The organism is Arthrobacter sp. AFG20 (genome assembly GCF_002892795.1).
In the GTDB taxonomy this organism is placed as follows: domain Bacteria; phylum Actinomycetota; class Actinomycetes; order Actinomycetales; family Micrococcaceae; genus Arthrobacter.
In genome coordinates this window covers 1-57671 of record NZ_PJMC01000021.1, presented here as the reverse complement: position 1 = coordinate 57671, position 57671 = coordinate 1, and the positions used below count along the sequence as shown (strand labels likewise).

Genomic DNA, 57671 nt, shown 5'->3' with positions numbered 1-57671 from the left:
TGCTCGAAAACGTTACCACCTCCGCAGGCGCCAGCACAGGGAAGGGCTAGGACATGCTGACTTTTGTTGATTTCGTCCAGGAGGCGGTGTCCGGCATCAAGGACGGTTCCACCGTGATGATCGGCGGGTTCGGCAACGCCGGGCAGCCGTTCGAACTGATCGACGCGCTGCTCGAGTGCGGGGCAACGGACCTGACTGTGGTGAACAACAACGCCGGCCAGGGCGACCAGGGCCTGGCACTGCTGATCAAGGAAGGCCGGGTACGGAAGATGATCTGCTCCTTCCCGCGGCAGTCAGATTCGTGGCACTTCGACGCCAAATACAAGGCCGGCGAAATCGAGCTGGAGCTGGTGCCGCAGGGCAACCTGGCCGAACGCATCCGCGCGGCCGGCGCCGGGATCGGCGGGTTCTTCACCCCCACCGGCTACGGCACCATGCTGGCCGAAGGCAAGGAAACCCGGATCATCGACGGCCGCGGCCAGGTGTTCGAGACGCCCATCCACGCCGACGTCGCCCTGGTCAAGGCCCTCAAAGCCGACGGCAAAGGCAACCTCGTCTACCGCAAGACGGCCCGGAACTTCGGCCCAATCATGGCCGCCGCGGCGAAGCACACCATCGTGCAGGTCTCCGACGTGGTGCCCACCGGCTCGCTGGACCCGGAAAACGTGGTGACTCCCGGGATCTACGTCAACACGGTGGTCCGGGTACCCGCGGCCGCTGCAGCAGGAAAGGTGGCTTGAGATGAGCACCGCAACATCCATCCAGACCTCCGCAACCCCCATGGGCCGCGACGACCTCGCCCGCCTCGTGGCCAAGGACATCGCCCCGGGCTCCTTCGTGAACCTCGGTATTGGCCAGCCCACGCTGGTGTCCAACTACCTCACGGCGGAACAGGACATCACCCTCCACACCGAGAACGGCATGCTCGGCATGGGCCCTGCAGCCGAAGGCGACCAGATCGACGGCGACCTCATCAATGCCGGCAAGATCCCCGTGACCGAACTCCCCGGTGCCTCCTACTTCCACCACGCGGACTCGTTCGCCATCATGCGCGGCGGGCACCTGGACATCTGCGTCCTCGGCGCGTTCCAGGTCTCCGCCACCGGCGACCTCGCCAACTGGCACACCGGCGCACCCGGGGCGATCCCCGCCGTCGGAGGGGCCATGGACCTCGCCACCGGCGCGAAGGACGTCTTCGTCATGATGACCCTGCTCACCCGCGAAGGCGCATCTAAGATCGTGGACTCCTGCACCTACCCGCTCACCGGCGTCGGCTGCGTCACCCGCGTGTACACGGACAAAGCCGTCTTCCTCACCGGTCCTGACGGCGTCCAGGTCCGCGAAACCTTCGGCTGCACCCTGGAGGAGCTCCAGGAACTCGTGCCCGTCCCGCTGAAGGCCGCCGCAGCCGTCTAAAGCGGACCCCGTGTACGGAAGGAACTTACATTGCAAAGTGGGTTTGTCACGCATGGAAGTTGAGTTTCTTGAACTGCTGGCCCCGGGCGATCTCCGTACGGCGTTTCCCGCGGTAGGACCCGAACGCGGAAAGGCGGGAGACACCTACGCTGGCCGTGACGTTCGTCCATAAAGGGCACAACCAAACCTGACGTCGGAGCGGCCTGACGTGGGAGGACTCGGCCTGTGGGGTGGAGCTCTGGGTTGTTCTCCGACGTCCGACCAGCTACATCAGGTGACGTGGTCGCCCACTGCCCGAAATGGACTTCATAAGGTGTGCAACTCCATGGACTTTCCGTGTTTCGAACTTCCGGTGACTGGTCAGGGTGGATTCTGAGAACATCATGGAGCCACTGTCAGGGAAGCGGAATTTCGCTCTATTCTGATACCAGCGCGTGAGAGCGGCGCGTGCCCCCTCCGAGAAATGCAAATAAGGACGATCGCCCGAACGGAGTAAGCCACCACTATCGGGGTGGCCAACCGAGGCCGGCTTCGCGCGGTCATGCCGCAAAGGATCTTTATCGTTGAGGGATGCCTTGGGTCGACTCACAACCACCTCATCGTCACGGAAGCCTTTCTTCATAAGGGCAATTGCGCTGTTGTGCGCAGTTCTTCGGCTGTCGCAGTGCCGAATCCGAAGAACTCGAGGTAAGCGGGGATCATCTCGAACAGCATGTCGCTGCCCACCTGAACTGTGCATCCCTTCTGCTTGGCGGCCTGCAGGAATGGGGTCATTCCGGCCTTCAGCACGACGTCCCCGACATAGGAGCCGGGGGTGATCCGGTCGATGTCGACAGGCATGGGGTCACCGTCCCTCATGCCGAGCGGGGTGGCGTTGACGATCAGGTCGTAGCCCTCGGGATCATTGGACCCCACGGCGATCTGCACGTCAGGGTAGTGCGCGCTGATGCGCTGGGCGAGCCCATCGGAGGCACCTGTATCAGGGTCGAACAAGCCGATGCCGGCAAGTCCGAGGCCGGCCAGTGAGGCGGCGATCGGCGAGCCCACGCCGCCGTTGCCGACGACCAGGGCCCGCTTGCCGTGAGGGTCGAATCCTTTGCGCAGGGCGCCGCGGACGAAGCCTGCTCCGTCGAACTGCTCGGCCAACAGTGATCCGTCATCTCGCCTGAGGACGGCATTGGTGGCACCGGCGATCTGGGCAGTTGGGCTGACCTCGTCGACGAGGTTCATGGTGACCACCTTGTGCGGCATGGTGACAAGCGCACCTCGGATGTTGGTTAGCGTGAAGACGGAGCGGAAGAAGCCGCGGTAGTCCTCCGGTTTGATCCCCATGGGGACGACGACTGCATCGATCGCGTGCGTTTCAAACCATGGGTTGCAGATCAGAGACGACTTGAACGTGTGCGTGGGATATCCCAGGTGCGCGATGAGCGTCGTCGTTCCGCTGATCATCGGGTTCGCCCGTTTGCGCGGTGCACCCAGCCCCGTCACTGGAACATCTGTCCAGGAGCAGACTTGGTCGCCGTGCTCAGCCCAGTACTCGTCCCAGTGTGCGAGCTTGACAGGGTCGCGCTCGAGGCCTCGCCTGCGCAGCCTGTCCTGCAAGATATCGGGAGCCACGCGGACCTGGACGACTTCGATGACAAGAAGCCGGCCAGTTCCTGGCCCTCCTTCAGGCCACGGTCGGCACCTATGACGAGGGCCCCTTCGGCTGTGAGTGCGCTGACGACTGCATCGCCGATTCCGCCACTTGATCCGGTCACCAGAACGACTTGGTCTGCTCGTTTCATCTTTCTAGGTCCTTACTTGAGGTGTTTCCCAAAGGGTGTGCCATGGCTCCGGGCGCGGCTGCTTCAGTGGGCGTCGCTCCGTGCCCGACCTTCTGCCGCACCGTTGAAGCCTGTTGTCTGCAATCCCCCGGTCCAGGGTGGCGTACGTGCCGGTGCTGACTAGCTGTTGTTCGCGCTGGTGGCGTGGCTTGCCCATTGCCGGCCTTCTTGTTCTTCTGTGGGCAGTCCGGAGGCGGCGAGGATCCGGTCGAGCAGCCGCTGGGTATGGACGGCTTCGCGACCGGAGGTCAGTGGCTGGGCCCTGTCGGCGACCCGGTCCAGGAAATGGTGGACGGCGGCGGAGAAGCCGAGCGTATCGGTCGCTGTGGCCCAGCCGTAGGCCTCGGCGCTGAGCTCGCGCGAGGTGGTGACTCCCTTGACCGTGGTCGAGACGGTTTCCGGTGCCCTGACTTCCACGGTCTTGCCGTCGCCGTAGGCGTCGAGTTTTTCACTCCAGGCACCTGCTGTCCGGGCTGCGATGAGCACTCCGGTGTTGCCGGTGCTGAAGCGGATCATGGCTGCGACGCCGTCTTCTTCCCAGGGGTCATCACCGGCGGCGTGTGCGGCCACGTCCACTGGTTCGCCGCCGCAGTACCAGCGGAGCAGGTCGACCATATGGATGGCGTTCTCGAACGTTGCACGGTATTCGGATCCGGGGCGGTTCTTTTGTGCGACGCAGAAGGTAGCGCCTTTCGTGCCAAACAGCTCACGGCCGGCGGTGTAAACGGGGGCGTAGCGGCGGTTGAAGTCAACCATCAGGATGCGCCCGCGCTCGTCGGCGAGGTCGGCCAGACGCTCGGCTTCTTCGGTTGCCGGGGCCAGGGGCTTTTCGCAGAACACGTCGACGTCGCGGCTCAGGCATAGTTGGACCGCGTGGGCGTGTTCGGAGCGGGGTGTGAGGACGAAGACTGCGTCCAGGTCCTGCGCATCCAGCATGTCCTCGACCGACTTGTAGGCGGAGCCGAAGCCCCAGCGTCGGACCAGGCTGCCCGGATCCTTACGGCGGGACACCAGGGCGGCCAGCTCAACGTCGTCGCGCTGGACGAGTGTGGGCAGCTGGGCAATGGTTGCGATGTTTCCGGCGCCGATGACGCCGACGCGGAGGCGGTTGGTGTTCATCGGGCGTTCCTTACCTGGGCGGGATCAGAGAGCATGGCGCGCAGGACGTCGGCTGATTCCCTGAATCCGTCCTCGGGCTTGGGAAGGTCTTGCCGGTGCCAGCGGTATTCAAGTTCGATGCTGAGCACGTCGTCGTAGCCGTGCTGCACCAGCCCGGAGAGAATTTGGGGCCAGGGAACGACGCCGCTTCCCACGACGCGGGACCGTACGGCCCGCTCGGAAGCGTTAACCCGGGCTGTTTCGGTTGCGCGGAACGCTGCGTTGGGATCGGTGAAGACAAGGTCCTTCACATGCACGTGGCCGATCAGGTCGCCTTGAACAGCGAGGGCCTGTTCGAACTTTTCGTCGTGGGTGAATGTCAGGTTCGCTTGATCGTATAGAACGCGGATGGCCGGGTGCGCGACTTCGCGGACCAGGGCTGCGGTCTCGGCCGCGGACTGGGTCATTGTGCCGAAGTGATTCTCAACGCACAGCCGCACACCTGCCTGTTCAGCTTCCGGTGCAAGGGTTTGCAGCGCATCCACGAGTCTTGCCCACCGCCGGGCATGGTCGGAGTCCCCGGCATGCCAGGACCCGGCGTAGACACGGACCCGGTCAGCCCCGACCATGTGCGCGGTTTCAATGGCACCGCGGAATTCATCGACCGCGCCGCGCCACTCCACGTCATCGAGGGAGTTGATGGCTGTCGTGTAGGGCGTAAGACCTGCGATCGGCACGCCTTCGCTGTCGGAAGCCTTCAACGCCTCCATCGCGGCGCGCCGGTCTCCCAGAGGTAACCCTGACAGGTAGTCGTCCTGGTAGATGACCTCCGCGGCGTCGAGGCCGGCGGCTTTGAAGAGCGCCAGTGCTTGGGGAACCGTGTGGTCCGGGGTTCCGAGTGTGTGACCTGCAAGCCGCATCATTGGTTGTCCTTTCTGGAAGTGTTTGTAGCTGCTGCCCAGTCCGCAGGACCGACCAGCCGGGGTGGGGCGGCGACGCGGGACCGGTCGACGATCTCCATCAGCAGGCCCCAGGGGGTGAGGAAGTAGGTCCAGCGGTTGCCGGCTACGCGCGGGCTGTCGCCTGCGACTTCTTTGCGCTCACCGAGCACCCGCACCCCGGGGGTTTCCTGCAGCACGGCGATCGCTTCGTCGACGTCGTCCACGACGAAGCACAGGTGGTGTCCGCCGGCATCGCAGTGCCGTGGCGGGGTGTCGCGCCGCTCAGCGCTGCTCCACTCGAAGAGTTCAATATTGAGGTTCGGGGGCAGGCGGAGCATGGCGAGCGTTAGTTTCGCATCTGCCGGTACGTTGAAGTTTGTGGGCATGAATTCTTCGTCCGGCCCGCGTTCGGAGCGGTACAGTTCCTCGGCCCCGAGCACGTCGACGAAGAACCGGATACCTTCCTCGAGGTTGGGGACGGTCAGGCCGACGTGGTCCGTGTGCTGGAGTCCCGGCAGCCGCCGGAGTGTTTCTGCGGGGGCGCCGTTAGTCTGCGCGGTCATTTGCGTGGTCCTGAAGTGGAGGCACGGACCAGTAGTTCAGGTTCGAGGACGATGTGGTCCACGGAGCCGTCGATGTTCTGCTTCTCGGCCAGTTCGATGGCGATGTGTCCCATGTCGGCGATGGGTTGCCGGATGGTGGTCAGGGGAGGGTTGAACCGGGCGCCCAGTGCCAGGCCGTCGAAACCGATGACGGACACGTCCTCGGGTACGCGCACTCCGCTTTTGCCGAGGGCGGAGATGACCGCGAAGGCGACCATGTCGTTTGCCGCGATGATGGCCGTTGGGGGTTTCTCCATCTCGAGGAAATGCTCTGCCCCGCGCGTGCCCGCATCCAGATCCGACCCGCTGTCCAGCACGACTGGTGCGCTGCCGCTCTCGGCGGACAGTTCCAGGTACGCGTCCATCCGGTCCTGGGCGGTGTGCGTTCCGGCGATGCCGGATACGTAGCCGATCGACGTGTGCCCCAGTGCATGCAGGTGGTCCAGTGCGAGCATGATTCCGCGGCGGCTGTCGACGGTGACCGTTGGGACCGCATCGTCGCCTTCCACCCGGTCGATCACGACGACTTTGTGGCCGAAGTCGAAGCGTTTCAGCGCCTCGGTGTCGACCTTTGTAGAGGGTGCGACGATCCCGAAGGGGGCATACATGGCCTGCATGGCGATGAAGTATCCCTCGGTCTTGGCAGGGTCCCCGTTGGTGACGCAGAGCAGCAGCTGGTAGCCGCGCTCATCGGCGGCCTGTGTCATCGTCTTGGCCAGTTCTGCAAAGAACGGGTTGGTGATGTCAGGGACGATCAGCGGGATGAAGGTGCTGGTCTTTTTGCGGAGCGCCTGGGCGAGTGGACTCATCGTGTAGCCGAGCCCCTCGGCGACACGGAGGATGTGCTCGCGGGTTTCACTTTTCACCGCTTCCGGGCGGGAGAATGCCCGGGAGACCGTGGACCGGTGGACACCGGCGGCTTTCGCGACGACGTCGATACTCAGATCAGGCATGTTCTCTTCCTCCGTGCTGGTCGTCATAGGCCTGCCAAATGGGGCGCATGACGTCTTCGAGCTGGGCCAGCGTAGGCAAGCCCTGGAATCCATCTTCCAGCGTCTGGGCGACCCGCCGCACGAACGGATCGTAGAGCGGGTCGCTGTCCACGTTGATCGTGGCGGACTCGCTTGTCCCGTCCAGGGCGGTGAAGGTGGCAGAACCATCGGAGTCAACGGAGGCGTGTCCTGCCTCACCGACCGACGTGTAGCTGCAGTAACGCTTCAGCGGGGAGCCCGGGAAGGCGTATCCGACCTCCACGATGGCTTCCCGTCCCTCGGGCGTAGTGATGATGAGACTGGCGTGGTCCTCCACGTCTCCGCCGTGCAACGTTGACGAAAGCCGGGACTGCACACGAACAGAGGTCTCGTTACAGCCCTGCAGGAACAGGTCCACGAAGTGTGGGCCCAGGTTCGCCAGGCACCCTCCGCCGGCCTTGGCCGGGTCCAGCATCCACGGATTGCCGTTATTGAGGTAGCGGGACGGCGGTCCGGCAATAAATGAGGTCCGCTGATATGTCGGCCGGCCGGCTTTGGCGAGCCACCGGTCGGTGGGGCCGTCCCGCTGGATGAGTGGGACGGTGGCGGGCACACCGGCTGCATCGGCCGCTTTGCGCACTGCAGATAGTTCGGCAAGGGACGTTCCCAGCGGCTTTTCCACCACGAACGGGATACCGCGTTCGATCAGGGCATGACACTTCTCCGCCATACCATCGTGCGGGCCAAAAACGTAGGCAAGGCCAACATCGGGAAGGTCAACCAGCTTCCGCCAGTCAGCTTCCACCGGCGCTCCCCAGCCATCAGCCAACCCCTGCACGAGGGACACGTCGTCGTCACTGACACCGACGACCTGGTGCACTTCAGCGATGGCATTTGCGTACAGCGGAGTGTGCCAATGGGAAGCACCAAGAATGATTGTGCGTTCGTAAGTCAACCGCGATACCCCCTTGTATGAGATCGGTTGCTGAGATCGGTTGCAATAACAGTATGGATGGTGGGAAAGTTTGTCAACGACACTTCAACAGTGGCCCAGGCAACAAGGAGCATCAACACGCTTGGGCCCCAAGAAAGGCACCCATGTACAAGAAACTTCGCACCCTGCAGACCATCGACGAATCCGGCGCCGTCCTCATCGTCCGCCTCGAGAACGCTGACCTGGCAGAACGCGTTGCCGAAGCTGCCATCGCCGGAGGCTTCCGCGCCCTTGAAATCACACTTTCGATCCCGGGTGCCGTCGATGTAATCCGCCGCCTCTCCGCCAGGCATGGGGCCAATGGAGTAGCGATCGGGGCCGGAACGGTGCTGGACGAGCACTCGGCCTACGAGTGCATCCGCGCCGGGGCTGAATTCCTGGTGAGTCCCCAGCTGAATCCGGCAATGATCCGGACAGCAAACCGGTACCAGGTACCCACTATTAGCGGGGCCTACACACCGACCGAGCTAGTCAACTCCGCCGAGGCCGGCGCTGACATCCTCAAGCTCTTCCCCACCGAAGCCGGCGGAATCCCCTATGCCAAGTCCGTTCTCGCCCCGCTCGCACACCTGCCGATCATGCCGGCAGGCGGCGTGACCGTAGAGAACGTCGGCGAATGGTTCGCGGCAGGCGTAGCAGGTGTCGGCGTCGGCAGCTACGTGACAAAAGCATGGCAGCCGGACGGCGACTTTACCCTCGTCACCAAAGCCGCCGAGGAGTTCCTGTCAGCCGTGGCAGAGGCCCGCCGATGACGATCCCCAGCGTCTATATCGTTATTGGCCCGGCCGGCTCAGGGAAAACGACGGTCGCGCAGAAAACAGCAAAGGAACACAACGCGGCATACCTGGACAAGGACCGCGTATGCGGACGCTTCGTCGAGTTCGCGCTGAAGGCAACCGGACACGACCCCACCGACCGGGAATCCAACGACTACTATCGCGACAACCTGCTTCCCCTCGAGTACGAGACACTTATGGACGTCGCCGGGGCGAATCTTCGCCTGGGCCGCTCGGTCGTGCTCGATGCCCCTTTCGGGGCCTACTTCGATGAACCGGATTTTCTGACGCGCGCGGCAGAAAAGTTCCATTGGCCAGCTTCTGCGACCACGGTGGTGCGGGTGAGGGTTCCCCAGGACCTTCTGCGGGACCGGCTAACCCGCCGCGGCTTGGAACGGGACCAGTGGAAACTTTCCCATTGGGATGAGTACTGGTCCGTCTACGGAAGTTTGGAATGCGCGTGGTCCGGTGTGCAGTACCTGGACTTCAACAACGAGACACCCCTTCCGGCAGAGGGGTGACGGCCCAACCGCCAGAACAGCTCATTTTAATCAGTTTCTCGCGGGCCGTTCTTACAGCCCGCAGCATGAATGGGCGCTACCACCCCTAAATCGACCGAGGCAACACGTCTGCCTCCACTGCACAAAGGGCTTGCCCTCCCCTGGAGGCGGCAATGCCCGAACCTGCGACGCCGCTCACAAAAAGACGTTGACAAGTCTCTTTCGTCGCCCTTAGTGTTGTTGCAACCGATCTCTGCAACCGATCTCAGCAATCGATCTTATTCGTTCCGGTGACAAGCCGAAGGACCGATTGCCTCCGGTTCAATCCGTAACCCCTCCTCAGCAAAACGTGAAAGTATGGAGAGTTCAATGAAGACCTCAAAAGATGCGCTCGACAGCTCGGGCCTTCCGGAAGTGCCCGAGCCGCCCCGGCGCTCCGTCAACATGGTGGCCGGAACGATCGGCCACTTTGTGGAGTGGTACGACTGGTACATCTACGGGCTGCTGGCAGCAGTGTTCGCGGGACAGATATTCCCAAGTGAGAACCCGTTTGCGTCTCTTGTCGCAGCGCTGCTCACCTATGCGGTCGGTTTTGTTATACGCCCGCTCAGCGGAATCATCATTTCGCCGCTGGCCGACCGCTACGGCCGCCGGCTCATCCTGACGCTGTCCATCTCCGGGATGGCGCTCGGCTCTCTGATCATCGGCCTTACCCCTTCATTCGCGACGATCGGCTACGCAGCACCTGTTCTCTTCCTGGTTGCACGCATCCTCCAGGGAATCTCGGCCGGCACCGAGCAGCAAAGCGCCATCGCGTTCATGGTCGAACACGCTCCCGCTAACCGGAGGGGCCTGTTCGGCTCGTTCTCCAACATGGCAAGCGGCCTTGCGACCCTCGCAGCGACCGGTTCGGCCGCAATCGTGACAGCATCCTTTGCTCCCGCCGAACTCGCAGCCTGGGGTTGGCGAATCCCGTTCGTCATCGGCGGCGTCCTCGGCGTCGCCGGTCTCATCCTGCGGGCCCGCTCGGATGAGACCCCTGAGTTTGAGGCAGCTGCCCTCGTCGATCAAAAGTCCGCCTGGGCGCGCCTGAAGGACCTGCTCCGCGAACACCCGAAGGCTCTGCTCCAGGCGGCGGCACTCTCTGCCCCGGCCGTGGCCTACTACACCTGGGCCACCTTCCTCCCCACCTACGCCAAGCTGACCACCGGCCGGGACCTGTCCTCCACCCTGGCCGGGAGCGTTATCGGGCTGGTCTTGCTCGTGGTCATCGTGCCGGTCTGTGGATACCTTTCGGACCGCCTCGGCCGCCGCAAGATCTTCCCCATCATCGGCGCCATCGGCATGATCGTACTCTTCTACCCGTTGCTTCTGCTGCTGAACCAGCCAGGCTTCTGGGTCTACGTTCTTGTCTCAGCGTCCGGGTGGGTGGTTCTCGGAATCTGGCAGGCGGTCTACCCGACAATCCAGGCCGAGCTGTTCCCGGCCTCAGTCCGGGTAGCAGGCATCGGTTTCGCGCACCAGATCGTGATCGCCGTCTTCGGTGGCACCGCACCACTTATCGCCGCTGCCTTCGTCGGTGCCGGACAGCCCATGTTCGTTGCGTACTACATGATCGCCATTGTCACCCTCTCCCTCATCGTCTACTTCACTCTCCCCGAGACCGGCAGCAAGGGCGCGCGTGCCACCGTCGCACCGGCAGACCGCGAAGTGCTGGAAGGCGAGCACCTGCTCTTCGAGACTCCACACGGCGGGACCCAGGCGAATGGTTCTAAACCGTAGACCTCAATCCCCTCCACAACACTGCACATGAGGAAAGCCCTCGACCCGCTCCGGTCGAGGGCTTTCCCCTTAAGAGGAAACACGAAACTTTCTCCCAGGTGCCTTTGGAGTACATCCCAAGCTGACGTCAGGCAGGAGCTCCGGAGCCGTTCAGGAGGGGTGGGATTTTCATTTCCCCGCGATGGTTTCTTGGATCCAAACCTGACGCTTCCCAATGCTGGGTCACATCGCGTTTTCCCTGCTTGCCAAACGTCCCCGACATGGGTTTCCGCTCGGAAGGCGGCGCCCCGCGAACGGAACCATTGCTGATGGCGAAGTCATGCCGCTTCACTCCTCCGCTTCGATAGACAAGTGGAAGTTCCATCGCTGCTTGTCATTCTGATATGCCCCATGATCGCTGGGCGGGACCTCGGCGCAACCAGGGCGCTACCGCGCCGACCCCGGAACCGAAAACTTCTGCACTGAAAGACCGAACCATTGGCCCCGGATGAAGTTTTCGCCCCCGGCGCCGGTCCCCCAAGTTGCACTCCGGCCCCTCAACCCAGCGGCTGGTCCCCTACCAGAACGACGCCCACAACCAACAACCGCAGAAAATCACGGCAACACAAAGGGTGAAGGGAAACACGGGATCATGGAAAAGCTCACGATCACAACACCATCAGATGTGCTCAGCTTCATCGGGCACACCCTGGGCTTCTGGCCCCAGGAAAGCCTCGTCTGCATCACCCTCAACGAGAACAGCATCGGCGCCACCCTCCGGATCGACCTGCCCCGCCAACCCGGACAGGAACTCCCCTACGCACGCACCGTCGCCCACTACCTCACCAGCGACACCAACGCGACGTCCATCATCTTCTCCGTCTACACCAACGAAACAGCGCAGCACGGACAGGCCAGACCCCACGCCGGCACCATCGCAGCGCTCACCGGCGTCCTCGCCGAACAGGGCATCACGATCCGGGACGGACTCTTCGTCGGCGACGAAACCTTCTCCCCCTACGACGGCGAACCCGGCACCAACCTCGCCCTGCCCGTCAACTCCACCCAGACCAGCGCGATCAACGCCGAATTCATCTACCGCGGCAGCTACATCGAACCCACTGACCGGATCACCCTCCCCACCACCGGCCAGGCAGCAGCCAAAGCGGCCGCCGTCGAACACCACATAGACTCCATCGCCGCCCTACCAACCGACACCGCGCTCCAGCAAGGCCGGAAACTCTGGGCCAACATGCTCGACTCCAAGACCTTCCCCAACGACGATGACTGCCACGCACTGGTCGCCCACCTGCAGTTCCCGGCGATCCGCGACCGGCTCATCGCCGATATCCCAGGAATGAACGAGCCCATGCAACAAATCCTGTTCGCCCAAACCGAAGCCGCCCCGAAATGGTCACGCATCGAATGGGCACAACAACTGCTCCTGCACGCCTACACTCGCACCAGCGCCGAGCACGCAGCCCCCATTCTGACGGCCATTGGCTACATCAACTGGTGGGAAGGCAGAGGCAGCAAAGCCCACCAATTCCTCCAACTCGCCCTCGACACCGACCCCGCCTACCGACTCGCCCGCCTCAGCGACCAAATGATCGGCTCAGGCCTGGTCGCAGGCTGGAACATGAACAAGAACACCGCATACAAAACACTGCCCTACGACCTCCCGTAAGCCACTTCGGACTGGCCGCGTTGGCGCAGGTTAACAGAAGGTCCACTGTGGGCTCTTCAAAACTGCCAAGGGAGTACCTATGAAAAGGGGTCTTCGGGACTAGTTCAGTCGTCGAAGCGCAGGGAATCGCCGGGCGTTACGCCCAGGTGAGTCCTACCTGCAGGAGAACGCGCGGAGAACGGCCAGCGGGTCGTCGCGTTCACCTGACCGGTCTTCGGCGCCGGCGACCCGGTATACAGGGGCGTGGACATCCCGCCTCGCTTTTTCAAGGTCGCCGCTTTCCTCCACCAGGGCGCGCTGGCGGCCACCGGCTACGTCGTGGACCAGACACCCCAGCTGGATGACCTGCCGGAGATCCCTCCGCCAGGAGTCAGCGATGACGCTCCCCGCGCTCGGGCCGTGCCGGACCTTCCAGGTATCCATCAGGGTCGTTGCCCTGCTCCCTGGCTTGGGCCAGGAACTGCTGCGCTAACTCTTGCTAATCCACAGTGACTCTTCACCGCAAGCGGCTTTCAATGCCTTCCTCTCCCGCTGACAGCGATGTTTTGAAAGTCGTCTTGCCCGAGAGTACGCGCAACATGGAGACGGCCGACTGGTACCTGGCGTCGGTGGTGTGTTCGTTTAGGCATCTGTGGAAGGGAAGCTAATTGACTAGGGGCGTGGTGACCAGGTTTCGCCCCCCAGGATCTTTCAGGATGATGTGCTCAGCACACAGCGATCGTGCCACTCATGTGATGTCAGGATTGACCCTTACAACGAGGCGTCCGGTTATCCTGCCTTCTGACAGCATGTCCACAGCGTCCGGTACTTGGTGAAACGCGACTTCGGTTATGACGTTGTCGATGGCTCCTGTTGAGATCAACTCAAGGACCCGTTGGAGGTCCTCCTTGCTCCCCCCGAGTGATCCAACGAGACTGACGTTCTTGAGGATCAACGCGTTCGTGGAGATGGTCGCCTCGGTCTTGCCAAGTCCAACCAGAACCACACGGCCGCCCGGGCGAACCACTGCGACGGCATCGGCGGTGGTCTGGCCGACCCCCGCGAAGTCGAGCACGACCTCGGGCTCGAATGGTTCGAGTTCTGTGACGGCGGCGTGAACGGACGTGGCTCCGAGTTCGAGTGCCCGCTGCCTGGCGGCTTGGTTGATATCCACGGCATGGACTACGCCACCCAAGTATCGGGCTATCTGGACGGCGTTCAGCCCGAGGCCACCCGTGCCAATGACCCCGACGACGGTGCCTTGGGTGATCCCGCCGGTCGTCACGACTGCGTGGTAAGCGGTCGTGACCGAGTCTGTGGCAGCCGCACCCTGCACCATGGAAACATTGTCCGGCAACTTCACCAGTTCAATGTCATCGGCGACAGCGTGCTGTTCGAACCCACCATTTCGGGACAGCCCAGGGGCGATCGGGCCTCTGAAGCCCACCGGATGCGAAATCAGGGCGACGGCGACGCGATCACCAATCTCGAAATCAGTAACCTCCGCGCCGAGCTCGCTGATGACGCCTGCGACTTCGTGCCCCAGGACAATGGGTCGCTGCGAAATCCAAGCGGCGCCGGAACCATCGATGATCCCGAGGTCTGAGTGACAGAGCCCAGCTGCCGCCACGTCAACGACTACCTGCCGAGGCCCGGGCTGGGGGTCCCCCACGTCAACCAGGCTTAGAGGCTGCTGGAACTCGCTAAATAACCATCCCTTGTTCGTCATGGCTGTTTGCTTCCTTAGTTTTAGTTCGTGGCTATTTCGCCGCTAGTTCACCCAGAAGGAGTCGGCAGCATCGAGCAGGTCCAGGTCCAGGTGACGGACCCTATGTAGTGCAGATCCGCTTAGGTAACTGTCGTTCGGTGGATTTTGGACTTGAACATCGAGCGTTTCGTGGCGAACTGCTTTGCCTCACTGTGTTTCTGCGCTTATTCCGTGCAGGGCGGATGACGTCATGCGGTAAGCAACCTCGCCCTCCAGCTGCTGGGGTTCAACCCAGACTTCATAGCCTTCTGCCTTGTCAACAAAAGTCCTGCCGTCGAATCCATCGGCAGAAAGCCATATGGCAGAAGAATCTGGCATGGCGTCGTCAACGAATCCACGTCTGAGACTACGTTTGCCCTTTCGAACTTCCACAAAGGCGCCAACCAACTGGTTCCAATCCTCGTGGCGGTAACTAGGCATCAGAGGTCTCCTTTTGTTCAGCGCAGGTGCACTGCCGCAGCTTGGGTTTGTGAATCTGGCTGTCGTAGCTTCTTGTAGATGTAGTGCGACAACACCCGAAACCTGGGTATTGCTACAGCGGGAATCTGCAGGTGAGCGTCTGCACTACCTCTTCAGGGTGCCTCGGTCTCGGAAAGCTGCACGAGGCACCCTGACGACTGCGTCCGTGCGGCACCTTGCCTGTTTTTTGGGCAAGGGCCTCCGGCTGCTCAGCCCGGCTTGCTGTTAGGCGCCGGGTAGAAGTACCGGTTTGACGATCTCTCCGGCGAGGACACGCTCCTCGGCGGAATTGATTTCCGAGAGTGGAAGGGTGGTGATGAGCCGGTCGAAGGGGAACTTGCCGGCCTGCCATAGCGTGATGAGGCGAGGAATGAACGTCTGCGGGTTCACGTCGCCTTCGAGAATGCCGGTGAGTGTCCGGCCAGCCGTCAACGCCAATGGTGCGATTGCCAGATCACCTTGCTGGACGCCTACCATACCCAGGGTGCCACGCAGTGCGAGGGCGTCAAGAGTGGCCGCGATGACGTGGGGCAGGCCGGTGGTGTCCAGTCCGTAGCGGACGCCGGCAGGGGCAATTGCGCGGATTTGCTCAGTGAGATTTCCGGTACCGGCTGTGATGGTATGCGTGGCGCCAAGTTCCCGCGCGAGGTCGAGTCGCACAGGGTTAAGGTCCACGGCGATGATCGGATGAGCGCCGGCGACTTTGGCTGCCATAATGGCGGACAGCCCGACGGCGCCGACTCCGACTACGACGATGCCTTCTCCCGTACGAACATCCAAGACTTCGAGAACGGAGCCCGCGCCGGTCTGCACCCCACATCCGAGGGGTCCGAGCAGCTCCAGGGGAAGGTCCTTGTCTACCACGACGACGTTTTTTGCGTCTACGAGTGAGTGCGTGGCAAACGACGATTGACCGAACCAGCGGCTCGCCACCACGCTTCCCGTGTCGTCGGTGAGCGGAGTGGATCCGTCGATTCCGTGGCCGCCCAGGTTCCGGGCCAGGAACGTGTCGCAATATGCCGGGTGGGCGTCGCGACAGTTGTGGCACTTTCCGCAGGAGTCAAAGCTCAACACCACATGGTCTCCGACGGCGACCGTGGTTACCCCCGCGCCCACCGCCTCAATGACGCCGGCTCCTTCATGGCCCAGCACGATGGGGGGCGTGCCAAACGCAATTGGGGGAGTGTCACCGGCTCCAGCGCGCGGCAAGACATCTGTGTGGCAGTGACCGGCGCCAACAATACGGACCAAAACCTGATCCAGTGCCGGGTCGGCCAGCTCAAGTTCTTCGATGTCCAACGGTTTGTCTTCACTGCGAAGTACGGCTGCGTGAATTTTCATGCTCTACCTGATTGTCTTTCTATTAGGGGGATGAAGTGTCAGACCGTGGTGTCACTTGCGGGGAGATAAATGGACTTGGTCTGCTGGTAAGCGGCCAATCCCTCCGGTCCAAGCTCGCGACCAAGCCCGCTTCCTTTGATACCGCCGAACGGGGAGCATATGTCTAGGACATAATTGTTGATCCCGATGCTGCCGGTCTTCACACGACGTGCGACATCCAGTCCGCGCTGCTGATCGCTGGTCCATACCGTACCGCCGAGGCCAAAGTCCGAGTCGTTGGCTATCTTGACCGCCTCGTCTACGTCGCCGTAGGGAATCACCGCCAGTACGGGACCGAATATTTCCTCACGCGCGATGGTGTGGGAGTTGTTTACGTTGTCAAAAATGGTGGGCTCAACGAACCACCCCGAATCCAGGCCGGCCGGCCTGCCTCCGCCGGTGGTGATACGGCCACCGTCTGCAACGCCTCGCTCAATATACTTTTGAACCCGCTGCTGCTGCGTAGCCGTGGCCAGCGGGCCAATCTGGGTGGCCGGGTCCAGTGCGTTGCCGACGGTTAGTGAACGGGCGAAGTCGGTGAGTATGTCCACCGTCTCGCTATAGCGGCTCCTAGGCGCGAGTACGCGTGTGCCCAGGAAACAGGTTTGGCCGTTATTCATTAGAGTGGCGTCAAAGAACTGCTCCAGCGAGGATGCAAGGTCGGCGTCATCGAGGATGATCGACGCCGATTTGCCGCCGAGTTCAAGGGTGACCGGACGGATAAGCCGTCCGCAAGTCTCGCCGATGGCACGTCCGGCGGCAGTCGATCCGGTGAAGGAGACTTTATCGATACCCGGGTGCGCAACGAGGTAGGCGCCTATCTCGCGGCCACCGGGCACAATGTTGATTACACCCGCAGGGATATCGGATTCGGCAATGGCCTCAGCAAGCACGTATGAGTCCAGAACGGTCTCGGGTGAGGGCTTGAGGACAACGGTGCACCCTGCAGCAAGCAACGGGGCAAGCTTGAAAAAGGTCAACGACTGAGGGAAGTTCCAAGGCACAATCGCGGCGACAACCCCGATGGGTTCACGGCGCACCAGGGTGGTCCCGCCGACAAAGCTGCTCCGGCGTTCCTCCGCGGGCTGCGCCGCCGCAAGGTCCGCGTAGTAACGCAACAAGAGGGCCGGAAAGACTGCTTCGGTAGCCGAGGAGACCGAAATCGGCATACCGTTCTGAGTACTGACCGCTTGGGCAGTGGCACCGCCCCGCGCCTCGAGGGCGTCAGCAAGGGAGTAGATCGCCTTCGCCCGATCTTCCGCAGTCCACGCCGACCACTCGGAACTATCGAATGCACGCCGTGCTGCCTGGACCGCAGCGTCAACGTCCGGCTCAGCCGCTTCTGGGACTGAAGTTACGATATCGCCGGTGCTCGCCTCGATGATGTTGATTCGCCGCGGCGTGGACGGAGCGGCCCAATCATTATCAATAAAAAACCCGGCTGGTGCGGTGGTGGTCATGGTGGCTCCTGGAATGTCGTGTGGAAATGATGATGTGGAGAGGATTCTGCGGCAATGAGACCAAGGGTCAGAAGTGGCGACAGGCTGGAGTATCTCTCGGGAATCTAGGCCGCTTAAGGCTGGCGCTTACCGGCGGGCCATCGAAAGACAACTTGGGACTGATATCGAACTCCTTCGTTCGGTCAGTGGAATGACGAGCGGCCGAGCGAGAAGGTGATGCCGTGAATGTTCTTCCCCGCCCCGATTGGGGCCCAAAAACTCGACGCTGCGTCAATTACCATAGACAAGATGTCATAAAGTGGCGGGAAACACAATAGGCAGACCAATGCGATGCCTTCGCCAATCGTGCCAGCCGCAGAGCGCTGATATTGGCGGATGGATACGTTCGGGCATAATGACAACCTGTTGAAAAGCGAAGACGCTATGTCTTGATGTTGCTTGGCTCACATTCCACGGAAACACGACGGGCACCTCCCACTCCTGCCCGGATACCGGGCGGACGCAGAAGATTGCTGTTCCATCCGAGTCGATCGTGCCGGCCGAATCGACGCATATCGGTGCGTTCCCATGAGTTCTGACCTGGGCCGTTGTCCTGGCCGTTGAGGAAACGCCGAGGGGTCCCGGCAAGCGACACCCTGCACCATCCGCATAGCGCTTACTCCCCTGCCCCGCGTCAATCACTACAGGAGCACACATGTACCTCCGGCCTGGACCTCACGGTCTCAGCCACCGACTGTGGGGATGGAAAGGGAGCTTTCGCGGACCTGTCGCGGGTGAATCCCTGGCCATGATTCCGGCATTGATCCTCAACCTTTCCGGCAGGATCAGCCGCCGGGCTGCGCTCCTGAAGGCGTTTCAATCGACCCGGCCCAAAGCTCCGATGACTTGGCCGCCCTCACCTGGATTCAGCGATCCCTGGAAGATGTTGTGAAGCTACCTCACTGGGCTCGGGAGCAGACTGCCGTCGTTCTGGCGTTCGGCGGTCCTGCCCCTTCTTCAGCCGGCAGCCTGGTTCCCTGGGTTCCGCCGGGATCGCAGGGATTTGGCCTTGGTTTGATCACGCCGGCGGGCTGCCGCTCGTCCCTCCACGCCAAGACATCTGCGTGTCCCAAAGTACTGACCACCGCAGCGCCCTCAGAGTAAGGATTAATGACCATGCACACAACAACCCGTTGTCTCGTCGTCGCCGTTCACACCCGAAAAGAACTAGACGCCGCCCTGGATGAAGCGGTGCATCTCCTGAAACCGGCGGCGAGGGCTGAACAGGTCGGTATCTTGGTGACCCGGCTCGCCCCGGGCCGCTATGAAGCGCGCCTGGACAGCGACGTTCCACGCGGTGTGACACTCGAAAGGTGGGAGACCGAGCTGCGATGAACGGACGGCAGAGCGGTCTCTCCGGCGCACCGGCCGGCAGCCTGTTTAACCTGATCTGCCCCGCCGCCCGCGGGGACGGCTGTTCCCTGCGCAGGGCGACTCTGGACGCAGGCTCGAGGTACGGGTTGAAAGAGTCTCTGACAGAATGCGAAACTGACGTCTTCCTGTCCCTCGCCCTTGGCCACCGCATCGCTGTCAGGGATCCTGAAACCGGGGCCTTGTGGACCGGGCGCGTTGACATGACGTTTCCCGAAAACGGATTCGTCTGGGTGACCACGGACGTCGGTGAGCGGAAGTTGCTCGATATCGGCGTGCACACAATCTGGGCGGCCCTGAATTTCTGCACGAACTGTTACTGCAGCCCGTGGATAGCTACGGGAAAGACCCAGGATCCCTTGGAAGCTAAGGAACGTCTCTCCCAGGCTGTTGCCTCATTTATGACAGCCAGGCCTGCTGCCGTGGACCGGCTCATACTTCTCAAAGACATTACTGTCCAGCAAAGATGGTGCAACAGGGAGCGGGATAACCCGGTTTGGCTCGCGGCCGGGAGGTGAACCTGAACTGCCGGCCGTCGCCGCATAAAGGCCCGGGTTTGGCCAGCGCTACCCCCCGTGGAGGATGGGTCCGGAGTATCGCAGTGAATCAACACCGCGTAGGGAATAATGGACACATGACCTCCGTACCGCTTACCCCTGTGGCAGGAGATCGCCGCGCCCAATTAAGCAAGGGTGAACGGCAACGACGCGCCATTCTTGACGCACTGCCTCCCCTACTGAGTAAGCAGCCATTGTCCTCGCTGTCGGTCAGCGATATTACGAAGGCGGCCGGGCTGAGCCGCTCAGGTTTTTACTTCTACTTTGATACTAAAGAAACTGCGCTCACGGTGGCCGTCGCGGATGTCTGGTCGGAGCTCAAGTCACGCAGCGGTATTTGGCGGCCAGCTTTACAGGGTGATTCCTTGCACGACCACGTGCGGCGTTCGCTCTCCACCACGGCTGAGGTGTGGCGTAATCACGCAGAGCTCCTCATCGCCTTTACACAAGTCCGCGACATCGACCCTTCCATGGAAGCCATGTGGGCTGAGTCCATGCAGGAGTTCACAACGCAGCTTTCCGAGTACATCCGTCTCGAGTGCGATCTGGGTCGAGCGGAGCCAGTAAGTAGCGACTATGAGGATCTTGCCGGGACGCTTCTCCATGCCACCGCCGACGCCTTTTACCGAGCAGTACGCGCCGGGTCAGATCAGCAGGAGATGAATCGACACGTCGATCTGCTCACTCGAATGTTCCTGGCCGCAATATGGGGTCCGCGCAGCGGACTCTGGCCGGCCGTTGGTCAGGCGCCCGCTCCTCGCTAGCCCAACCTATGTGAAGGCCCGCCCCTGCCAAGGCTGCAACCCCTGGCCTGATGGGCGTCTTCCCGAAACCCCTGCGGTATACCCTCCCACCGTTCGTCAGGAGCGGCACACTCCTCCTGTCCGCCTAGCACGCCAGGCACGCACGCCAGGATGGCAATTACCTCGGACCTGCCATCCTGCGTCCTTCCGGGACGCCACGCAGACCCGCCGGCTCCCCCGCTGCCCGGGACACCTGCCAGTTGCGGCTTTGACGGCCCGCTGAAACGTTCCCTGACTCGCGTACACGCATTCAGGGGGTGCCGGGTCTCGCACAACGCCGTTATGTCGGAGTTGTGCGGGAACAAAACCTTCAACCACCTCCCGCGATCGACGGCAGGGAATTCTCGGTTGAAGCAACCCCTTGTGATGCAGGCAACAATATGACATCCTGTCGAAGGAACCTGACAATCTGTCGATTATGGATCTGCAATGCAGCAGCTGCCACCCCGCCTTAACCGGCGGACTTCGATCAGAGGGTTGGGCAACACCCCTAGCCGGTCGGCGGGGCCGCCGTCACCACTGGTCGTCCCGCCCACATCGCCACTACCGAATACCGGCAAGGGCAGACGCGCTTACGCCTCTTGGGACGGCCCGTCCCCCTCTTCTGCCAAAGGATTATCATGACTGTTGACCTCCCCATCTCCGGAACCCCGGTCGCTGTCGGCTTCGACCCAAACGAAGTCCGTCAGCGGTATGCCGTCGAGCGGGACGCCCGCCTCAAACAGGAAACCTTGGCCCAGTTCCAGGGCTTGTCCGACACAAGGGAACTCGAGGATCTCGATCCGTACTCATCCCCGATTCAACGCGATGCCATTGTCGAGGAACTCGAAGTTGTCGTGCTCGGTGGCGGTTTTGGTGGCCTGCTGGCTGGTACTCATCTCACAAAAAACGACATCACGGACTTCCGCATCATTGAGCAGGGGGGGGACTTCGGCGGTACGTGGTATTGGAATCGTTACCCGGGCGTCCAGTGCGACGTCGAATCGTACATTTACATGCCCCTCCTCGAAGAGACCGGCTACATCCCTTCCAAGCGCTACGCTGACGGCGCCGAGATTTTTGAACACGCGCAGCGCATTGGCAGGCACTACGATCTCTACCGCGCCGCGCTGTTCCAAACAACTGTCACGGAAACCCGCTGGATCGAGGATGCCAAGCGCTGGGAGGTGCGGACCAACCGGGGCGACGTGCTGCGTAGCCGGTTCCTCCTGCGCGCCAACGGACCTTTCAACAAGCCCCAGCTCCCCCGCGTTCCAGGGATCGGTGAGTTTAAGGGCAAGATCTTCCACACGAGCCGGTGGGATTACGACTACACGGGAGGCAGCCCCAAGGGTGACCTCGTGAACCTCCGCGACAAGCGCGTTGCGATTGTCGGAACTGGTGCGACCGCAATCCAGGCCGTGCCGTACCTGGCTCAGGAGGCGAAGGAGCTGTTCGTTGTCCAGCGCACTCCGAGCGTGGTCGGGCCCCGTAACAACCGACCCACCGACCCGGAGTGGGTGAAGTCACTGAAGCCCGGTTGGCAAGACGTCCGACATGACAACTTCCTTGCCTGGCTGCACGGCCACCCACGTGAAGAGGACCTCGTCGATGACATCTGGTCGCGTCTGTTTCCTACGCTCAGAGGGCACCACCTTGTCGACGTGCCTGCGACGGAGCTACCTGTTGAAGACCAGATGGCGCTGGCCGAAATTTCCGATATGCAGATGGTGCAGGAGATCCACGCCCACATCGAGTCCAAGGTCAGTGACCCCGAAACCGCTGAGGCGTTGAAGCCCTGGTTCGGTTACGTCTGCAAGCGTCCAACCTTCAATGACGAGTATCTGGACGCTTTCAATCTTCCTTCGGTTAAGCTCGTTGCCGCAAGGACCGGCATCGAGGCGATTACAGAGACAGGCATTGTCGTCGCAGGCACGCACTACGACGTGGACTGCATCATCTTCGCCACCGGATTTGAAACGGGCAGCTCCGCCGCGGACCAATACGGATACGACGTCATTGGCCGGGACGAACTGTCAATGCGGGCACACTTCGCTGACGGTGCTAAGACATTGCACGGCTTTTTTTCGCACGGCTTCCCGAACTTCATCGAGCTTGGCATGAGTCAGAACGCCTACCTGGTCAACTACACATATATGTTGGACCGGAAGGCCCGGCATGCTGCACGCATCATCGCCCACGCACGGGCTACCGGCGTCTCCACCGTCGAGCCAGACCTGAATGCCCAGGACGTTTGGGTAGAAAAGACCCGCCAAACAGCGGCCCCTCGCATGGCCTACCTGGCGGCTTGCACCCCCGGCTACTATAGCGGGCAAGGCGACATCTCACATGGATTCTGGAACGACGTCCACAGCGTCAGCGAAATCGATTTCTGGAACATGATCGAAGACTGGTGGAATTCCGGCACATTCGACGGCCTTCTCCTCGAAAAAGACACAGTCTCCGTCTCCAGCTAGGGACACGTCAACTAGGGCGCAGGTGCGAACGGGACCGCCCCTGACACCCGCCCCCTTCCGGCAGGAGGTCCTGCCGCCGATGCACGTCCGTGAGTTCCTGGACCCGATTGCTGTATTCAACGCCTTCCGCGAAGAGAAGCACACGGCTGCCATAGACCCTTTTGCCGCCTGACCTAATCACCCACTGAACCGCCGGGTGTGTGAAGAAGCACACCCGGCCCCTGCAAGGAGACAACATGACCACAGCCCTTGAACTGCTTCCGTACATGTCCTACCCCGCAGTCCTGGACCATCTTGCCGACGATGTGGAATGGCACCTTCCGGTGAGCCTTTGGGAAGGCGTTGGCGGGGCACACGTCGGACGCGAGAACGTCGAGGCGATGCTCAAAAAAGTGATGACCGAGTTTTACGATCCGGAACAGATGACGCCGGAGATCCTTGCCGCGTTCGGTACTGAGACGCACGCCAGCATGGTCTTCACGATGAACGCCATCACCCGGTGGGGCCAGCAGTACCGCAACAGCTACTCGATCGTCATCGAGGCTGCTGAGGGCAAGATCACTAAGGTCCTCGAGGTCTTCGACACGAAGAATCTATTCGACACGATGGACAACAGCAAGCTGGGCTGACAAGCCAGTCCTGACCGCGGGACCCTGTGTCCGCCAACCGATGAGGAGAACTATTATGCCCACCAACCACACCAGCGCCCCGCTCGACTCCGACGCCCAGGCGGTCGCCGATATGTTCGCTGTTGCCCTTCCGGCTGGCCTGTCCGGATTGGGCGTCGAAGGCGTCCGGGCGTTTGCTGCACAAACAGAAGCACAAACGCCGCCGGCCCCGGAGGTCAACCAGGTGACCGAACACGCAGCACCCGGCCCCCACGGAGACGTGCGGGTACGGCTCTACCGGCCCGATTCGAAGCTCCCGGTGCCAGTCCTGCTTTACATTCACGGCGGCGGCTGGACGATGGGGTCCATCGACGGGGGGGTCGACTACCTCTGCCGCGACATCGTGCGGACGAACAACATTGCCGTGGCGTCCGTCGATTACAGACTGGCACCCGAGCACAAATTCCCGGTCCCGTTTGAGGACTGCCAAGCAGCCTTGGCCTGGCTCCGTGGCAATGCGGGGGAACTGGGCCTGGATTCGGCGCTGATTGCAATAGGCGGTGACAGCGCAGGCGGCAACATCTCAGCTGCTATCACACATTCAGACCGCGGCCACGACAAGCCCCTGGTTGCCCAAGTGCTGCTATGTCCCGCCACGGAGTACGCAGTTGAGCGGACCTCCTGGATCCAACATGCCAACGCGCCTGTGTTGACTGCCGCCGACACCCTCTGGTTTTGGGACCAATACCTAAGCACGGAAGCCGACAGGATCGACCCCCGGGCCACCCCGGCAAACGCGGAGTCATTCGCCGACCTCCCCCAGGCCCTCGTCATCGTCGCCGGACATGACCCGCTGCGCGACGACGGGCTTCACTACGCGGAACTCCTCAACAGCGCCGGAACGTCTGTGGAGGTCGCCCAGTTCGACGGGTCATTCCACGACTTCTTCGTCCTGCCCGCGCTGGCAGCGTATGCAGGCGCCCGCGACACAATCACCGGGTTCCTCGATAGAGCGCTGGTTACCCGCAACGCGTTAGCAACGGAAGGTGCCACTTCCTAAGCCGTCTCCCTTAGGCCGCCGTCTCGACCTGGCACCCAAAGTACGAGCAAGGCCCAGTGTGGTCGGTCCCGTAGCCAACCGGCTGCGGGTCCGGCCGGGACGAAGACCACCAGCAGCCCAACCATCTCTGAACCACCGTTTGCAGCTCACTGAGCCGAGCATCAGGAGTGCAGGGCTCAGAAGATGCCGGGCGCTGGTGGCGCAGGAATACAACCTCCAGCGACGTAGCTCGGACGCGGGGTACAAATGCTGTTGTATATCATTCGGCATTCTGTAGCCACCCACCGCCGGTGACGCGGGTGAGGAATCACCTATTAGAACGGGGATGCGTTAAACAACGCCCCATTACAACGAAGGAGTTGTGCCATGACTTCCACGAGCACGACGCAAGAGCGTATGTTCCCGCCGCTTGATGGGCTTGGCCAGATGCTTCCTCGCCTTGCGAAGCGGTGGCCAGACAAGACCGCGCTGGTAACCGATGAACGTCAGCACACTTTCGCGCAGCTTGATAGCGAGTCCAGCAATGTGGCGGTAGGTCTCCTCCGTCGCGGGATTGATCCCGGTGATCGTGTCGCAATTTTTGCCCCGAATCGCTGGGAATGGATAGTGGCTTACCACGCCGTGCTGAAGATCGGTGCGGTTGTGAACCCGCTCAACGTAATGCTCACCGGCGAAGAGGTGAATTTTGTCCTCAAGGACTCTGGGGCCAAAGCCCTGATCGCCTCGGGCGACCGGCTCGAAGCCGTCAGTGCCGCCCTGGATGACGTTGACACACTTGCCCTCGTAGTCACCTTCGAAACTGGTGTGAAAGACGCGGTGTCGTTCTCTGTCCTGCTCGCGGAAGACGGGTCGCAGTTTTCGCCCTACCCGGTGGACTCCGACGCCCTTGCGTGCATCGCATACACATCAGGGACAACGGGCCGGCCGAAGGGGGCCATGCAGTCGCATCGGTCGCTTGTCCTCAACTGTGCTTACACTGCCGCGATGCATGGTCGCAGTGCAGACGACGTTGTAGTTTCGGCCCTTCCTGCGGCTCATGTTTACGGCAATGTTGTCATCAATGGCACACTCATGGCGGGCGGCCAGGTTGTGCTGATGAAGCGTTTTGATGCCTCCCTCGCCCTGATGCACATTCAAGAGCACCGCGCGACGATGTTCGAAGGCGTGCCCGCGATGTACGCGATGATGTTAGCGGACGCTGCCCTGGAAAAAGCCGACATCGCATCTCTGACCCGTAGCACTGTGGGGGGGCAGACCATCGCCACCAGCGTCATTGACGCATGGGAACTCCGGAGCGGGGCACCCCTGCTCGAGCTTTGGGGAATGACCGAAATATCTGGCTTGGGCGCCACCCACGCCTTGCATGCTCCCGGCCCACAGGGCTCAGTGGGTGTAGCCCTTCCCGGGGTGCAGCTCAAGGCCGTGCGGCCCGATGACCCCACGAGGGAGTGTTCACCGAATGAACCGGGCGAACTCATGGTCAGAGGCCCGATTGTCATGATGGGCTATTTCAACAACCCTGCCGCTACCGCAGAGACCATCGATGCCGACGGCTGGCTGCATACCGGAGATATCTCCATACACGACGGCGTGGGCCACTTCTATATCATCGACCGGCTCAAGGACATGATCGTCACAGGCGGGTATAACGTCTACCCGGCCGAAATCGAAAGAGTCCTGATAGGGCATCCGGCAGTGGCTATGGTCGGCGTGGGCCGGAGGCCCGACGAACTTAAGGGTGAAATCGCGCACGCCTACGTGGTTCCGGCCCCTGGCCAAAAAGCCGATACGGACGAGCTGATCGCCTACTGTCGCACTCGATTGGCAGCGTACAAAGTTCCGAAAAAAATACACTTGGTCGACCGCCTGCCGACGACATCGAGCGGGAAGATAATGCGCCGAAAGCTCGAAGCTACCCCCACCCCCGCAAGCTGACCAGTATCGAACCGCACCTCTAGCGCGGGCCACTCGGCCCGGAGGTGCGGAACCAGCGCGGAGAAAACGGGACCACCGGCCCTGGCCCCCACAGTTCACTGGACAGCCCCCGAACCGCTTAAAGAGCCGTCACGTCGTCGAAAACGGTAACTTCCATGCCTTTTCTCCGCACGCTCCATCGAGCTGCCCCGTAACCAAGTATTCAAGCACCGGCGACAGCCGAAGCGTAACGACCACACACGAGAGAGACAACGGGCTCGCTGAAAAGTTGTGGCAAGTTTCCCTGATTGGAGAAGAGAACAGGTGAGAACACAGACCGGCAGCCTCGTGTCGTCAGAAACGAGATGGCCTGAGAATGCCATCGCGCAACAAGCACTGGCCGAGGACTTGAGGCAACGGCTAGCCCGGACGGCCCTGGGAGGCCCGGAGAAATCAAGGGAGCGGCACGTTGCCCGCGGAAAGCTCCTGCCCCGGGACCGCATTGACTACCTGCTGGATGAAGGCAGCCCGTTCCTGGAGATTGCCCCCCTTGCGGCAAACGGGTTGTACAACGACGAGGCCCCTGGTGCGGGTGTTATCGCAGGAGTCGGTGTGGTACATGGCCGCCAGGTGTTGGTCATCTCCAATGACGCCACGGTCAAGGGTGGAACATACTTTCCGATGACGGTGAAGAAGCACCTCCGGGCGCAGGAGATCGCGCTGGAGAACCGGCTGCCCTGCATTTACCTCGTGGACTCCGGCGGGGCGTTTCTGCCCATGCAGGATGAGGTCTTCCCTGACAAGGAGCACTTCGGCCGCATCTTCTACAACCAGGCCAAAATGTCCGCAGCGGGTATCCCGCAGATCGCGTCAGTAATGGGGTCGTGCACCGCTGGCGGCGCTTACGTTCCGGCGATGAGTGATGAGACAGTGATCGTCCGCAACCAGGGCACCATCTTCCTGGGCGGTCCGCCACTGGTGAAAGCGGCCATCGGCGAAATCGTAACACCGGAGGAGCTCGGCGGCGGCGAGGTCCATTCAAAGATCTCCGGTGTCACGGACCATCTGGCCGAAAATGACGAGCACGCCCTGCAGATCATCCGGGACATCGTTTCCACCCTGCCGAAGCCCGCCGATCCCGTCTGGGAAGTGTCCGAGGTCGTGCTGCCACCTGTCGCAGACCCGCAGGAACTGTACGACGTGGTTCCGGTTGACGTGAACGAGCAGTACGATGTCCGCGAGGTGATCTCCCGCTTGGTGGACGGCAGCGAATTCCATGAGTTCAAGGCCAACTACGGCACCACCCTGGTCACCGGATTCGCCAGGCTGCACGGCCACCCCGTAGGGATCGTGGCCAACAACGGCGTGCTGTTCAGCGAGTCCGCCCTCAAGGGCGCGCATTTCATCGAACTCTGTGACCAGCGCGGCATCCCGCTGGTCTTCCTGCAGAACCTCTCCGGATTTATGGTCGGGAAGGACTATGAGCACGGCGGCATCGCCAAAAACGGCGCCAAGATGGTCACCGCTGTCGCCACCGTCCGGGTGCCCAAGCTGACCGTGGTGATCGGCGGATCCTTCGGCGCCGGGAACTACTCCATGTGCGGGCGGGCCTACTCGCCGCGGTTCCTGTGGATGTGGCCAGCATCCCGGATCTCCGTGATGGGCGGCAACCAGGCCTCCAGTGTGCTCGCCACGGTCAAACGCGACCAGTACGAGGCTGCCGGCGAGGAATGGTCTCCAGAAGATGAAGCGGCATTTAAGGCACCCGTGAAACAGCAGTTCGAGGACCAGGGCAGCCCGTACTACTCCACCGCCCGCCTCTGGGACGACGGAATCATCGACCCCGTTGACACGCGCCGAGTGCTGGGCATGGCGCTCGACGCTGTCTCCCGCACCCCGCTGCCGGAGACCTCCTTCGGCCTGTTCCGGATGTGACCGCCATGACCAAACCAGCGCAAGGAAGCACCGACATGACCACCAGAATCTTCGACACCGTGCTGGTCGCCAACCGCGGCGAAATCGCTTGCCGCGTTATCCGTACCTTGCGTCGTCTCGGAATAACATCCGTCGCCGTATACTCAGAGGCCGACGCTGACGCACGCCACGTTCGGGAGGCGGACGTCTCGATATGCATCGGACCCGCCGCTGCGGCGGAAAGTTACCTCAAGATTGATGCCTTGGTGGATGCCTGCCGCCGCACCGGGGCCCAGGCTGTGCACCCGGGCTATGGCTTCCTCTCGGAAAATGTTGAGTTCGCGCGTGCTTTGGTGGATGCAGGGATTGCCTTCATCGGTCCGGACGTCCATTCCATCAACATGATGGGGGACAAGATCCGCTCCAAGAACCACGTGGTCGCGCACGGCGTTCCCGTGGTTCCGGGCATCGCCGAACCCGGACTGAACAATGAGCAGCTGATCGAGGCTGCGGCCGGCATCGGCTTCCCGCTGCTGATCAAGCCCTCAGCCGGTGGTGGCGGCAAGGGCATGCACGTGGTGGAGCGGGCCGAGGATCTGCCGGCCACCCTGGAAACCGCCCGGCGCGTCGCCAAGAGCTCCTTCGGCGACGACACGCTGTTCCTGGAACGGCTGGTCCGCTCCCCCCGGCACATCGAGGTCCAGATCCTCGCCGACCGTCACGGCAACACCATCCACCTGGGCGAGCGTGAGTGCTCCCTGCAGCGCCGGCACCAGAAGGTCATCGAGGAAGCACCCGCGCCGCTGCTCCAGGGCTTGCCCAACGGCGCCGAAATCCGGGCACGGATCGGCGCGGCGGCGGTTGACGCCGCCTGTTCGGTGAACTATGTCGGCGCCGGCACCGTGGAGTTTCTGGTCTCCGACGAGGCCCCGGACGAGTTCTTCTTCATGGAAATGAACACCCGTCTCCAGGTGGAGCATCCCGTCACCGAAGAGGTCGTCCGCGTCAACGGCGAACGGCTGGACCTGGTCGAATGGCAGGTCCGGATCGCCGCAGGTGAGGTCCTCACCGTCGCCCAGTCCGACGTCAAGCTCGAAGGGCACGCGATCGAAGCGCGCGTCTACGCCGAAGACCCAGCTCATGGCTTCATGCCGTCCATCGGCCGGCTGCTGCAGATCCGGGAACCTTCCGGTCCCGGCGTCCGGGTGGACAGCTCCCTCACCCAGGACCTGGAGGTCTCACCGCACTATGACCCGATGGTCGCCAAGGTCATCGTGTGGAACACGGACCGCAAACAGGCACTCGACGTGCTGGACCGTGCCCTCGCCGACACGGTCCTGCTGGGTGTTAGGACAAACGTCGAATACCTGCGGCTGCTCATTGCCGACGAGGACGTCGCCGCAGGGCGCCTGGACACCACCCTGATCGACCGCAAAATCGCTTCCATGCCGTTCCGGACTTTCAGCGCAGAGGACCTTGCCCTCGTGGCCCACGCTTTGATGACCAGCCAGCCGGACGCTCCCGGTCCCTGGGGCACCGGGGACGGCTGGCGGGTCAGCGGCAATGTGCCGGCGTCGATCCATCTGGAAGTTTACGGCCAGACGCACACCGTCACCGTCAGCCGGGACGCGGAGGGCCGGACGTTCGGCATCGACGGTGAGCCGTTCCGCGTCAAGACCCTTGCCGATGGCTCAGCCTCAGTGAACGGCACCCGGCGGCGGGTGGCCGTCGCCGTCGCCGCCGACGGCACCGCGTGGCTCGGCATCGCCGGATGGAGCGGCGCTGCCCGGCGGCTCAGCCGGCAGGAGCGGCTCCAGCGCCGCCTCGCCTCCCTGGAACGCGACGCAGGCGCAGCCTCCCCAGAAGTCCGTTCGCCCATGCCCGGCACAGTTATCGCCGTCGCCGTCGTGGACCTGGAGCTCGTGGAGGCGGGGCAGCCGTTGCTGTCCATCGAGGCGATGAAGATGGAGCACCAGCTCACGGCTCCGGTCTCCGGCGTCGTGCGGTTGAGCCTGAAGGCGGGCGACCTGGTCAAAGCCGCGCAGATCGTGGCAACCGTGGAGTCGCTCTCTCTTGAGACCGGGGACGGCGACAGAGACCCTGTGACCGCCGAAACGGCGGCGACGCAACAGCTCGAAGAAGTGAAGGGATAATCCCATGGACACCACGGACACTAAACGCATCCAGCAGCGCGGTCTCTACCTTGATGAACTCCAGGAAGGCACGGTCTACGCCCACAGGCCCGGCCGCACCCTCACGGAAACGGACAATGTCCTTTTCACCTCGTTGACCATGAACAACCAGGGCCTGCACCTGGATGCTGCGTGGAGTGCCACCCAGCCCTTCGGCCAAAGGCTCATGAACTCCCTCTTCACCCTGGGCACCATGATCGGCCAGTCCGTGCCCCAGATGACGGAAGGAACCATCATCGGCCAGCTTGGCCTCACGGACGTCCGCTTCCCGCATCCGATGTTCCACGGCGACACCCTGTACACCGAAACGGAAGTGACAGAGGTCCGGCGGTCCGCCTCCCGCCCCGGCCAGGGAGTGGTGGGCATGAAGCACACCGGCCGCAACCAGGACGGTGTCGTAGTGGCGGAAGCAACACGCACCTGCCTGATGTGGACACGCGAGGCGCACGAAGTCACCGTATCAGCCGGACAGGAGTAGCCGTGGCAGCCTTTGAGATGGGCCCGGCGATCCTCTTCTGCCCCGCCGACCGCCCGGACCGCTACGGCAAGGCGATGGATCGGGCTGACGCAGTCATCTTGGACCTCGAGGACGCCGTGGCCCCCGGGGACCGGGAACAGGCACGGCAAACCCTCATTGCGAACCCCATGGACCCGGACCGGACCATCGTCAGGATCAACCCGGCGGACACCGACGACTTCGCAATGGACCTGCACGCACTCCAGCAGACCCGCTACAGGTACGTCATGCTGGCCAAGACCGAGGAGCCAGAGTCGCTGGCACAGCTGGCCAACTACTCGCTGGTGGCCCTGTGTGAAACAGCCAGAGGCATCATCAACGCGCCGTGCATTGCGGCAGCACCCAATGTGGCGGCCCTCATGTGGGGTGCGGAAGACCTGGTCGCCTCACTGGGCGGCACGTCCAGCCGCCGGCCCGACGGCCGGTACCGGGACGTGGCCCTGCACGCCCGGTCGCACGTGCTGCTCGCCGCAAGCGCGGCCGGGAAAGCGGCACTGGACTCTGTCTACCTGGACATTGCCGACCTGACCGGGCTCAAAGCCGAATCCGACGATGCTGTCGCCTCCGGCTTCGCAGCCAAGGCGTCCATCCATCCCGGCCAGATGCCCATCATTCGCGAGTCCTTCATCCCGGCTCCTGCCGAGGTGGAGCAGGCCCGGCGGATGCTCGCCGCCGCCGGGCAGTCAGGCGGGGTATTCACCTTCGAAGGACGGATGGTGGACGAACCCGTCCTGCGGCACGCCCGCACGACACTCGCCCGCGCCAAGCACATAGCGAGGCCCGGGACTGCGAAGGTAGGGACGTCCTCGGCATGAGCGTCCGCCTCGTTCATGGAAAAATCCGCAGAACATCCAGGATGAAAGGGACAACCAGCTGACCATTCCGAAAGCTAGCTTTCAGGATGGTCAACGACCCGAAGAGGCGATGGGAACTCGGCACGTCGAACAAGCCCTGGAGCAGTCCAGCGACTTCTCCCGCCAAATTCAAGAACTGGTCACCGAATACCTCCGTGTATCCGCGAACCAAAAAAGTTCCTGTACAACGTTTCGAGACGCGGATTGGTCTAACAGCGTAGACATTGGCCTCCCCGATTCGCGTATGCCCCGCCCGCAAACTGTGCCCGCTTAAGCCGTGGCTCAACCGCTACTGTTGCACCACCGTCACGATAACTCGGGTATGCAGAATGCACAGACGACATTCAGGATCCGGCTAAGCCCAGTCACACACCCATTTTTGCTGTTTGAAAGGAAACTCATGAGCCTGCCGCCGATTACCCTCACCGGCCACGCCCAGAAGGAAGCGTGGCAGAACAGGGTGCTGCCGCCTGTGGAGCAGCTCGGCGCGGAGGTGTGGTCCATTCCCGTCCCCTTCCCGGACAATCCCATGCGCTATACCCTGAGTTATCTACTCTTGGGCGACGGTGACGCCGTCCTGATCGATCCGGGCTGGGACAGCGATGCCGGCCTGGAGCATTTGGCTGCTGGACTGCGGCAGGCAGGTCTGGGCCTGAGGGACCTCACGGGCATCGTGGCCACCCATTTCCACTCGGACCATCTCGGCATGGCCGCCCGCCTGCGCGCGGCAACGGGAGCGTGGGTGGCCCTGGGGGAGAAGGAAGTGCGCCGGCTCAGTGCCGCCGGGGACGCTGACCTTGTCCTGCGCAACGACCGCGAGGAGCTGACGCTGTGGGGCGTGCCGGCGGACCGGCTGGCCGAGGTGGCCCTGAACCACCGGAGTCTGCTCCAACTGCAGAACCTCGCGGATCCGGACCTGCGGCTCACCGACGGCAGCCTGGTGCCCGCCAAAAGGCTGGAGCTACGGGTGGTCACCACCCCGGGGCATTCACCGGGGCACATATGCCTGGTCGATGAGCCGCACGGGATGATCTTCAGCGGGGACCACGTCCTGCCGCGCATCTCCCCGCACATCGCTCTGGAGCTGCCCGGGCCTGCCAACCCTTTGGCGGACTACTACGAGTCCCTGGACCTGATCGCGTTCGAGGACGCCATGGAGATCTGCCCGGCGCACGAGTACCGGTTCAGCGGCATGCAGCGCCGGGTCGCACAGCTCATCGAGCACAACCGGGAACGCTCCGCCGAGGTCCTGCGGGTGATGGAGGTGCACCGGCCACAAACCGTCTGGGACATCGCCCGGCACCTGACCTGGTCCCGGGGCTGGGAGTCCCTGCAGGCCTTCTCGCTGCGGCTGGCTGTCTCCGAAACAGCCAGCCACGTCGTGTACCTGCGCTCCAAGGACTACGACATCGACGTGCCCCTCACGGAACCACGGCCGGCTGTGCTTCGATGACGGCAACCTTCCGGGCCGGATCTGAATCCGAGCCGCCAGCCGCCCGATGAGACCACTGCGCCAGCCAGGTTGGTCCAGGATCTGATACCAAATGATCCAATACCTCCTCGCGGGATAGCGGCGACGAGCGGGTGAGTCCACCGCATTCAAAAATGCGGCCTTTGCGGTCTTGGCCATGCGTGCGGTCCACACAGTGGCTGTCATCAGGCACATCTCCCTCAGGCAGCGGAGGATCTTGGCATAACTCCCCCATCCGACGTCTTGGGGTCGCACGCTTCGCCCTGGTCACCAGAATCAGCTAAACCGCCAACCGGGCTGTGAAACAACCGGTATTCTTAACGAATAGTCACAACTAAGTCCTCTGCGCCCGGCGTATTTGGTCCAAAGCCGGTTGCAGCGCTCGCTCCTGCCTTCAGCTCTCTGTTCTGAGGTACTGGTACAAGGTTCCACGGCTGATACCGAATACCCGGGCCAGGCCGGTCTTCTTCTGCTCCCCCACCCCGGGCCGGCGCCGCAGCTCGGCGGCGTTCTCGGGCGAGAGCGCCCTCCGGCGTCCGCAGTAGGCGCCGCGGGCCTTGGCCAGGGTAACACCTTCGCGCTGGCGTTCCCCGATCGGGGTCCGTTCGAACTCAGCGAAGGTCCCCTGACCGAAAGCATCAGGTTCACCAAAGGGGAATCCTCCCCATTGAAGACCAAACCGGGTGTGACCGTCGATCTATTCTTATAAATGGGCCGCGAACGGTTCTCAGCACTGCTGGAGACCGCCGACATGTATCGCTACAACATTCGGTAGTTCTGGCCCAGTGGACTTTCCCCCGAGATGCCTCGCACAATCAATCTCCGCCTGGTAGCGTCTCCATCTCGGATTTTGGACGCTTCGGTGCCCGTAAAGACTGGATCGCAGCAGGCCATCTCCATTTCGCCCTGAGCAGTGTCCTGTCCCGGTGGGCATGCCTGAGGTGCCGAGACCTCCGCTGCCCCCCCCACGGGCGGGCCTGCCAGGCCCTTGAGGCCGCCGAGCAGGAACTCGACGCCCCGGCCGAGCTGCTGCGTATGTTTGTGACCGCCGGCCGGACGGCGGCCAGGAGCATGCGGATCAGCCTTACCGCGGCAGCGCCCACCCAGCCGGGCATGCTTTGCCAACGGACCTGGCCGTGGTGACCGCATGCCCTGACGGTGCCGGCTGGCCTGGCAATGGTCGTCGGCGAGGGGCGGCATCTGGTTGGTGACCCTGAAGTTCTGGAGTTCGAATGCCGAACGGTTCGAACCCGCCTGCACAACCGGAAGTCACGTTGTGCGTGCCACCATAGACGGAGTGGGTTGCAACCACTCCGAGCTCCTCACGCGATACCCCGATCGCGTCAGCGGAGATTGCAGGATGTAACCGGGCGGACATAGGGCCTGCAAGGTCGCGGCCGTCGAGCGAGTGAGAGAGCAGGACCGCGTCGGGCTGTAAATGGTCAGCGGCGGCAACCAGGGGTCGACAGATGCGACACCAAGTGCCGTCGCATCAGGATTCTCGGCAATCAGCACGCGATCCCCATGTCGTGGGCGACCGGAATGTTGAGGGTCCTGTTGTTGGCCAGTTCGTTTTCGATCATGACCTTGATGGAGTTGCGGGGGCCAATCAGCTGCGGGAGCCAGGACACCCCGGCCCCACCCGGGGACCAGGCCCAGGTACGCCTCGGGCAAAGCGATACCGTTCGCCGCGGACGAGACAGTGCGGTATTCGGCGGCAAGGGCGATTTCAAGGCCGCCTCCAATTGCTGCGCCGTTACTAACATGAAGGTCCGTACGGCCATCGCGGCCAAGGCACCAAAGACCTCGTGGCCAAGGACGGCAATCTCCTGTGCCGAGCCTGCCTCCTGAGGTCGCGCGTGGCGGTCAGATCCGCGCCGGCGACACATCTCCTGCCCTGGCCGGTAATACCACCCCGACGAATTCTCCCGCCGTCGCGCGGTAGCGGACATTTCGAAGGAGGGTGCCGAGTTCGTTCAATGACTCGTGGCTGAAGGTCACCGGCCTGCGGTCGCGGTCAATCAGAGTGATCAACGCGAACGCACCTACTCCCGGGATTGGACGTCTTCGAGACGAATATGACGTGCTCACGCTGCCGCCTTCAGCGCCGGAATTTAATGTCCTCACGGTGCGGCCTTATGGATTCACGCTTTGCGTTGTCGGCCGCTGCAGAGGGCAACGATGCCGCCCCCGGGCGCACAAAGACACAGGGTGTTCTGCTATTAGGCTTCGTGAGATTCCTTTTCTGGAAAAGTACGAAAAATATGAACACAAGTGACGGCATGACGGTTCTTTAGTTACCGGGGCTTCCGCCCGCTCAGTTAGTAGCCGTGCCATGCCCTGTCACGATAAAGCGGTGAGGCGCCTTGACTCGTTGCGATAGTTGATGATCCGGGTGACCATCGGCGCCCCACCGCGGCTTTATGGATGCCGGGGAATAGGTCACAGCTAACGCTGCCCCGGTTGCTTTCTTGGCTGTTCGGACTCATTCACTGCGATTCACTCTCGGGGAAACTGACCGCTGGCTGAGATACCACTCCAACAGTTCGCCATACCGGCGCTCCAGGGAGCTGCAGTGCTCGTGGTTCTTCTGGAGGCCTGAATGGCACGCCGGATCAGGACTTTGTGGCCCTGGGAGGGGACCCGGTGTAGCGGGATGGTTTCCACCCGTTTCGTCTTCTTAAGCGGTCAGTGCATGCATGAACCCCGCCGGCCTGGGCCGGAAAGTGCTGCAGATTATGACGGGGGCATTTAGAGGTGTGGTCCCTTAGAAGGCTTTGAGGATGTCTTCGACGCGTTGTTTGGCGTCGCCGAAGAGCATTTGGGAGTTGTCCCGGAAGAACAGAGGGTTCTGTACACCGGCGTACCCTGTAGCCATGGAGCGTTTGAACACGATGACGTTCTCTGCTTCCCAGACTTTAAGGACGGGCATGCCGGCGATCGGGCTGCCGGGGTCTTCGGCTGCTGCGGGGTTGACTGTGTCGTTCGCCCCGATCACGAGGACGACGGAGGTGTCTCCGAGGTCGTCGTTGATTTCGTCCATTTCCAGGACGATGTCGTATGGGACTTTGGCTTCGGCGAGGAGGACGTTCATGTGCCCTGGGAGGCGGCCGGCGACGGGGTGGATGCCGAACCTGACGTTCACGCCCTTTTCACGGAGCTGGTGGGCGAGTTCGGCCACGGGGTACTGGGCCTGGGCGACGGCCATGCCGTAGCCGGGGGTAATGACCACGGACGAGGCGTTGGTGAGCATTTCCGCTGTGGCTTCGGCGGTGATTTCGCGGTGCTCGCCCTGGTCCGTGTCTCCTTTGCTGGCGGGGGCGGCGATGCCGAACCCGCCGGCGATCACGGAGATGAAGGACCGGTTCATTGCTTTGCACATGATGTAGGACAGGTAGGCGCCCGAGGAGCCGACCAGGGCTCCGGTGATGATGAGCAGGTCGTTGTTGAGTAGGAAGCCGGCCGCGGCGGCGGCCCAGCCGGAGTAGCTGTTGAGCATGGAGACGACGACGGGCATGTCGCCGCCGCCGATGGAGGCGACCAGGTGCCAGCCCAGCCCCAGGGCAAGGACGGTGACGACGATGAGCAGCCAGAGCTGGGAGTCGTTGACGTACCAGACGGTCAGGGCGATGAACGCGGCGAGGGCGCCGAGGTTGATGGCGTTTTTGCCCGGCAGCATCAGGGGTGAGGATTTCATCCGGGCGGAGAGTTTCAGGAACGCCACGATCGAGCCGGTGAACGTCACGGCGCCGATGAACACCCCGATGAAGACCTCGGCGTGGTGGATCGCCGTCAGGTCCGAAGACAAGGCGGGGGCTTCGAGGTGTCCGTTCCAGCCCACCAGGACCGCGGCGAGGCCCACGAAGCTGTGCAGCAGGGCGATGAGTTCGGGCATGCCGGTCATTTCGACCACCCGGGCGCGCCAGAGCCCGATGGCCCCGCCGACGGCGACCGCGGCGACCAGCAGGCCCAGGCCGGTGAGGGCGTGGCCGGTGCCCCAGGCGTCCTGCAGGGTCAGCCAGATGGTGGCGGCGAGGGCGATGACCATGCCGGTGATGCCGTAGACGACCCCGGCGCGTGCTTTCTCGTGCTTGCTCAGCCCGGCAAGGCTGAGAATGAACAGCAGGGCCGCGACGATGTAAGCCGCCCCCGCGATGGAGTCGGCGGTCAACGGACCGGAGACGGTATCAGTCACGGTAAAGCTCCTCGTAAGTGTTGCTGCTGCTGTTGCGGTGACGGCGCTCATGAACGGGCCTTCCCGGCGGAGAACATGGCGAGCATCCGCCGGGTGACAGCGAAGCCGCCGAAAATGTTGATGCTGGCCAGCAGGACCGCGACGGCGGCGAGGACCTGCATCACGATGTTCTCGGAGGTGACCTGCAGCAGCGCACCGACGACGATGATTCCGGAGATCGCGTTCGTCACGGACATCAGCGGCGTGTGCAGGGCGTGGTGGACTTTCCCGATCACATAGAAGCCGACCACGATCGAGAGCATCAGCACCGTGAAGTGCTGCGGCAACGGCGCCGGGGCGACCGCGTTGATCCCGAACAGCACCGCGATACCCGCCGCGAAGAGCCCTGCCTTGCCGGCCGTGCTGACGCCCTGTTTCGTCTTCGGTGCAGGGTTTTCGGCGGCCGTTCCGGCGTCGGTCGTCACTGCTGGTGCGGCGGAGACCTGGACCGGGGGCGGGGGCCAGGTCTTCTCGCCCTCGCGCACCACCGTCACTGACCGCTGGACAACGTCGTCGAAATCGATCCGAAGCTGACCGTCCTTGTCCGGGGTGAGGAGCTTGAGGAGGTTGACCATGTTCGTCCCGTACAGCTGGGAGGCCTGGGCCGGGAGCCGTGCCGGCAGATCCGTGTAGCCCAGGATCACCACCCCGTTATCAGTGACAATGCGTTCCCCGGCGACGGAGCCTTCGACGTTTCCGCCCTGGCCCGCTGCCATGTCCACGATCACGCTGCCGGCCTTCATGCTTGCCACGTCCTCGGCGGTGAGCAGCTTCGGCGCCGGGCGTCCCGGGATCAGGGCGGTGGTGATGATGATGTCCACATCCGCTGCCTGCTCGGAGTAGATTTCCGCGGCCCTGGCGTTGTAAGCCTCGGACGTGGCCTTCGCGTATCCGTCCGTGGACTTCATCTCTTCGGCGACTTCGACCTTGAGGTAGGTACCGCCAATGGATTTCACCTGGTCGGCGACCTCCGGCCGCGGGTCCGTCGCCCGGACAATAGCGCCCAGGCTGCTCGCAGCGCCGATCGCCGCCAATCCGGCGACGCCCGCGCCCGCGACCAGGACCTTCGCCGGCGGGACCTTGCCCGCCGCGGTGACCTGTCCCGTGAAAAACCGGCCGAACTCGTGCGCGGCCTCGATCACGGCACGGTACCCGGCAATGTTCGCCATCGAACTAAGCACATCCATCGACTGGGCCCGCGAGATCCGCGGCACCGCATCCAACGCCAGCGCCGTGATCGGACGCGCCGCCAACGCTTCCACCAACTCAGGCCGCAATCCCGGGCTCAACGACCCGATCAGCGTGGCACCCTCGGTGAGACGGGCGATCTCATCCTCAGTGGGCGGATTGATCCGCAACACCACCTCGCTGCCCCAAGCCTCATCAGCGCCCACAACCAGGGCCCCCGCTTCGGCGTAAGCCTCATCACGGAAGGAGGCCCCCTCGCCTGCGCCCTTCTCGACCACAATCTCGTAGCCCAACCCCAACAACTGCTTCACGGTGACAGGCGTCGCCGCCACCCGTGTTTCGCGGCCCAACTCGGCCACAATGCCAATACGCGTCACGTTTACTCTCTTTCTCCAACAGCTTGCTCGCACAGCAGCCGAGGCGTGATGTGGGGAAACCCAAAATCTTCTTCAAGAAACAAGACAGGGAACCATTGGCGCTTGAGTCACTGTTTCGGCGGCCTAGACCAACGCCGGCTGGGGCAGCAGTTTTAGCAGCCGCAGCACTCCAAGCCCAGAGGGTGGTCCCCGAGCGGGCCAATAACCTCACTGGCTGCTAAAAACACGGTTCTCTGGGCCCGCAAATTTACCGGTAAGCCCGTCTTGGTGACACGTCCTGCGTTAAAGTGTATACACAAATGGACTAAGAACCGACCCATAGGCCGAAATATTTCTTTTGAGGCGGTGTTTGTATACATTGAGGCCTGATGAACCTTTCATTTTATGGAAGGGACCGAATGCGTGCCGTGAACGGGCGTATGTATCCCTGCTTGACGACACTCTCGAGTGGCGCCTGCCGCCCGGAACGGTGCTGGCTGAGGTCGAGCTGTCCGAGCGACGCGTTACCGGGGGCGAGGTGTGGTCGCAACGGAGATATCGCTTGATTAAGCCGACGAGCTCTTTTGAACTTGGGGAAGCTCTTGAGCGCAAAGCTGCCTCCCTAGCGGCGCACGCGTTGATGCACTTATTTTTTCCAGCCGGCTTTTCTTCTGCTGTGCAGCTTGTTCAGGCCAAAGACCATGCCAGACGCACTACTACTCTTTGGACAAGCATCTAGATGACGCGATGGATAAGGCTGTCAACAACTCCTATTTACTCCAGTCGCGCGAAGAGCTTGCGCGTCCATTTGGTTCCAGCGCCTGCAGGTCTCCCCCGGCACCTGTCCAAATGAGTGGCCCGCTTTCGGGCGGAGGGCGAGGCCGAGCTGGAGAGCGCTCGCCCCGGCCCCATCACTTACCGAACCGGACATCACAGCGGACGGAGCGTCACAACGTCGCGCTGCGGGTGAGCAGGCGGCGGGTCCGCCCGGATCCATTAACATCCGGGGTTGCCGCAGGCGACGGCGTCGAAGGTCCTCAACCGCTACCGGGTGCCTCTGCTTTGGCATATCGACCTGAACACCTGGATGGGGTGCGAAAGGCCAAACCGCTGCGCTACGAACTCGAGTGGCCCGCCGATCTGATGCACGTGCACGTGAAGCAAGTCGGCCGGATCCCAGAGGGCGGCGGACCCCGCACCTGGGCTGGGTGAAGGGCAACAAGAACGGGTGCGGGGCCGCCTACGCCTACCTGGACTCCGCGATCTGTGACCACTCCAGGGTGGCCTGCTCCGAGATCCACGCCGCCTACGCGAAGCACTATTCCGTCGAGGTTCTAAACTTGCTGACTGCCCGATCCGGGCCTCGAAAGGCGGGGTGGAGGACCAGGTGAAAGCCGCCAAAGCCGACCTCGAGCCCTAAGACCCGAAACCTGCTGCCGGAATATGACTCGTTCGCCGGGCTGGAACTGCCTGCGGGCAGTTCATGACCCTGGTCAACGCTCGCAAACACCGCACCACCCGCCGCCGCCTGGACGACATGCTCACCAAGACCCCACTGTTTTGCACCGCCTCCCGGACGCAGGACACCGCGGCCCATTGAGCGCCGTCGGCTGACGACAGTCGCCTATCGACAGCCGCATGCGATATGATGGACGAGATGTTTGATAAGGCCTGCTGGAAATTCAATGGAGAACGGAGGCAAAAGAATGACAATGAAGAACTTGGTGCACTCCGCGCAAGTAAATGAGGGCGCCCGCGGGGCGTACGAGTGGGCTCGGAAGGACCCCAACCGAATTGCACTCATTACGAAAGACGTGGCGGTTTCCTACGGGGAGCTGATCGACCGCTCCAATATGATTAGCCACCATCTTAGAGACCTCGCCTTAAGACCGGGCGACGTGGTGTCGGCCGTCGTGAGGAATGGGCGTGAATTCTGGGAAGTCTCTTTAGCGGCTCAACAGATCGGTCTGTACTTCCTGCCCATCAATTGGCACCTTCAGCCACACGAGCTCGAGTACATACTCCGCGACAGCGACGCCAAAGTATTGATCGCGAGCCCAGAAGATGCACGGAGGCTGTCAGTTCTGGAAACGTTGCCGCTTGATCGCTACTCGATCGGAGCGGCGATCCCCGGTTGGCACCAGTATCAAGATCTCGGCGATGGATATCCGGACAGCCCTCCTGAAGATGCTCGTGCAGGAAACTACCTTTACTACACGTCTGGTACCACCGGTAAGCCGAAGGGCGTCAAGCGCCAAATGTTCGATGCGTCGCCTTCGGCAATGGCACGGAATTTCACCGATATGGTGATCGTGCGAGGAACGCTGTCGGAAACCGGGGCTCATCTCGTCTGCTCGCCCTTGTACCATTCGGGTCCGGGTGGCGTCGCCACCGGTTCACTGCACCTCGGTCACACTCTCGTCCTGCACGAGGAATTCAATGCCGAGTTGGTCCTACGAGACATAGAGAAATATCACGTTACCGATACACACATGGTGCCGACCCATTTTCACCGTCTACTTGCGCTCTCCAAGGAGGTGAGGGATCGCTATGATCACTCCAGCCTACAAGTTGTAAATCATGCTGGAGCCCCGTGTCCACCAAGTCTAAAGCGCCGAATGATCGAATGGTGGGGCCCTGTCATCTGGGAGTACTTCGGCTCCACCGAGGGCATGGTGCAGGCTAGAGTTTCCTCGGCTGAATGGCTTCAAAAGCCGGGAACGGTAGGAAAGCCTGCAGCCAACACGGTCGTAATCCTCGACGACAACCAAGCTGAGGTGGAGCCTGGTGTCGATGGGCTGATCTACGTCAAGTCAACGCTTCCGTTTGAATACCTGGGTGATCCCGGCAAAACGGCGACGAGTAGGCACGGCGAATACGTCACGGTCGGCGATTTCGGCCATCTAGATTCCGATGGCTATCTATACGTGCAAGATCGGCGAAGCGACCTTATTATCTCGGGTGGCGTAAACGTCTATCCAGCCGAAGTCGAGGCGGCGTTCATGTCTCACCCCCGCGTTGACGATATCGGAGTCTTCGGAGCGCCCGACGACGAGTGGGGCCAACGAGTGGTCGCGGTCATCAAACTTACGGATGGGCCAGAACCTAGTTCTGAGCTGAGACAAGAGTTGATCGAATTCTCAAAGAAATCTCTTGCCTCGTATAAGCGGCCTAAGCAATACATTTTTGTAGCCGACTTCCCACGCAATGCCGCGGGCAAGGCTTCGCGGGCTTCACTCAGGCAAACCTATGAGCCTCAATTGGCTACCAGCGCTCACTTAAGGCGCCCTTAATCAGGGCAGGAGTGCAGCGTTGCCCAGCCGCCTCATCCGCATGATGGGTCTCGGAGGCCATGAGCTGCATACTATGAGCATGTTCTACGACGACACTATGCTCCACTTCGAGAACGAGGACGAGCTGCGTAAGGTCGGGATGAGCAAGGAACACCGCGTCGACCCGAAGACCTAAGTCGGGATCCTCGTGGACCGGGAGGGTTTCCTGGAGGTGCACCTGTTCTAGAGGAAAAAGCCCGAGGCTACTCCGCCCACATAGTCGTCATCACCGACGCCGAAATGCTCTCCGCGAGGAACCTGATCGCCCTTGAGGACGCCGGGTTCGAGGCGCCGGGGGCAAGTAGCGTCGACTGTCGCACCTGCCCGTGGTTGACACGATACTGGTTAGCATCCCCCACTCGAAGGCGAGTGTCGAATCGATTGTTTCGGTGGTGATGAGCAGGTATTTCACTTTGTCGGGGCCGACCGATGATCCTTTGCGGTCGGGCGGGAAGAAGAATCAGCAGGGGACGAAGCCGGCTGCCTCGTCCCCTGCTTTGGTTCATCGATATGAGATGGGTAGGATATGCGCGACTTTGTCGCCACTAATTACGGCTTGGCAGCTAATCAGGGAATTGATCTCTTCGGCAGCCAGACCTGCCTCTTTGAGGACTTTGCGTGAATGCTCCCCCGCACCGGGAGGAATCATTGGACCAGGTCGTTGAGTTCTGCTGAACCCGGCGTAGTGGCCCGTCTGCATCAAGCTATGCCCGTCGTCACTTATGCTGACATGGTACATCTCTGCGTCGAGAAGACGTTGGTCGCGAAGAACGTCTGACATTCCTCGCTGTGGTAGCTGGAATCCCTGCTATCGAGAGCTGGGCGATCGCTTCAGGGGACGTCATCGCTCGTATCCTGCCGGTCAAATCCTCTGGGCGTTCGGACGCCCGCAGGATCGCCACCTGACGAAAACGCGCAGTTGTTTCCCCCATGATTCGCCCTGCATCCAGGTAGATCCAGCCGTCGGCGGTGTGATAGAAGGACTGGACCGGTCCGAGACCTCTCGGGGTCTTCATGTGCCACCCGCGCCGGCATGCGGTCGGCGAACCGCACCATGTCTCCCATTTGGAGGAAGACCGAGGTCGCCGCAAGCGAATCCCACGTCCGCTGGCCCTCACCCGTCATTTGACGGTGATACAACGCGATCACGCAGTCGAGGGCGCTTAGTGCTGCGGTTGCGACATCATTGATCGCAATGGTGTTTGCGATCGGTCATCATCCGCGCCCCAGGCAGATCATGCCGCTCTCGGCCTGATTGACCATGTTCACCCCACGACGAGCGGACAGCGGCCCGCCCTCACCATAGCCAGTGAGCGTTTGAGTGATGATGTCAGGCTTATGCTGCCGTAGCTTCTCGTAGACGACGCCGAGCTTCGCCGCCACCCCCCGACGCATCGCCTCGATGACAATGTCACATGTCGCGGCAATGCGGTGGAATGCACTTCGCCCTTCCTCCAGGGAGAGGTCAATGCGACGCTGCGCATCTCACGATTGAACGCATAGCCCGAGACACGGAATGGGTCGCCGGTGAGCGGCTCGGCGGTTGGAAAATCCGCCCCAAGCTGGCTCAACAGCATCCCCGCATAAGGAGACGCGACGAACGTGCCTATGTTCACGATGCGGAATCCAATCAAAGGCCCTGGAACGTAGCGAGGAGGCAGCGGGTCTGACATCGGATTGGTCGCCCAGGGTGCGATGCCGTTTGCTCGCCCGGGGACGGAGCGCGCGTACGTACTTTTCCGGACGATCTGGTCAGAACGATCGGGATACCAAGCAGTTCAACGTGTCCCCCGATAGGGTGCTGAAGGTCGGTATCCATGCCTATTGCCCGAATCTGCTCCCTGTTGAACCAATCCTTCCGAGAGTTCACTGGGGCCGCAGGGAATGCCCACGGCGGTGATCAGATCAAGCAGCTCGGGTCGACTGCGGCTGGCAAATGCACCCGTGATTAGCTCACTGCACCACGGCAGGTTTTCCGGGAGTGCCGCTTTGGCCGTCACGCCCTGGATACGCGGGTCGATTAGGATCTCGTCGAGACCGAGAGACCGAAGAAGGTTGGTCTCGAACTTTGGGCCGAGAGCTCCCAGTGAGATCCATAGCCCATCAGCGCATTCGAAGTGCCGATAGGTGGGGTGCCGTCGCATCGGGCCGACAGTTGTCGGCGGGTCAGGAAGCTCCGGGTCGACGTGCAGCGAGTTGATCATTGCTTGCATGGCTACCTGGTTGCCCGAGACCGTAACCTGTTAGCCACGGCCTGAAATCGTGCGCTCCACCAGAGCCGATACGCCTGAGGCCGCCGCCCAAGTGCCGTGTGTATAGAGGAGGTGCGGACAGATCGACTTGATCGAGCCGCCGGTGACAGAGGGCTGCCGCATCGCCTGCCCAGTGGGCGCAGGAGCAACCAGTGCGATTCCCCTCCCAACCAGGGGGCCATAGTCAGGAAGATAGACGGGAAGCGATAAAACCGCCAACTCGTGATTCTGCTCCGCCGAGACTTCGGCCTCGGTGCCTCAGGCGGCCAGCGCGGCACCATCACCGAAGAAGCAGACGTCAGCTCCCCGCACACTTGCCGCTATTCAACCCCGGTCTTTCGGCTGCCCGGGATCCAGAAGAACGCTTCGCTTGTTGCGGTTCCACGAGCATAGCCAGGCCGATCAAGCGCGGAATCCAGCGAAGGTGCGTCCACCTTGATGACGTCGGCCCCGCAGTCTGCGAAGAACATCCCCGCCACCGGCCCAGCCACCCCCGTGCTGTAATCGAGGACGGGGAGACCCTTGAACGCAGTCATCGCAGCATTACCCTGCCGCGATCGATGACCACGTCACCGTCACTGTCCAGAGTGCGAAACTGGGCACCGCCCTCGGTCAGCCAGACCTGAATAGTCAAGGTCTCCCCCGGGGTGACGCTCTTGCTGAATCGTCCGTACATCGATCCAAAGCGTGCAGGATCACCACCAGCGACGGCGTGAAGCAGTCCCCGGGCGGTAAACCCGTACGTGCACATTCCGTGCAAGATCGGCGCATCGAAGCCTGCGCTCCTAGCGAAGGCGGGATCGCTGTGCAGAGGGTTTCGGTCGCCAGTGAGGCGGTAGATCAGCGCCTGTTCCCTGAGTGTCTTGTATACCACGGTGTTGTCAGGAGTGCGGGCAGGCAGTTGCCAGTCGTCTTTCGGCCCTCGCTCTCCGCCGAAGTTGCCCTCGCCGCGAAGGAACATTCCGGATCCGAGGCGGGCGACAAGCTCGTTCGTGGAGGAATCACGCACTTCCGTGGAAAAGGAAACGAGCGCACCCGTGCCCTTGTCGTAGACGCTGTCGATTTTAGCGACCGACACGACCGATCCCGATGGCTCCAGCTCCCGGAAGAGCTCGAAGCTCATCTCGGCATGAAGCATCTTGGTCATATCGACTGAGAAGCCGTCCGGCAACGGAGCGGTGGCCGCGACGCAGACAAACGACGGAAGGACGCGCTGGGCAACGTGAGAGTTCTCGGTCGTAAACTCGAGTTCCCTCGCAGGGTCGCCGCCGCCCGCACCGACGGCGACGGCGTAGAGAAGCGAGTCCTGTGACTTCCAGGATCGGGTGGTCGCTTCTCCCGTTTTGCCGACGTAGGACAAGTAGGACAGATCGGACATTTCTATAGTCATGATGAATGATTCCTTCCGTGATGAAGATGTAAGTGACAGCCGCCCGCAGTCCGGATACTTCCGCGGTCTAGGTGCGTCTCGTGCAAGCAGGGCGTTTACCGGGTGTGGTGGGTATGGCGTCTGTTGCCGCCTCTTCGGGCGGCGGCAGGCGGGACTCCTACCTGTCTGCCGCCTCGGGGAGCTGCTGTGCTGCAACGACCACCTGTTGGGCCGCAGTTTGCTTATCTTGCTTGAGAGTGAGGTGTGCGGTGCGGATTCCCATCACCGGACCGAACAGCGCCACGACAACCATTAGGGCGCAGATAACCGTCAGGTAGACGAAGACACCTTCGGTCGCGAAGGTCGCAATGATCACGCCGATGAGCAGGGAGTTGGCGATACCGCCGAGTCGACCGATGCCGTTCGAGAAACCGCTGCCCTGGCCACGGATTTCCACGGGGAAAATTTCTGGCATGTAGGTGAACACCGTCGTGGTGATGGCGTTTTGCACGAAACCTGCGCTGAATCCGAAGATGAGGAGTACGGGAACGTTATCGACGAAACCTATGACCATGTAAATCAGGCCGAGAATAATCGATGCCCCCAGGATGAGCCATTTGCGTTCGAAGCGGTCGATTACCGTAGAAGAAAGCAAGGCTCCGAGGAAGTTCGCGCACGAAAGCACTAGGAGGAAGCTGTATGCGTCTGCTATTGGATACCCGCGCTCGATCAGGATCACCGGGAACCAAGAATTTAGACCATAGTTGAGGACCGTCGCCAGGATGAACAGGCTGCTGCCCACGATGGTCCGGCCAATGACACGCTTGCGGAAGATGTCGAAAATGGATCCCGTCGCAGACGACTGGTGATCCTGGTATATGGGCGGCGGGAGCTGCTTTCCGGTCTCTTCCTCGTACTCCGCCTCAAATCGCGACATCTCGGCCTCTGCCTGCTCCAATCGGCCTTGCGCCGCCATCCAGCGGGGCGACTCGGGAAGCAGTTTGATGGCAAGCAACGCGACGATGAAGCCGCCGGACCCCACTAGGAAGATGACGTGCCAAAGGCCGGCGGGGATAACGACGCGAGCCAACAGTGCCATGAGCGGTACGCTGATTGCGGAAACTCCGTAGATGACCGCCATCATGCGCCCGCGCAGGGGCTTGGGGAACATCTCCGAGACCAGCACGAGGATGATACCGCTGGTCGCTCCGATGCCGATGCCGGTGACAACGCGGGCCCAGCCTAGCCATTCCGGTCCGGTGGCGAAGGCCGAGAGTAGCGAACCGGTGGAGAAGACGACAACAGCTGTGATCAGCGTGGGCTTGCGCCCTATGCGGTCTGCCACGCGGCCTGCGACGATGGCACCGATCGTCATACCGATGAATGTGGTGGACGTAAGGACCCCTACCGCCTCAAGGGACATGCCCCACTCGGCCCGTACCGCGGGCGCGACAAGCGCAAGCGTGCCTATATCGATCAAGTCGAAGGTGAAGAGCGCAATTAGGATGAAGATGTTTCGTCGATGGGTGCGGGTGAGCTTCGGCAGCCGGTCCATGCGGGCGCTTACTACTTGCGACGCGGTGTGATTCGCTCGCTGGGTTTCTGGGTTCATCTCTTTTGACTCCGTTGTCTTAATATCGACGATGTGTGCAAATCCGTTAAGGAGCGGACGCATTAGGCGCGGGGAAGTCCACGGATTCTTGTCAAGGACGTTGGTTCGAGAAAATGAGGCTTGCGCCGGAGGCAAAGTAGAATCCGACGCCCTGGACGAAGCTGGTCCGCACGTCCGGCACCTGGGCAGCGGCTTCACCACGGAGCTGTCGGATGGCCTCCTGGATGGCGAACATGCCGTACATGCCGGTGTGAGTATAGGCAAGACCACCACCGTTGGTATTCATGGGCAGTCTGCCTCCTGGAATCGTATGACCTTCAGCGATGAACGCCGCGGATTCCCCGCGAGCAACGAATCCCAGATCCTCCAGCCCGTACAGGGGCAGGTGGGCGAAGGCGTCATAGATCATCAGGTGATCGATGTCGGCATGGTCCAAGCCAGCGGTGGAGAATGCCTCGGCGCTGGAGCGTCGGAAGGCATGGAAGGAACCAGTCTCCGTCATTTGGGATACCAACGGAGCCTCGGTGGCTTCGCCGGAACCGAGCAGGTAGACGGCACGGTCGCCGACGGGCAGGTCTGCTGCACGTTCGGCCGAGGTGAGGATGAGGGCGCCGCCACCATCGGTGACGACGCAGCACATTTCCTTAGTGAAGGGGTAGGCGACCATGGGTGCGTTCATAACTTCGTCCCGGGTGATGATGTCGCGCTTGAGGGCGCGGGGATTCTTGGCAGACCATTCCCGCTGCGCCAGGACCACCGTGGCCAAATCGTCTGGGGACATGCCGCGCTCATGTAGGAACCGCAGGGCCGGCACGGTGAAGGTTGTGTAGGGAAATTCGGCCCCGTAGGGGAGCTCGAATTGTCCGACGAACGATTCCGGGGAACGTTCCCAGGCGTTCATCCCGATCCGGGAGCGGCCGGACTCGCCGTGAGTGATGAGTACAGTGGTGGCGGCCCCGGCGGCGATTGCCGCTGCTGCGTGGCGGACGAGCAGCATGAAGCTGCCGCCGCCGACCATGGTGCCGTCTACCCAACGGGGGTTGATGCCCAGATGATGGCTGACTTCCAAGGCCATAGGCCCGGCAGTGGCCACCCCGTCGATGTCGGCGATGGTGAGACCCGCGTCAGCCAAGGCGTTCAGCGCGGCGTCGGCGTGCAGGTCCAGCATGGACATGTGCGGCAGACTGCCGATTTCGGTGGTTTCGGCGGCTCCAATAACGGAGATGTTTCCACCGTGCATGGAGGTTGCGGTGTGGGACATCATTAAGCTCCTTCCGGGGCAAAGACCGGGACGGTTACGCCCTCGATCTGCACGAACTTCACATTCAGCGGCATGTCGAGGTTCAGCTGTGCGGGATCCGGTTCGATGTCAACGATGTTGGACATCAGCACCGGGCCTTCGGCCAGCTTGACCAGCGCGATTACCGGCGAGATGACGTCCCGGCCCGGCAGCGGACGGTGGTTGATGACGTAGGAGTGCAGCGTGGCTTTGCCGCTGGTCTGCCGCCACTCCACGTTCCGGGAGCCGGTGAAGGGCGAGAAGGAGCGTGGGTAAAAGAAGTACTGCCCGGTATCAAGGCAGTAGGGGAGGGTGAGACGCCCCTTTTTGACTTCGTTCCAGAAGTGCGCCGTTTCCGGTGTCGCTTTTGGCAAATTGAAGGTCATGGCTTTCTCCTTAATCAGCACTGTCCTGGCCTGCGGCGGAACTGCCGATGGCTGGTGTGGGATGGATGCTGCGTGCACTTCCAGGGCGGCGCTGTGTGAAGGGTGCGGCTTTCGGCCATGGGATGTCCCTTTCAGAAGGGTCGCCACGGAGCCGTCGGATGGCGAAAGTCGAAGTACTCCGATGGAAGACAGAGACTTAGCCAATGCAACAGGGGGCGGGAAGATCGATAGATATACAGACAACAATCGTCTGTATATTAGTTACGAAAATTATGGGAGACTCTGTGGGGGAAGTCAAGCCCTCACCGAAAGAGGTTTTCAGTGGCAACTAAGACCCAGGCGGAGGCTCAGCGGGGGCGCCCCGCAGATCCGAGCATTGAGGACCGTGTCAGCAGGGCTGCCATTGAGGTCTATTCGGAAGTTGGCTGGGGCGGATTCACGATCGACGCGGTGGCCTCGCGCGCCCAGGTTGGCAAGGCCGCCCTATACCGCCGCTGGACCAGCAAGCAGGACCTGCTTACCAGCGCGATGCGCACGATTTACCGGAACCAGCCCGGTATAAGAGATACCGGCGATGTGGTGACTGATCTTGAGCAGATGGCCGAGGGACTCATCGTCAACCTGCATTCGGCTCGCGGCATCGCGGAACTACGCCTGCAGATCGAGGCAAAGATTTATCCCGAGATTTTGGATCCGGCCATGGATCCCATCAGGGCGGACTGGATGCAGGATGCACGTGAATGCATTGCGCGTGCCGTGACACGCGGGCAGCTGCCCGTCGGCACATCGGCCGGGCTGTTGTTTGATGCCATCCGCGGCCCGATCATCAACCGCTTTCTCCTGACACCTAGTGACAAGGCAAGCCGACTGATGGATGACCGCCGGGAATTTTCCCGCCGGGTTGTTCGACTGGCACTGAAGGCCGCGGAGAGCTGAATCCAAGAAATTTCCCTTGACAGCGCGGCCTGCTCACCTTAAGCTCGCTTAACAGACGATATTCGTCTGTTAGTGTCGCTGCAAGCGACCCGAGTAGACCGAATTCCTCAACGACTTCACCCGCACGCCTGCGGGCCAACTGACCGCTGAAACCGCCGGCGACATTTTCACAGCGCCTGTGCCCTGACAGCGGACATCAGCCCGTCCACGCCAACCGCGTACTTATCCGCGGTATAAGAAACAGGAGAATTGCTATGAAAACACTAGAAGGCAAAGTCGCCATCATAACCGGCGGTGGACGGGGCATCGGGGCCTCGATTTCCCGGCTATTCGCAAAGCACGGCGCCTCCCTGGTTATCAATGATCTCGGCACCGGAACGGACGGCCAGGGCGGGGATGAAGGCCCAGCTCAGGACATCGTCCGGGAGATCACCGCAGCCGGCGGACAGGCCATCGCCGACGGCGGGGACATCGCCGACGTCACGACCGGCGAACGCCTGGTAAAAATAGCCATCCAACGGTTTGGAAAACTCGACATTGTCGTCAACGTCGCCGGAATCCTAAGGGACAGGATGATCTTCAACCTCAGCGAAGCCGACTGGGACGCAGTTATCCGTGTCCACCTCAAGGGCCATTACAGCACCATCCGGCCCGCGTCGGCCTATTTCCGGGAACAGCGGAACCCGGACGCCAACTACCGCATCATCAATTTCACTTCCGTTTCCGGACTTCAGGGATCGCCCGGGCAGCCAAATTATGGTGCCGCGAAAATGGGTATCGTCGGGCTTACCTATTCCCTGGCCCAAGGGCTGTCCCGTTATGGTGTCACCGCCAACGCCATCGCCCCCGGAGCGGCCACCCGGCTCACCGCCACTATTCCAGACGACAAGAAGATCGGCACCATCCAGGAGGAAACCAATGAAGGTTCCCCCGACAACATCGCCACCGTGGCCCTCTACCTGGCCAGTGACGAGTCCCAGTGGTTGACCGGACGCGTCGTTTCGGCCCAGGGCTACCAAGTCGGCCTCTACGCCAACCCGGAGGAAATCAGCACCTTTGAAGGCAACAAGCCCTGGTCCGTTGAGGACCTCGGACAGGCCATCGAATCCAATTTCCGACCGCTGGCGGAAGGGCTGCCGAGCAGCATCTTCGCCTCGCAAATAGCCGGAAAATGACACCGATTTCGGTAACGGGCACGCTGTAGCAGCACGCAGGGAAACCCGACCGTTTGCCGCGTGGGGAACAGGTACGGGAGCCCATCTGCTCAATTCCGGTACCGTTCCCTGGTAACCCTATGCGTTACACGCTTCCCTGCCTCATCACCGGAAGCGGCGGCGTCAACCTCGTCGATCCGGGGCGGCGCAGCGCGACCGGCCCCCAGCCACCTTCGGCACGTCCTGCACCTAGCCGGGTTCGAGGCAGCGTTCCGTTACCGGAATTGTGCTCACCCACCACCACCCGGACCACATTGGCCTCGCCGCTGATCTGGCCCGGGCATCCGGGGCATGAATCGCCATCGGAAAACGAAACCCGCCCGTTCCTGGCTGGAATGGATCAGGGAGCTCCAACGAGAGGTCTTCATGTCAACCAAACCATCAGCGCTCACGGATCTCATGAGATCTCGCCGCTCTCCCCGGGCTTTTCTGCCCACCCCGCTAGACCCGGCGACTATCAGGGGTGTTCTGCAGGATGCACAATTAGCGCCCTCAAACAGCAATACCCAGCCGTGGGTCGTGCATGTAGTGTCGGGAAAGGCGCGCGATACTCTTAGCGACAACCTACTCGCAGCGAATAAGGACGGCCGGCGGTCCCTCGACTTCATGCTCGACTACGGCGAGGGCGTTCACCGCCAACGGGCCCAACAGCACGCCGCAGTGCATCACGGCGTACGTGGTATCGACCGATCCGATCACGAAGGCCGAGCCGAAATCACCAGGGAGAACCTGCGATTCTTTGGCGCTCCACATGCCGCGCTCCTCTTCATGCCAATGCTCGGCGATGGAGTGCGCGCCGCGGGGGACGTCGGTATGTATGCCCAGAATTTCCTCCTGTCGCTGACCGCCCGCGGCTTCCACGGGATCCCGCAGGCAATCATCAGCTTCTATGCCGACACCGTTCGCGAGTCCCTCGGCGTCCCTGGTGACCTTAAGCTCCTGTTCGGCATTGCGTTTGGCACCGCAGACCCAGTATCACCCTTGAAGAGCCTTGACCTGGACAAAGTGCCTTATGAGCACAGTGTTGTGTTCCATGACGACCCATGCGTTTGACATCAGCAGTGCCCATTGCTGCCACTGAGACGCAAAACTCCATGTCCTTGCCAGGCGAGGACGCTCGGTACCCGAAAGCCGAGTTCATCGGCATGGATGTCTAGGTGTGGGCTGAACCAATGGCTGCTTGAGGGGCGGGTCCGGATGTCTGGGCGTCCGGCGGGCCCGCTTCGTCGTTTCGGGGCTGGGCGGGACGGACGGTTTCCGGCCGCCGGCCCCTTACGAGTACGGCCGCAGAGGCCGGGCTCCCTTGCCGGCGGTGTCCGAAGGGCGCGGCCGCCCCCACGGGGCAATGCGATTACCAGGCGCCGTTCCGGACGGTCAGTCCGAGGCTGACGAGGCGATTGAGGTTCAGCGCGCCGCCCGGAGCCAGAACTAGGCATCGTATTTCGCCACAGCGTGATCGGGTGGAAGGCCGTGTCTGTCAGTGCCTACCCGCAGGCCGCCTTCCACCGCAGGCCGTAGGTCTACGCGTCGGCCGTCTCTCCCGGTCCGAGACCCCGTTCAGGGCCTGCAGCACCAGCACCGAGCCGATCACCGGCGCCGGCACCCAAGGCGGGCCCGCCCCGAACCGAACATGCCTCCATCATCGAATCCGGGAACAACCTGCCCCCGTGTCCAGCCAGGAACGCGAAAACGCTGCCCGGAGCCAACAGCTCCCCCGGCCAGCGCCTCGACATCCGACAGCGTCCGCTGTTCCCGCTCACGTCCTTGCATAAGAGCCTTACCCACCGGCCCGGCAAGTCCAGCAGGCACGCCTTGAACCTCCGGCATTACCCACGCAAATTGTTCAGCGGTCTCCTAGGGCGGCCTGAACCAGGTGCTAATGGACCCGGTACCGCTCCTTCACCGGGCCAGCTTTCCATCGGTGATGGTCCTATACAAGCGGTACTTGAACCACTGCAACTGCACGGGCCCGGCTAGAGGAATATTCTTGAGTCCCCGGAAGCGGCGTTCCTTCCGCCGGAGGAGATGACTCCGCAGTTCGAGCAGCCCGGCGGCTGCCTGGTTTCAAACGACGACCTGCCGGCAGCGCGTTCAAAGGCTTGTGGTCCTATTCCGGGTTGAATCCTAGACAAACTCATCCCAGCAGGCCACGGACCCACTTGTCTTCGACGACATGAACTCAATTCCAGCAACCACGAAGAGATTCTCTAACGCTTGGCAGCACCTTTTGTCGCCCTAAACGGCAAGCGGGGTGCAAAATCAGCCGGTTCGGCCATAACGGGGATGACGTCCATCGGGGACGGGAACGGTCGTTGGCTGGCATCCCGTTGCGCTACCCAGTAACTTCCGGGGTCGACCGGACAAATGGTAAGTGATCGCGACTTTTCCCGTGGTGGGCCCCGTTTGCCACACCCTCTACCGGCACGTCTTGGGGGCAGGATCCAGTATCTGGTCAGGATGGGTACACCGGAACCCGGGACCCCGGGGATGGCGTGGTCGCCGACGACACGCGCCCGTCCGTCCTGGATCTCAAGCTCGGCCTTGATGGCGACGCCCGTATTGGCGTTGTGCAGCCTGACGTGTCGCAGGCCGTCACCCGGGGCGACGAGACGCTCGTCGACCGCGAACGGTGCAACGGCGGTCTTGAGGTTGCCGCAGTTGACGCTGTAATCGACAATCGCTTCGTCGACGCCGACCTGGGCGAAGCGGTAGTGGACAGTGCCGCCGCGTTCCTCGACGATGACGGCCTTAGAGGTGCTCGAGTAGGTGCCGCCGAGCCCGTCGAACTGCAGAGGATCGGGGCTGCCCAGCAGCGCCAGCAGGACGGCGTCGCGGGCGGCCCGGGTCTCCGGGATGTCTCTCGCGTGCAGGAACACCCCTCTGCTCGTCCCACCCCGATGAGAGCGAACGGGACGCGTCGACTTATGCGTCGCGCTCCCACTCGCCGAGGGCGGGGTCGATCACGTGACTGACCGCAGTGTGGTACCGATTTGCCGCTCCGGCGTCGATCGTGCGTTCCAGCAGCTCGTAGGCCACCTTCGCCGAAGGGAGGTCGAGGCCGAGGCGATCGGCGAGATCGAGGCTGTAACCTACGTCCTTGAGCATGTACGCCGCCGAGAAGCGTCCTTCCTCGTGCTCATCCGGCAGGAGAGCGTCTCGACCGTGATGCTCGAGCGCGAAGCTCCCCGCCGATCCTTGCGCGAGCGCTTCGAATGCGACCGCCACCTCAGCCAGACCGCTGCGGCGGATGAGAGCGAGTGCCTCGGAGATCGCGACGACCGTCTCGAAGACGACCAGGTTGTTCGCCAGCTTCACCAGTGCGCCGGCGCCGTGACCGCCGCAGTGCATGATATCCGAGGCCATGCATCGCAGGAGCGGCTCGACTCGCCGGAACGAGGTCACCGGCCCCCCGGCCGTGATGCTCAACGTCCCGGCGATCGCAGCTTCACGGGTCCTGCTGACCGGCGCGTCGATGAAGTCGAGACCGCGTTCGGCGAGATCCGGGGCGAGCTCACCGGCCAGAGTCGCCGGCGACGTCGAGAGATCGACGACGACGGTGCCCTCTCGGCCCCGCTCGAGGATCCCACCGTCCTGGCGCACGACCCGCTCGACATGAGCTCCGCTGGGCAGCGAGAGGAAGATGACGTCACACGACGCAGCGAGCTCCGCGACGGAGTCTGCCCGTCTCGCTCCGAGCTGAACGGCTCGTTCGACCGCCTCGACGTCGAGATCGAGTACCCGCACCGTGCGGCCGCTCTTCGTGATGAGGTTCGCGCTCTGAGGACCTCCCATCACGCCGAGACCGATGAAGCCCACTTCTAGCTCGTCTGTCATAACCATCCTTTCTAGTCATCTACTAGATTACCCTTGCCGCCTGTCGACAGACTACAGTATCTTGATCTCAGCGGCCTAAGGTTGATCTTGAAGTCATCTATCTGTTGTGACCGACAGCCGCCACGAAATCGCAAAGGAGCGAACATGTCCGGACCAGTTTCTTCACCACAGGCTCAAGCCCGTCGGGTTAGCGTTGCCACGTTCATCGGCAGCGCCGTCGAGTGGTATGACTTCTTCATCTACGGCACTGCGGCCGCCCTAGTGCTCAACAAGGTGTTTTTTCCTGAGTTCGACGCCGCCGTGGGCACGATCCTCGCCTTCGTCACGTTCGCCATCGGCTGGCTCGCCCGGCCGATCGGGGGCCTGATCGCCGGCCACTTCGGAGACCGGCTCGGTCGGAAGCGGATGTTAGTCATCACGATGCTCGTGATGGGTATCGCCACGTTCGCCATCGGACTCCTGCCTACCTACGGGCAGATCGGAGTCGCCGCCTCGATCCTCCTTCTCCTGGCCAGGATCGCGCAGGGACTCGCGGTCGGAGGGGAGTACGGCGGCTCGGTCGTCATGGCATTGGAGACCGCCCCGAAAGGTCGCCGAGGACTGTGGGCGAGCATGCCCCAGGCGGGCATACCCGCAGGACTCGTGCTGGGCACTGGAGCATTCTTCGTCGTCGCGAGCCTGCCCCAGGCGGCCTTCCTGGAGTGGGGATGGCGGGTGCCGTTCCTGCTGAGCGCCGTGCTGGTGGGCGTGGGCCTCTTCGTCCGCCTGCGTATCGAGGAGAGCAGGACGTTCCAGCAGGTCGCCGGATCCGAGGATGACCCGAAGCGGATCCCCGCGGTGGAGGTGCTGAGGAACTACAAGGGGCGCATCGTCCTGCTCATGCTCGCACACATCGCCCCGAACTCGTTCTTCTACCTCAGTGCGACGTTCATCATCGCCTACGCGACCGGAACGGGCTCCTACACCAGCCAGCAGGCTCTCGCCGCCGTCGCGATAGCGGCCGCCCTTGAGATCTTCACCATCCCCCTGTTCGCGGCGCTGTCCGATCGAGTCGGGCGCAAACCCGTCTACATCGGTGGTCTCATCGGATTGGCGATCCTGGCTTTCCCGTTCTTCCTGCTGGTCAACACCGGATCGTTCGGCCTGCTCGTCCTGGCGCTCATCCTCGTCCTTAGCATCGCGCATGCGGCGGTGTTCGGTCCCCAAGCGAGCTTCTTCTCCGAGCTGTTCCCCACATCCGTCCGCTACACGGGTCTGTCGATGGGCTACCAGATCGCGGGAGCCCTGTTCGGCGGGCCGCTGCCCGCAATCGGCACCGCTCTGGTCGCCGTCCTGGCGGGCGCACCGTGGCTCTTCGCCGGCTACCTCGTGCTGACAGCACTCATTAGCATCGTCGGCGCCGCGGTCCTGCCGCAGAACCGGTCCGATGACGTCGACGCCCTCACCAAGCCCAGCCCGGGGGTCTCGGAGCGCGCGGCCCGACTCGACAAGGCGGCGCGCGGGATCGCGGGGTAACCGGCTCGACGGCGACATTCGCGAACCGCCCGGCTCTGCTCTCGCTCTTCACGCAGGCAGCGATCAACCCCGGGCGGCTCGCTCTCGCCTACTGGGCCCTCGAACTGGGGTTGGTCCCGGTCGAGGTGGGGCTGGTCGCGGCATCCTTCGCCGTGGTCCCCATCTTCACCGCGCTCCCGCTCGGCACCCCGGCAGGATCGCTGCGGTACGTGGGACTGCTGCCCGCATCGGCGGCGCTCTCCTCATTGCAGGGGCCGGTCATAGGTGCCGGCGCGCAAGGCGTGGCGCTGCTGGTTCCCAGTGCGTCCTCGGCGTCGGGGGGATCGCCACGCACTTCGGTGCCCAGGCCTGGATCACAAGGACCACCGAGAAGGGACGTTTCGAGAGCGCGTTCGGCCTGCCCTCGGCCTACATGGCGGTGGGCGAGGCAGCAGCCCCGGTCCTTGCAGTTGCCCTGCAAGGGCTGCCAGACTCCCCCCTTCGTCGCAGCGGCTGCTCGTTCTCGGCGCATTCGTGGTCTCCATCTCACGCCTTGCTCCCCTGCCCGAACGACGACTGAAGGGCAGCAAGACGACACCGGGGCTGCTGAGCCGGCCCGAAGCCGTGCGCCTGCTGGCCGTGGGGTCGCCCTGGTGACAGCCGCCGACGTCCTGATCGCCCACCTCCCGCCGTGGGCGAGACGCGGCATTGACCGATGGATGTCGATGCGTCTAGCCTTGAAGTCTGTCGACAGACTACACAGAAGGAAGGCATTGTGGCCTACTCCGCATCCATGATTATCGACGGC

The 57671-nt window shown here is 62.3% G+C and carries 47 protein-coding genes and 6 pseudogenes (1 of these 53 running past the window's edge); 25 read left to right on the top strand and 28 right to left on the bottom strand.

Annotated elements, in window-relative coordinates; genetic code table 11:
- The 3 genes in view from CXZ05_RS19795 to CXZ05_RS19785 are tightly spaced (at most 3 nt apart) and all read left to right on the top strand, a layout consistent with a single transcriptional unit that may run on beyond the window.
- Nucleotides 1-50: the 3' end of a thiolase family protein gene (locus CXZ05_RS19795; protein WP_079599127.1), read on the top strand. The gene continues 1183 nt to the left of window position 1, outside the view; the window shows 50 of its 1233 coding nt (coding positions 1184-1233); its start codon lies off the left edge, out of view; the stop codon is at nt 48-50.
- 3 nt (nt 51-53) lie between these two features.
- Entirely contained in the window at nt 54-740 is a 687-nt protein-coding gene (locus CXZ05_RS19790; RefSeq protein WP_079599126.1) for a 3-oxoacid CoA-transferase subunit A, read from the top strand.
- A gap of 1 nt (nt 741) precedes the next feature.
- Complete coding sequence (locus CXZ05_RS19785) at nt 742-1416, top strand: 3-oxoacid CoA-transferase subunit B (protein WP_079599125.1); 675 nt, start codon at nt 742-744, stop codon at nt 1414-1416.
- A 618-nt stretch (nt 1417-2034) separates the two neighbouring features.
- Here CXZ05_RS19785 and CXZ05_RS19780 read toward each other — a convergent pair.
- From CXZ05_RS19780 to CXZ05_RS19750, 7 genes and pseudogenes are all read right to left on the bottom strand, one after another.
- Complete coding sequence (locus tag CXZ05_RS19780; protein ID WP_254865669.1) at nt 2035-3036, bottom strand: shikimate dehydrogenase; 1002 nt, start codon at nt 3034-3036, stop codon at nt 2035-2037.
- A gap of 74 nt (nt 3037-3110) precedes the next feature.
- Nucleotides 3111-3206: pseudogene (locus tag CXZ05_RS19775) on the bottom strand (SDR family NAD(P)-dependent oxidoreductase); the annotation flags it as partial.
- 159 nt (nt 3207-3365) lie between these two features.
- Nucleotides 3366-4364 carry a Gfo/Idh/MocA family protein gene (locus CXZ05_RS19770; protein ID WP_102974187.1) on the bottom strand — a complete coding sequence of 333 codons (999 nt, stop codon included), beginning with the start codon at nt 4362-4364 and terminating at the stop codon, nt 3366-3368.
- Nucleotides 4361-5266: a sugar phosphate isomerase/epimerase gene (locus tag CXZ05_RS19765; protein WP_254865668.1), complete on the bottom strand. Its 906-nt coding sequence runs from the start codon at nt 5264-5266 to the stop codon at nt 4361-4363. The genes CXZ05_RS19770 and CXZ05_RS19765 overlap by 4 nt, the downstream gene beginning before the upstream one ends.
- Nucleotides 5263-5847 (bottom strand): VOC family protein, encoded by a 585-nt coding sequence (locus CXZ05_RS19760; RefSeq protein ID WP_102974186.1) that lies wholly within the window; start codon nt 5845-5847, stop codon nt 5263-5265. Before CXZ05_RS19760 ends, CXZ05_RS19765 begins: the two co-directional genes overlap by 4 nt.
- A complete protein-coding gene (locus CXZ05_RS19755) occupies nt 5844-6839 on the bottom strand; it encodes a LacI family DNA-binding transcriptional regulator (RefSeq protein ID WP_102974185.1) in 996 nt (331 codons plus the stop codon). The genes CXZ05_RS19760 and CXZ05_RS19755 overlap by 4 nt, the downstream gene beginning before the upstream one ends.
- Entirely contained in the window at nt 6832-7812 is a 981-nt protein-coding gene (locus tag CXZ05_RS19750; protein WP_079599121.1) for a Gfo/Idh/MocA family protein, read from the bottom strand. The genes CXZ05_RS19755 and CXZ05_RS19750 overlap by 8 nt, the downstream gene beginning before the upstream one ends.
- A 143-nt stretch (nt 7813-7955) precedes the next feature.
- Here CXZ05_RS19750 and CXZ05_RS19745 point away from each other — a divergent pair, with 143 nt between their 5' ends.
- The 4 genes from CXZ05_RS19745 (at nt 7956) to CXZ05_RS19730 (ending at nt 12575) form a co-directional block, all read left to right on the top strand.
- Nucleotides 7956-8603: a bifunctional 4-hydroxy-2-oxoglutarate aldolase/2-dehydro-3-deoxy-phosphogluconate aldolase gene (locus CXZ05_RS19745; RefSeq protein ID WP_079599120.1), complete on the top strand. Its 648-nt coding sequence runs from the start codon at nt 7956-7958 to the stop codon at nt 8601-8603.
- Nucleotides 8600-9148 carry an AAA family ATPase gene (locus tag CXZ05_RS19740; protein ID WP_079599119.1) on the top strand — a complete coding sequence of 183 codons (549 nt, stop codon included), beginning with the start codon at nt 8600-8602 and terminating at the stop codon, nt 9146-9148. The genes CXZ05_RS19745 and CXZ05_RS19740 overlap by 4 nt, the downstream gene beginning before the upstream one ends.
- A 348-nt stretch (nt 9149-9496) precedes the next feature.
- Nucleotides 9497-10909, top strand: coding sequence for an MFS transporter (locus CXZ05_RS19735; protein WP_102974184.1), 1413 nt, complete (start codon nt 9497-9499; stop codon nt 10907-10909).
- Between the two features lie 631 nt (nt 10910-11540).
- Nucleotides 11541-12575: a DUF4192 domain-containing protein gene (locus CXZ05_RS19730; protein WP_102974183.1), complete on the top strand. Its 1035-nt coding sequence runs from the start codon at nt 11541-11543 to the stop codon at nt 12573-12575.
- Between the two features lie 153 nt (nt 12576-12728).
- Here CXZ05_RS19730 and CXZ05_RS23200 read toward each other — a convergent pair whose 3' ends face one another.
- From CXZ05_RS23200 to CXZ05_RS19705, 5 genes are all read right to left on the bottom strand, one after another.
- Nucleotides 12729-12998: a hypothetical protein gene (locus CXZ05_RS23200; protein WP_079599011.1), complete on the bottom strand. Its 270-nt coding sequence runs from the start codon at nt 12996-12998 to the stop codon at nt 12729-12731.
- 304 nt (nt 12999-13302) lie between these two features.
- A complete protein-coding gene (locus CXZ05_RS19720) occupies nt 13303-14283 on the bottom strand; it encodes a zinc-binding dehydrogenase (protein WP_079599010.1) in 981 nt (326 codons plus the stop codon).
- Nucleotides 14284-14469: 186 nt separating this feature from the next.
- Nucleotides 14470-14742, bottom strand: coding sequence for a hypothetical protein (locus CXZ05_RS19715; RefSeq protein WP_079599009.1), 273 nt, complete (start codon nt 14740-14742; stop codon nt 14470-14472).
- Between the two features lie 264 nt (nt 14743-15006).
- A complete protein-coding gene (locus CXZ05_RS19710) occupies nt 15007-16122 on the bottom strand; it encodes an NAD(P)-dependent alcohol dehydrogenase (RefSeq protein WP_079599008.1) in 1116 nt (371 codons plus the stop codon).
- A gap of 38 nt (nt 16123-16160) precedes the next feature.
- Nucleotides 16161-17621 carry an aldehyde dehydrogenase gene (locus tag CXZ05_RS19705; RefSeq protein ID WP_079599007.1) on the bottom strand — a complete coding sequence of 487 codons (1461 nt, stop codon included), beginning with the start codon at nt 17619-17621 and terminating at the stop codon, nt 16161-16163.
- A 1149-nt stretch (nt 17622-18770) separates the two neighbouring features.
- Between CXZ05_RS19705 and CXZ05_RS23195 the strand changes: the two genes are divergently transcribed.
- The 12 genes from CXZ05_RS23195 to CXZ05_RS19645 all read left to right on the top strand — a co-directional run bounded on the left by CXZ05_RS23195 (nt 18771) and on the right by CXZ05_RS19645 (nt 33359).
- A complete protein-coding gene (locus CXZ05_RS23195) occupies nt 18771-18995 on the top strand; it encodes a hypothetical protein (protein ID WP_176156946.1) in 225 nt (74 codons plus the stop codon).
- A complete protein-coding gene (locus tag CXZ05_RS23190; protein ID WP_176156945.1) occupies nt 18992-19549 on the top strand; it encodes a hypothetical protein in 558 nt (185 codons plus the stop codon). The genes CXZ05_RS23195 and CXZ05_RS23190 overlap by 4 nt, the downstream gene beginning before the upstream one ends.
- A gap of 116 nt (nt 19550-19665) precedes the next feature.
- Nucleotides 19666-20352 carry a TetR/AcrR family transcriptional regulator gene (locus CXZ05_RS19695; protein ID WP_079599006.1) on the top strand — a complete coding sequence of 229 codons (687 nt, stop codon included), beginning with the start codon at nt 19666-19668 and terminating at the stop codon, nt 20350-20352.
- 659 nt (nt 20353-21011) lie between these two features.
- Nucleotides 21012-22847, top strand: coding sequence for an NAD(P)/FAD-dependent oxidoreductase (locus CXZ05_RS19690; RefSeq protein ID WP_079599005.1), 1836 nt, complete (start codon nt 21012-21014; stop codon nt 22845-22847).
- Between the two features lie 236 nt (nt 22848-23083).
- Nucleotides 23084-23476 (top strand): nuclear transport factor 2 family protein, encoded by a 393-nt coding sequence (locus tag CXZ05_RS19685; protein ID WP_079599004.1) that lies wholly within the window; start codon nt 23084-23086, stop codon nt 23474-23476.
- Between the two features lie 55 nt (nt 23477-23531).
- On the top strand, nt 23532-24515 hold the full coding sequence (locus tag CXZ05_RS19680) for an alpha/beta hydrolase (RefSeq protein ID WP_079599003.1): 984 nt from the start codon (nt 23532-23534) through the stop codon (nt 24513-24515).
- Nucleotides 24516-24881: 366 nt separating this feature from the next.
- Nucleotides 24882-26450 (top strand): class I adenylate-forming enzyme family protein, encoded by a 1569-nt coding sequence (locus tag CXZ05_RS19675; RefSeq protein WP_217700359.1) that lies wholly within the window; start codon nt 24882-24884, stop codon nt 26448-26450.
- 327 nt (nt 26451-26777) lie between these two features.
- Entirely contained in the window at nt 26778-28364 is a 1587-nt protein-coding gene (locus CXZ05_RS19670; protein WP_254865661.1) for a carboxyl transferase domain-containing protein, read from the top strand.
- A 35-nt stretch (nt 28365-28399) separates the two neighbouring features.
- Entirely contained in the window at nt 28400-30496 is a 2097-nt protein-coding gene (locus CXZ05_RS19665; protein ID WP_102974182.1) for a biotin carboxylase N-terminal domain-containing protein, read from the top strand.
- 4 nt (nt 30497-30500) lie between these two features.
- The gene (locus CXZ05_RS19660) at nt 30501-31013 is read left to right on the top strand and encodes a MaoC family dehydratase (protein ID WP_079599001.1); all 513 of its coding nucleotides are present in this window, start codon (nt 30501-30503) and stop codon (nt 31011-31013) included.
- Between the two features lie 17 nt (nt 31014-31030).
- Nucleotides 31031-31867: a CoA ester lyase gene (locus CXZ05_RS19655; protein WP_079599016.1), complete on the top strand. Its 837-nt coding sequence runs from the start codon at nt 31031-31033 to the stop codon at nt 31865-31867.
- Nucleotides 31868-32306: 439 nt separating this feature from the next.
- The gene (locus CXZ05_RS19645; protein WP_180987473.1) at nt 32307-33359 is read left to right on the top strand and encodes an MBL fold metallo-hydrolase; all 1053 of its coding nucleotides are present in this window, start codon (nt 32307-32309) and stop codon (nt 33357-33359) included.
- 412 nt (nt 33360-33771) lie between these two features.
- Here the strand turns inward: CXZ05_RS19645 and CXZ05_RS19640 are convergent.
- The 5 genes and pseudogenes from CXZ05_RS19640 to CXZ05_RS19625 form a co-directional block, all read right to left on the bottom strand.
- A pseudogene (locus CXZ05_RS19640) lies at nt 33772-34058 on the bottom strand (helix-turn-helix domain-containing protein); the annotation flags it as partial.
- 403 nt (nt 34059-34461) lie between these two features.
- Nucleotides 34462-34797: a hypothetical protein gene (locus CXZ05_RS23770; protein ID WP_368483734.1), complete on the bottom strand. Its 336-nt coding sequence runs from the start codon at nt 34795-34797 to the stop codon at nt 34462-34464.
- Nucleotides 34798-34885: 88 nt separating this feature from the next.
- Nucleotides 34886-35008: a hypothetical protein gene (locus CXZ05_RS23550; RefSeq protein WP_258006652.1), complete on the bottom strand. Its 123-nt coding sequence runs from the start codon at nt 35006-35008 to the stop codon at nt 34886-34888.
- 1136 nt (nt 35009-36144) lie between these two features.
- Nucleotides 36145-37623 (bottom strand): Re/Si-specific NAD(P)(+) transhydrogenase subunit beta, encoded by a 1479-nt coding sequence (gene pntB / locus CXZ05_RS19630; RefSeq protein WP_254865658.1) that lies wholly within the window; start codon nt 37621-37623, stop codon nt 36145-36147.
- Nucleotides 37620-39176: a Re/Si-specific NAD(P)(+) transhydrogenase subunit alpha gene (locus tag CXZ05_RS19625; RefSeq protein WP_079598998.1), complete on the bottom strand. Its 1557-nt coding sequence runs from the start codon at nt 39174-39176 to the stop codon at nt 37620-37622. Before CXZ05_RS19625 ends, pntB begins: the two co-directional genes overlap by 4 nt.
- A 1685-nt stretch (nt 39177-40861) precedes the next feature.
- On the opposite strand from CXZ05_RS19625, the gene CXZ05_RS19610 reads away from it, so the two are divergent.
- Nucleotides 40862-42448, top strand: coding sequence for an AMP-binding protein (locus tag CXZ05_RS19610; RefSeq protein ID WP_079599013.1), 1587 nt, complete (start codon nt 40862-40864; stop codon nt 42446-42448).
- A gap of 1254 nt (nt 42449-43702) precedes the next feature.
- On the opposite strand, the gene CXZ05_RS23545 is transcribed toward CXZ05_RS19610, so the two are convergent.
- The 9 genes and pseudogenes from CXZ05_RS23545 to CXZ05_RS19575 all read right to left on the bottom strand — a co-directional run bounded on the left by CXZ05_RS23545 (nt 43703) and on the right by CXZ05_RS19575 (nt 49385).
- A complete protein-coding gene (locus tag CXZ05_RS23545; protein WP_258006653.1) occupies nt 43703-43945 on the bottom strand; it encodes a CoA transferase in 243 nt (80 codons plus the stop codon).
- Between the two features lie 35 nt (nt 43946-43980).
- Nucleotides 43981-44160, bottom strand: a pseudogene (locus tag CXZ05_RS23765) (CoA transferase); the annotation flags it as partial.
- Nucleotides 44118-44360: pseudogene (locus CXZ05_RS23760) on the bottom strand (hypothetical protein); the annotation flags it as partial. The pseudogenes CXZ05_RS23765 and CXZ05_RS23760, both read right to left, overlap by 43 nt.
- Nucleotides 44266-44631, bottom strand: coding sequence for a CoA transferase (locus tag CXZ05_RS23755; protein WP_374754679.1), 366 nt, complete (start codon nt 44629-44631; stop codon nt 44266-44268). The pseudogene CXZ05_RS23760 and the gene CXZ05_RS23755, both read right to left, overlap by 95 nt.
- A 428-nt stretch (nt 44632-45059) precedes the next feature.
- Nucleotides 45060-45275, bottom strand: a complete 216-nt coding sequence (locus tag CXZ05_RS19595) for a CoA transferase (RefSeq protein ID WP_079598994.1) — start codon at nt 45273-45275, stop codon at nt 45060-45062.
- Nucleotides 45272-46129: a MaoC family dehydratase gene (locus tag CXZ05_RS19590; protein ID WP_079598993.1), complete on the bottom strand. Its 858-nt coding sequence runs from the start codon at nt 46127-46129 to the stop codon at nt 45272-45274. The genes CXZ05_RS19595 and CXZ05_RS19590 overlap by 4 nt, the downstream gene beginning before the upstream one ends.
- 157 nt (nt 46130-46286) lie before the next feature.
- On the bottom strand, nt 46287-47720 hold the full coding sequence (locus CXZ05_RS19585) for an MFS transporter (protein ID WP_176156941.1): 1434 nt from the start codon (nt 47718-47720) through the stop codon (nt 46287-46289).
- Nucleotides 47721-47811: 91 nt separating this feature from the next.
- Nucleotides 47812-48981 carry a thiolase gene (locus CXZ05_RS19580; protein WP_079598991.1) on the bottom strand — a complete coding sequence of 390 codons (1170 nt, stop codon included), beginning with the start codon at nt 48979-48981 and terminating at the stop codon, nt 47812-47814.
- Nucleotides 48982-48983: 2 nt separating this feature from the next.
- The gene (locus tag CXZ05_RS19575; protein ID WP_079598990.1) at nt 48984-49385 is read right to left on the bottom strand and encodes a Zn-ribbon domain-containing OB-fold protein; all 402 of its coding nucleotides are present in this window, start codon (nt 49383-49385) and stop codon (nt 48984-48986) included.
- Nucleotides 49386-49706: 321 nt separating this feature from the next.
- On the opposite strand from CXZ05_RS19575, the gene CXZ05_RS19570 reads away from it, so the two are divergent.
- From CXZ05_RS19570 to CXZ05_RS19555, 4 genes and pseudogenes are all read left to right on the top strand, one after another.
- The gene (locus tag CXZ05_RS19570) at nt 49707-50321 is read left to right on the top strand and encodes a TetR/AcrR family transcriptional regulator (protein WP_079598989.1); all 615 of its coding nucleotides are present in this window, start codon (nt 49707-49709) and stop codon (nt 50319-50321) included.
- A gap of 254 nt (nt 50322-50575) precedes the next feature.
- Nucleotides 50576-51496: an SDR family oxidoreductase gene (locus CXZ05_RS19565; protein WP_079598988.1), complete on the top strand. Its 921-nt coding sequence runs from the start codon at nt 50576-50578 to the stop codon at nt 51494-51496.
- A 256-nt stretch (nt 51497-51752) separates the two neighbouring features.
- Nucleotides 51753-51830, top strand: a pseudogene (locus CXZ05_RS23750) (MBL fold metallo-hydrolase); the annotation flags it as partial.
- 71 nt (nt 51831-51901) lie between these two features.
- Nucleotides 51902-52588, top strand: coding sequence for a nitroreductase (locus CXZ05_RS19555; protein ID WP_079598987.1), 687 nt, complete (start codon nt 51902-51904; stop codon nt 52586-52588).
- 1154 nt (nt 52589-53742) lie between these two features.
- Here the strand turns inward: CXZ05_RS19555 and CXZ05_RS19550 are convergent.
- Nucleotides 53743-54435 (bottom strand): annotated as a pseudogene (locus CXZ05_RS19550) (PrpF domain-containing protein); the annotation flags it as partial.
- A 22-nt stretch (nt 54436-54457) separates the two neighbouring features.
- On the bottom strand, nt 54458-55369 hold the full coding sequence (locus CXZ05_RS19545; RefSeq protein ID WP_079598985.1) for an NAD(P)-dependent oxidoreductase: 912 nt from the start codon (nt 55367-55369) through the stop codon (nt 54458-54460).
- Nucleotides 55370-55513: 144 nt separating this feature from the next.
- Between CXZ05_RS19545 and CXZ05_RS19540 the strand changes: the two genes are divergently transcribed.
- On the top strand, nt 55514-56884 hold the full coding sequence (locus CXZ05_RS19540) for an MFS transporter (RefSeq protein WP_079598984.1): 1371 nt from the start codon (nt 55514-55516) through the stop codon (nt 56882-56884).
- Nucleotides 56885-57671 lie beyond the last annotated feature (787 nt).

Bases quoted from the DNA above. Each gene is read 5' to 3' on its own strand.
- CXZ05_RS19610 (WP_079599013.1), top strand. From the start codon at position 40,862: ATGACAATGAAGAACTTGGTGCACTCCGCGCAAGTAAATGAGGGCGCC.
- CXZ05_RS19595 (WP_079598994.1), bottom strand. From the start codon at position 45,275: ATGACTGCGTTCAAGGGTCTCCCCGTCCTCGATTACAGCACGGGGGTG.
- CXZ05_RS19580 (WP_079598991.1), bottom strand. From the start codon at position 48,981: ATGTCCCACACCGCAACCTCCATGCACGGTGGAAACATCTCCGTTATT.
- CXZ05_RS19555 (WP_079598987.1), top strand. From the start codon at position 51,902: ATGTCAACCAAACCATCAGCGCTCACGGATCTCATGAGATCTCGCCGC.
- CXZ05_RS23195 (WP_176156946.1), top strand. From the start codon at position 18,771: ATGACCATGCACACAACAACCCGTTGTCTCGTCGTCGCCGTTCACACC.
- CXZ05_RS19740 (WP_079599119.1), top strand. From the start codon at position 8,600: ATGACGATCCCCAGCGTCTATATCGTTATTGGCCCGGCCGGCTCAGGG.
- CXZ05_RS19575 (WP_079598990.1), bottom strand. From the start codon at position 49,385: ATGACCTTCAATTTGCCAAAAGCGACACCGGAAACGGCGCACTTCTGG.
- CXZ05_RS19730 (WP_102974183.1), top strand. From the start codon at position 11,541: ATGGAAAAGCTCACGATCACAACACCATCAGATGTGCTCAGCTTCATC.
- CXZ05_RS19660 (WP_079599001.1), top strand. From the start codon at position 30,501: ATGGACACCACGGACACTAAACGCATCCAGCAGCGCGGTCTCTACCTT.
- CXZ05_RS19705 (WP_079599007.1), bottom strand. From the start codon at position 17,621: ATGACCACCACCGCACCAGCCGGGTTTTTTATTGATAATGATTGGGCC.
- CXZ05_RS19645 (WP_180987473.1), top strand. From the start codon at position 32,307: ATGAGCCTGCCGCCGATTACCCTCACCGGCCACGCCCAGAAGGAAGCG.
- CXZ05_RS19590 (WP_079598993.1), bottom strand. From the start codon at position 46,129: ATGACTATAGAAATGTCCGATCTGTCCTACTTGTCCTACGTCGGCAAA.
- CXZ05_RS19655 (WP_079599016.1), top strand. From the start codon at position 31,031: ATGGGCCCGGCGATCCTCTTCTGCCCCGCCGACCGCCCGGACCGCTAC.
- CXZ05_RS19665 (WP_102974182.1), top strand. From the start codon at position 28,400: ATGACCACCAGAATCTTCGACACCGTGCTGGTCGCCAACCGCGGCGAA.
- CXZ05_RS19685 (WP_079599004.1), top strand. From the start codon at position 23,084: ATGACCACAGCCCTTGAACTGCTTCCGTACATGTCCTACCCCGCAGTC.
- CXZ05_RS19770 (WP_102974187.1), bottom strand. From the start codon at position 4,364: ATGAACACCAACCGCCTCCGCGTCGGCGTCATCGGCGCCGGAAACATC.
- CXZ05_RS19765 (WP_254865668.1), bottom strand. From the start codon at position 5,266: ATGATGCGGCTTGCAGGTCACACACTCGGAACCCCGGACCACACGGTT.
- CXZ05_RS19680 (WP_079599003.1), top strand. From the start codon at position 23,532: ATGCCCACCAACCACACCAGCGCCCCGCTCGACTCCGACGCCCAGGCG.
- CXZ05_RS19565 (WP_079598988.1), top strand. From the start codon at position 50,576: ATGAAAACACTAGAAGGCAAAGTCGCCATCATAACCGGCGGTGGACGG.
- CXZ05_RS19585 (WP_176156941.1), bottom strand. From the start codon at position 47,720: ATGAACCCAGAAACCCAGCGAGCGAATCACACCGCGTCGCAAGTAGTA.
- CXZ05_RS19760 (WP_102974186.1), bottom strand. From the start codon at position 5,847: ATGACCGCGCAGACTAACGGCGCCCCCGCAGAAACACTCCGGCGGCTG.
- CXZ05_RS19695 (WP_079599006.1), top strand. From the start codon at position 19,666: ATGACCTCCGTACCGCTTACCCCTGTGGCAGGAGATCGCCGCGCCCAA.
- CXZ05_RS23200 (WP_079599011.1), bottom strand. From the start codon at position 12,998: ATGGATACCTGGAAGGTCCGGCACGGCCCGAGCGCGGGGAGCGTCATC.
- CXZ05_RS23190 (WP_176156945.1), top strand. From the start codon at position 18,992: ATGAACGGACGGCAGAGCGGTCTCTCCGGCGCACCGGCCGGCAGCCTG.
- pntB (WP_254865658.1), bottom strand. From the start codon at position 37,623: ATGAGCGCCGTCACCGCAACAGCAGCAGCAACACTTACGAGGAGCTTT.
- CXZ05_RS19745 (WP_079599120.1), top strand. From the start codon at position 7,956: ATGTACAAGAAACTTCGCACCCTGCAGACCATCGACGAATCCGGCGCC.
- CXZ05_RS19710 (WP_079599008.1), bottom strand. From the start codon at position 16,122: ATGAAAATTCACGCAGCCGTACTTCGCAGTGAAGACAAACCGTTGGAC.
- CXZ05_RS19755 (WP_102974185.1), bottom strand. From the start codon at position 6,839: ATGCCTGATCTGAGTATCGACGTCGTCGCGAAAGCCGCCGGTGTCCAC.
- CXZ05_RS19545 (WP_079598985.1), bottom strand. From the start codon at position 55,369: ATGACAGACGAGCTAGAAGTGGGCTTCATCGGTCTCGGCGTGATGGGA.
- CXZ05_RS23755 (WP_374754679.1), bottom strand. From the start codon at position 44,631: ATGCGACGGCACCCCACCTATCGGCACTTCGAATGCGCTGATGGGCTA.
- CXZ05_RS19690 (WP_079599005.1), top strand. From the start codon at position 21,012: ATGACTGTTGACCTCCCCATCTCCGGAACCCCGGTCGCTGTCGGCTTC.
- CXZ05_RS19675 (WP_217700359.1), top strand. From the start codon at position 24,882: ATGACTTCCACGAGCACGACGCAAGAGCGTATGTTCCCGCCGCTTGAT.
- CXZ05_RS19735 (WP_102974184.1), top strand. From the start codon at position 9,497: ATGAAGACCTCAAAAGATGCGCTCGACAGCTCGGGCCTTCCGGAAGTG.
- CXZ05_RS19785 (WP_079599125.1), top strand. From the start codon at position 742: ATGAGCACCGCAACATCCATCCAGACCTCCGCAACCCCCATGGGCCGC.
- CXZ05_RS19715 (WP_079599009.1), bottom strand. From the start codon at position 14,742: ATGCCTAGTTACCGCCACGAGGATTGGAACCAGTTGGTTGGCGCCTTT.
- CXZ05_RS19720 (WP_079599010.1), bottom strand. From the start codon at position 14,283: ATGACGAACAAGGGATGGTTATTTAGCGAGTTCCAGCAGCCTCTAAGC.
- CXZ05_RS19790 (WP_079599126.1), top strand. From the start codon at position 54: ATGCTGACTTTTGTTGATTTCGTCCAGGAGGCGGTGTCCGGCATCAAG.
- CXZ05_RS19540 (WP_079598984.1), top strand. From the start codon at position 55,514: ATGTCCGGACCAGTTTCTTCACCACAGGCTCAAGCCCGTCGGGTTAGC.